Annotated in this window: 43 protein-coding genes (1 of these 43 running past the window's edge); 23 read left to right on the top strand and 20 right to left on the bottom strand. The window is 65.5% G+C overall.

Features of this window, described 5'->3' with window-relative positions:
• The 4 genes from G5C50_RS04905 to hemG all read left to right on the top strand — a co-directional run.
• Positions 1–903, top strand: partial view of a sodium:solute symporter family protein gene (locus G5C50_RS04905; protein ID WP_165065856.1) — the 3' portion only. Its footprint begins 825 nt before the window's first position; the window shows 903 of its 1,728 coding nt (coding positions 826–1,728); its start codon lies beyond the left edge, outside the window; the stop codon is at positions 901–903.
• A 195-nt stretch (positions 904–1,098) separates the two neighbouring features.
• A complete protein-coding gene (locus G5C50_RS04900) occupies positions 1,099–1,374 on the top strand; it encodes a hypothetical protein (RefSeq protein ID WP_206107582.1) in 276 nt (91 codons plus the stop codon).
• Positions 1,375–2,199: 825 nt separating this feature from the next.
• Positions 2,200–3,273, top strand: a complete 1,074-nt coding sequence (gene hemE, locus G5C50_RS04895) for a uroporphyrinogen decarboxylase (protein WP_165065850.1) — start codon at positions 2,200–2,202, stop codon at positions 3,271–3,273.
• A gap of 89 nt (positions 3,274–3,362) precedes the next feature.
• Positions 3,363–4,847: a protoporphyrinogen oxidase gene (hemG, locus tag G5C50_RS04890; protein ID WP_165065847.1), complete on the top strand. Its 1,485-nt coding sequence runs from the start codon at positions 3,363–3,365 to the stop codon at positions 4,845–4,847.
• A gap of 7 nt (positions 4,848–4,854) precedes the next feature.
• Here the strand turns inward: hemG and G5C50_RS04885 are convergent, their stop codons facing one another.
• From G5C50_RS04885 to G5C50_RS04850, 8 genes are all read right to left on the bottom strand, one after another.
• Complete coding sequence (locus G5C50_RS04885) at positions 4,855–6,645, bottom strand: ABC transporter permease subunit (protein WP_165065844.1); 1,791 nt, start codon at positions 6,643–6,645, stop codon at positions 4,855–4,857.
• Between the two features lie 15 nt (positions 6,646–6,660).
• On the bottom strand, positions 6,661–8,454 hold the full coding sequence (locus G5C50_RS04880) for an ABC transporter permease subunit (protein WP_165065841.1): 1,794 nt from the start codon (positions 8,452–8,454) through the stop codon (positions 6,661–6,663).
• Between the two features lie 54 nt (positions 8,455–8,508).
• Positions 8,509–10,149, bottom strand: coding sequence for an ABC transporter permease (locus tag G5C50_RS04875; RefSeq protein WP_165065838.1), 1,641 nt, complete (start codon positions 10,147–10,149; stop codon positions 8,509–8,511).
• Positions 10,150–10,201: 52 nt separating this feature from the next.
• Positions 10,202–11,794, bottom strand: coding sequence for a PAS domain-containing sensor histidine kinase (locus G5C50_RS04870; RefSeq protein WP_165065836.1), 1,593 nt, complete (start codon positions 11,792–11,794; stop codon positions 10,202–10,204).
• A gap of 65 nt (positions 11,795–11,859) precedes the next feature.
• Positions 11,860–12,966: a Gfo/Idh/MocA family protein gene (locus G5C50_RS04865; protein WP_165065833.1), complete on the bottom strand. Its 1,107-nt coding sequence runs from the start codon at positions 12,964–12,966 to the stop codon at positions 11,860–11,862.
• Positions 12,967–13,006: 40 nt separating this feature from the next.
• The gene (locus G5C50_RS04860; protein WP_165065830.1) at positions 13,007–13,927 is read right to left on the bottom strand and encodes a CDP-alcohol phosphatidyltransferase family protein; all 921 of its coding nucleotides are present in this window, start codon (positions 13,925–13,927) and stop codon (positions 13,007–13,009) included.
• On the bottom strand, positions 13,924–15,819 hold the full coding sequence (locus G5C50_RS04855; RefSeq protein WP_165065827.1) for an ArnT family glycosyltransferase: 1,896 nt from the start codon (positions 15,817–15,819) through the stop codon (positions 13,924–13,926). The genes G5C50_RS04860 and G5C50_RS04855 overlap by 4 nt, the downstream gene beginning before the upstream one ends.
• A gap of 36 nt (positions 15,820–15,855) precedes the next feature.
• Positions 15,856–16,572, bottom strand: coding sequence for a class I SAM-dependent methyltransferase (locus G5C50_RS04850; protein ID WP_165065824.1), 717 nt, complete (start codon positions 16,570–16,572; stop codon positions 15,856–15,858).
• Positions 16,573–16,835: 263 nt separating this feature from the next.
• Between G5C50_RS04850 and G5C50_RS04845 the strand changes: the two genes are divergently transcribed.
• The 4 genes from G5C50_RS04845 (at position 16,836) to G5C50_RS04830 (ending at position 20,471) form a co-directional block, all read left to right on the top strand.
• Positions 16,836–17,363: a DUF2617 family protein gene (locus G5C50_RS04845; RefSeq protein WP_240906968.1), complete on the top strand. Its 528-nt coding sequence runs from the start codon at positions 16,836–16,838 to the stop codon at positions 17,361–17,363.
• A 346-nt stretch (positions 17,364–17,709) separates the two neighbouring features.
• On the top strand, positions 17,710–17,997 hold the full coding sequence (locus G5C50_RS04840) for a hypothetical protein (protein WP_165065818.1): 288 nt from the start codon (positions 17,710–17,712) through the stop codon (positions 17,995–17,997).
• Positions 17,998–18,577: 580 nt separating this feature from the next.
• Positions 18,578–19,765: an ADP-ribosylglycohydrolase family protein gene (locus tag G5C50_RS04835; protein ID WP_165065815.1), complete on the top strand. Its 1,188-nt coding sequence runs from the start codon at positions 18,578–18,580 to the stop codon at positions 19,763–19,765.
• A 181-nt stretch (positions 19,766–19,946) separates the two neighbouring features.
• Positions 19,947–20,471, top strand: coding sequence for a TPR end-of-group domain-containing protein (locus tag G5C50_RS04830; RefSeq protein ID WP_165065812.1), 525 nt, complete (start codon positions 19,947–19,949; stop codon positions 20,469–20,471).
• 90 nt (positions 20,472–20,561) lie between these two features.
• Here the strand turns inward: G5C50_RS04830 and G5C50_RS04825 are convergent, their stop codons facing one another.
• Positions 20,562–20,888, bottom strand: a complete 327-nt coding sequence (locus tag G5C50_RS04825) for a hypothetical protein (RefSeq protein WP_165065809.1) — start codon at positions 20,886–20,888, stop codon at positions 20,562–20,564.
• A 146-nt stretch (positions 20,889–21,034) separates the two neighbouring features.
• Between G5C50_RS04825 and G5C50_RS04820 the strand changes: the two genes are divergently transcribed.
• Positions 21,035–22,678, top strand: coding sequence for an ABC1 kinase family protein (locus G5C50_RS04820; protein ID WP_165065807.1), 1,644 nt, complete (start codon positions 21,035–21,037; stop codon positions 22,676–22,678).
• Between the two features lie 170 nt (positions 22,679–22,848).
• Positions 22,849–25,344, top strand: coding sequence for a Calx-beta domain-containing protein (locus tag G5C50_RS04815; RefSeq protein WP_165065804.1), 2,496 nt, complete (start codon positions 22,849–22,851; stop codon positions 25,342–25,344).
• Between the two features lie 9 nt (positions 25,345–25,353).
• Here G5C50_RS04815 and G5C50_RS04810 read toward each other — a convergent pair whose 3' ends face one another.
• The 4 genes from G5C50_RS04810 to G5C50_RS04795 form a co-directional block, all read right to left on the bottom strand.
• Positions 25,354–26,526 carry an LptF/LptG family permease gene (locus G5C50_RS04810; RefSeq protein WP_165065801.1) on the bottom strand — a complete coding sequence of 391 codons (1,173 nt, stop codon included), beginning with the start codon at positions 26,524–26,526 and terminating at the stop codon, positions 25,354–25,356.
• A gap of 31 nt (positions 26,527–26,557) precedes the next feature.
• Positions 26,558–27,784 (bottom strand): LptF/LptG family permease, encoded by a 1,227-nt coding sequence (locus G5C50_RS04805; RefSeq protein ID WP_165065798.1) that lies wholly within the window; start codon positions 27,782–27,784, stop codon positions 26,558–26,560.
• A 105-nt stretch (positions 27,785–27,889) separates the two neighbouring features.
• Complete coding sequence (locus G5C50_RS04800; RefSeq protein ID WP_165065795.1) at positions 27,890–29,173, bottom strand: aminotransferase-like domain-containing protein; 1,284 nt, start codon at positions 29,171–29,173, stop codon at positions 27,890–27,892.
• A gap of 138 nt (positions 29,174–29,311) precedes the next feature.
• Positions 29,312–30,232 carry a lysophospholipid acyltransferase family protein gene (locus tag G5C50_RS04795; RefSeq protein ID WP_165065792.1) on the bottom strand — a complete coding sequence of 307 codons (921 nt, stop codon included), beginning with the start codon at positions 30,230–30,232 and terminating at the stop codon, positions 29,312–29,314.
• A 948-nt stretch (positions 30,233–31,180) separates the two neighbouring features.
• On the opposite strand from G5C50_RS04795, the gene G5C50_RS04790 reads away from it, so the two are divergent.
• Positions 31,181–31,975: a hypothetical protein gene (locus G5C50_RS04790; RefSeq protein WP_165065789.1), complete on the top strand. Its 795-nt coding sequence runs from the start codon at positions 31,181–31,183 to the stop codon at positions 31,973–31,975.
• Positions 31,976–32,497: 522 nt separating this feature from the next.
• Positions 32,498–34,600: a trypsin-like peptidase domain-containing protein gene (locus G5C50_RS04785; RefSeq protein WP_165065787.1), complete on the top strand. Its 2,103-nt coding sequence runs from the start codon at positions 32,498–32,500 to the stop codon at positions 34,598–34,600.
• 157 nt (positions 34,601–34,757) lie between these two features.
• Here G5C50_RS04785 and G5C50_RS04780 read toward each other — a convergent pair whose 3' ends face one another.
• On the bottom strand, positions 34,758–36,017 hold the full coding sequence (locus G5C50_RS04780) for a beta-ketoacyl-[acyl-carrier-protein] synthase family protein (RefSeq protein ID WP_165065784.1): 1,260 nt from the start codon (positions 36,015–36,017) through the stop codon (positions 34,758–34,760).
• Positions 36,018–36,156: 139 nt separating this feature from the next.
• Here G5C50_RS04780 and G5C50_RS04775 point away from each other — a divergent pair, with 139 nt between their 5' ends.
• Positions 36,157–37,005, top strand: a complete 849-nt coding sequence (locus tag G5C50_RS04775) for a fumarylacetoacetate hydrolase family protein (RefSeq protein ID WP_165065781.1) — start codon at positions 36,157–36,159, stop codon at positions 37,003–37,005.
• A 75-nt stretch (positions 37,006–37,080) separates the two neighbouring features.
• On the opposite strand, the gene G5C50_RS32215 is transcribed toward G5C50_RS04775, so the two are convergent.
• The gene (locus G5C50_RS32215; protein ID WP_206107581.1) at positions 37,081–37,305 is read right to left on the bottom strand and encodes a hypothetical protein; all 225 of its coding nucleotides are present in this window, start codon (positions 37,303–37,305) and stop codon (positions 37,081–37,083) included.
• Between the two features lie 343 nt (positions 37,306–37,648).
• On the opposite strand from G5C50_RS32215, the gene G5C50_RS04765 reads away from it, so the two are divergent.
• From G5C50_RS04765 to G5C50_RS04750, 4 genes are all read left to right on the top strand, one after another.
• Positions 37,649–37,927 (top strand): acyl carrier protein, encoded by a 279-nt coding sequence (locus G5C50_RS04765; protein WP_165065778.1) that lies wholly within the window; start codon positions 37,649–37,651, stop codon positions 37,925–37,927.
• A gap of 708 nt (positions 37,928–38,635) precedes the next feature.
• Complete coding sequence (locus G5C50_RS04760; protein WP_240906966.1) at positions 38,636–39,691, top strand: hypothetical protein; 1,056 nt, start codon at positions 38,636–38,638, stop codon at positions 39,689–39,691.
• 129 nt (positions 39,692–39,820) lie between these two features.
• Entirely contained in the window at positions 39,821–40,615 is a 795-nt protein-coding gene (locus G5C50_RS04755; protein ID WP_165065776.1) for a lysophospholipid acyltransferase family protein, read from the top strand.
• Positions 40,612–41,607, top strand: coding sequence for a phosphotransferase enzyme family protein (locus G5C50_RS04750; protein ID WP_165065773.1), 996 nt, complete (start codon positions 40,612–40,614; stop codon positions 41,605–41,607). The genes G5C50_RS04755 and G5C50_RS04750 overlap by 4 nt, the downstream gene beginning before the upstream one ends.
• A gap of 1 nt (position 41,608) precedes the next feature.
• On the opposite strand, the gene G5C50_RS04745 is transcribed toward G5C50_RS04750, so the two are convergent.
• The 5 genes from G5C50_RS04745 to G5C50_RS04725 form a co-directional block, all read right to left on the bottom strand.
• Entirely contained in the window at positions 41,609–42,454 is an 846-nt protein-coding gene (locus tag G5C50_RS04745) for a TIGR00282 family metallophosphoesterase (protein WP_165066488.1), read from the bottom strand.
• A gap of 37 nt (positions 42,455–42,491) precedes the next feature.
• On the bottom strand, positions 42,492–44,051 hold the full coding sequence (rny, locus tag G5C50_RS04740; RefSeq protein ID WP_407673487.1) for a ribonuclease Y: 1,560 nt from the start codon (positions 44,049–44,051) through the stop codon (positions 42,492–42,494).
• Positions 44,052–44,217: 166 nt separating this feature from the next.
• Entirely contained in the window at positions 44,218–44,778 is a 561-nt protein-coding gene (locus G5C50_RS04735; RefSeq protein ID WP_165065770.1) for a DUF1579 domain-containing protein, read from the bottom strand.
• Between the two features lie 134 nt (positions 44,779–44,912).
• Positions 44,913–46,856, bottom strand: a complete 1,944-nt coding sequence (locus G5C50_RS04730) for an esterase/lipase family protein (RefSeq protein ID WP_165065767.1) — start codon at positions 46,854–46,856, stop codon at positions 44,913–44,915.
• Positions 46,857–47,719: 863 nt separating this feature from the next.
• The gene (locus tag G5C50_RS04725) at positions 47,720–48,877 is read right to left on the bottom strand and encodes an FAD-dependent monooxygenase (protein ID WP_165065764.1); all 1,158 of its coding nucleotides are present in this window, start codon (positions 48,875–48,877) and stop codon (positions 47,720–47,722) included.
• A gap of 238 nt (positions 48,878–49,115) precedes the next feature.
• Between G5C50_RS04725 and G5C50_RS04720 the strand changes: the two genes are divergently transcribed.
• The 6 genes from G5C50_RS04720 to G5C50_RS04695 form a co-directional block, all read left to right on the top strand.
• Positions 49,116–50,219: a PQQ-dependent sugar dehydrogenase gene (locus tag G5C50_RS04720; RefSeq protein WP_165065761.1), complete on the top strand. Its 1,104-nt coding sequence runs from the start codon at positions 49,116–49,118 to the stop codon at positions 50,217–50,219.
• Between the two features lie 23 nt (positions 50,220–50,242).
• Positions 50,243–51,439 (top strand): ferritin-like domain-containing protein, encoded by a 1,197-nt coding sequence (locus G5C50_RS04715; protein ID WP_165065758.1) that lies wholly within the window; start codon positions 50,243–50,245, stop codon positions 51,437–51,439.
• A 45-nt stretch (positions 51,440–51,484) separates the two neighbouring features.
• Positions 51,485–53,032, top strand: coding sequence for a LodA/GoxA family CTQ-dependent oxidase (locus tag G5C50_RS04710; RefSeq protein ID WP_165065755.1), 1,548 nt, complete (start codon positions 51,485–51,487; stop codon positions 53,030–53,032).
• A gap of 53 nt (positions 53,033–53,085) precedes the next feature.
• Positions 53,086–54,909 (top strand): hypothetical protein, encoded by a 1,824-nt coding sequence (locus tag G5C50_RS04705; RefSeq protein WP_165065752.1) that lies wholly within the window; start codon positions 53,086–53,088, stop codon positions 54,907–54,909.
• Positions 54,906–56,228, top strand: coding sequence for a CHAT domain-containing protein (locus tag G5C50_RS04700; protein ID WP_165065749.1), 1,323 nt, complete (start codon positions 54,906–54,908; stop codon positions 56,226–56,228). The genes G5C50_RS04705 and G5C50_RS04700 overlap by 4 nt, the downstream gene beginning before the upstream one ends.
• A gap of 18 nt (positions 56,229–56,246) precedes the next feature.
• Positions 56,247–57,671: hypothetical protein (locus tag G5C50_RS04695; RefSeq protein WP_165065745.1), on the top strand; the 1,425-nt coding region annotated here is incomplete at its 3' end.

Genomic DNA, 57,671 nt, shown 5'->3' with positions numbered 1-57,671 from the left:
TGGACGACCGACTTCCTGGTCGTTCAGCGCGTGCTGGCGGCCAAGGATCTCCGAGCCGCCAAGACGGCCCCGATCATCGGTGCGGCGTTCAAGATGGCCGTGCCGTTCATCGTGATCCTCCCCGGCCTACTGGGGCTGGCCTTGCTCGACGTCAAGCTACTCCCCGAGGCCGACGCCCTGAAGCAGGGGGGCCACAGCTACAACGAGGTCCTGCCGCTGATGCTGGCCCGGTATTGCGGCCCGGGGCTCCTCGGCCTGGGAATCACGGCCCTGATCGCCGGGTTCATGGCCGGGATGGCCGGCAACGTCAGCGCCTTCGCGACCGTCTGGACGTATGACGTCTACCGGGCCTACATCCACAAGAACGCCAGCGACTCCCATTATCTGACGCACGGCCGGATCTGCACGGTCCTGGGCGTCTTTGTGAGCATCGGCGCGGCGTACCTGGTGATGCAGTTCGCCAGCATCATGGACTACGTGCAGGCCCTCTTCAGCTTCTTCATCGCACCGTTGTTCGGGACGGTCTTGCTGGGCATGCTCTGGAAGCGGGCCACTCCGGCGGGCGGTTTCTACGGCCTGCTGGCCGGGACGCTGGCGTCGATCGGGATGTGGCTGTGGGTGCGGCTGGACCCGAGCGCCCTGGCGATCGTCGCCCTCTCCAAGCACGCTCAGGCGATGGCCGAGAACATGTACCGGGGGCTCTGGTCGTGGCTCGTCTGCGTCATCGTGACCGTGGCGGTCAGCTATGCGACGAAACCCAAGCCCGATTCCGAACTGGTGGGTCTGGTCTACGGCTGCACCGAGATCCCCCACGAGGAAGCGGCCCCCTGGTACGAGCGCCCCGCTGTCTGGGCGACGGTGGTCGCGATCGTCTTCGTCATCCTCAACGTGGTCTTCTGGTAAGAATCCGTCCCATCGGATGAAGGGTTGCGACCTACAGTCTTCCCCCCTGGAGGGGGAAGACAGACTGTGAAGCGGTCAGATTGAGGGGGACGACCGGCGTGGGATTGCGAACGACTCGTTGAACGCGGATCCGACGCCGATCATCCCCCTCATCCGGCCCTTCGGGCCACCTTCCCCCGCGAGGGGGGAAGGCCGTTGATCGCGCCCGGAGCCTTTGGGACATACTCCAAGAAAAGGGGGCCTCTTGTGGTCCAGGGCGGTCGACTCTCGATCTGGTTTTTCGTGGGCCTGATGCTGACCATCTACGGCGTCATGATCCTTGCCGCGGGGCTGTACGGCCTGGCGTATCCGCCGAACGTGAAACTGGCCTCGCTGCACGCCGACCTCTGGTGGGGGGCCATCCTCCTGGCCGGCGGACTGGTGTACCTCCGAGCCTTCAACCCGTCGAAGATGGGGCCGCCGGAAGCCTGACATGCGGTGGGTTGCATCGGTGTGGGATCTCGCGGCAAGCCAATCGCTCGGATCCGGGCGGGGCGGCGATCAGGTGGGAGCGTTTGAGGGTAGGATCTACACAGAGTGGATCGCTCTGGGCGCGTTCTTTGACATCTCGGTGGGATTGCATGCACGGCCGCGGGTAGATGCAGGGCTGTGGGGCTTAGGTCGAACCTCGCTCGAAGCCATCCGCCGGAAGGCATTTCTGAGTCCGAGGTTGGGGTTGGGTGCCATGGCCACGCTTGCGTGGCCATGTGATGGGCGAGGGACTCGCGGTCGCCCACGTCGGTTCATGGCCACGCAAGCGTGGCCATGGCAACCAGAGCTGCCTTTCTCGGGGGGCGTTGAGGGGGGCATGCCTGGTTTCCGTCCGAACGAAGCCACAGTTTTGATCGGCGTAAGTTGCATACCTTTATGGGTTTGCGTTTGTCGCAGAGGCTGAATGGCGGGCGCGAACCAACCCAATATCGAAGCCGAAGGCGAAGGCGGACGACGTCTGGGCGGGGGCATAGGAGAGGTTGATCGTCTCGGCTGGTTGACTCGTCGATCGGGCGCAGACTCGCGCGAACGAAGCCAGAATGGTTGTCGACGTAACGGGTTGTCTTTCAGGAGTTTGCGGTCTGGTTCGGCGGCCTGGTTCGGAGCGATCGAAGCCAAAGCGAAGCCGCAGGTGGGGCAAGGATGGGCCAGAGGACGGACCCGGCTTGCTCTCCTCCGCCAAGAGGGGAGCCTCGCGGGATTGGGGGGCGGTCGGCTAGGATAGGGGGCTCGATCCGCCTTCTTCCGCCCGCGAGACGACCCGCCATGCCGAGCGACCTCCCCACCCAGGAACGGACCATCCCGGACGCCCTCTGGAACAGCCGCTTCCTGCGGGCTTGTCGCCGCGAGCCAGTCGACGCCACCCCGGTCTGGCTGATGCGGCAGGCGGGCCGATACATGTCCGAGTATCGCTCGCTCCGCTCCAAGGTCTCGTTCCTCGAACTGTGCAAGAACCCCGAGCTGGCCGCCGAGACGACGGTCTTCGCCGCCGAGACGCTGGGGGTGGACGCGGCCATCCTCTTCGCCGACATCCTCCTCATCCTGGAACCGCTGGGCTTCGACCTGGAGTTCTCCAAGGGGGAGGGGCCGGTCATCCACAACCCGGTCCGGTCGGTCGGCGACCTGGCCGGCATGGAGCCGCTGACCGACGTCTCATCGCTGGGGTACGTCTACGAGGCCGTTCGACGCATTCGGGCCGAACTGCCCGCGAACATCCCCCTGATCGGTTTCGCCGGGGCGCCGTTCACTCTGGCCTGTTACGCGATCGAGGGGGGAAGCTCGCGGCACTACGAGAAGGCCAAGGCGTTCATGTACTCGGATCCCGGGGCCTGGAACGCCTTGATGACGATCCTGACCGACTCGACGGCCCGATACCTTAACGCCCAGGTTGCGGCCGGCGCCCAGGCGGTGCAGATCTTCGACTCGTGGGTCGGAGCGCTCGGGCCGGACGACTACCGTCGATTCGTTCAGCCCCACATGCGGCGGCTGTTCTCGCAGATCGTTCCGGAGGTGCCGGCGATCCATTTCGGCACCGACACCGCGACCTTGCTGGAACTTCAGCGCGACGCCGGGGGGACGGTCATCGGCCTCGATTGGCGGGTCGAGCTAGACGCCGGCTGGGAGCGGCTTGGGCCTGAGGTCGCCGTGCAGGGGAATCTCGATCCGGTCGTCCTGTTCGCACCCCTCGCCGAGATCGGACGCCAGACGCGCCGGATTCTCGACCAGGCGGCGGGGCGGCCAGGCCACATCTTCAACCTGGGCCATGGGATCCTGCCGCACACACCGGTGGATCACGTGCGTGCACTTGTGCAGATGGTCCATGAATTCTCTGCGCGATGAACCCCTGGCGAAACGGTGAAGGATCGGCGAAAATCCTGGATTGGGCGTCCGGACGCTCGGGAGAGGATCCGGGGAAGGGATTCGACTCGATGATTACGACGATCGAGCGGGGCGGGGACAAGAAGTCCTTGGACCGGGTGGTGGTGGTCGGCGGGGGCCTATCGGGCCTGGCCGTGGCCAGCCGCCTCCAGCAGTCCGGGCGCGAGCTTGGTCGGCCGGTCGAGGTCATCGTTCTGGAGGCGAAGGATCGCGTCGGCGGCGTCATCGCCACCGACCACCGCGACGGCTTCACGCTGGAGCGCGGGCCGGACTCGTTCATCACGAACAAGCCCTGGGCCCTCGACCTCTGCCGTCGGCTCGACCTGGACGGACGGCTCATCGAGGCCCAGTCCGCGCACCGGCGGTCGTTCGTTGTCCGCAAGGGGAAGCTGGCGGCCGCTCCCGAGGGCTTCGTGCTGATGGCCCCGCACCGGATCGCCCCCGTGCTGGCGTCGCCGATCCTCTCCCCCTGGGGCAAGCTTCGCCTGCTGGCCGAGTTGCTCATCCCGCGTCGGGAAGCGGCGACCGAAGAGAGCCTGGCGGCCTTCGCCCGCCGTCGGCTGGGTCGCGAGGCGTTCGACCGCCTGGTTCAGCCGCTCGTCGGCGGCGTCTACACCGGAGATCCCAACAACCTGAGCCTTCGCGCCACCCTGCCGCAGTTCCTGGAGATGGAAAAGCAGCACGGCGGTCTGATCCGCGCTGCGTTCCGGCACCGCAAGGAGGCCGAAGCCCGGATCGAGACCGAATCCTCCGGCGCCCGCTACGGCATGTTCGTCTCGCTGGAAGAGGGGATGGGCTCGCTGCCGAAGGCCCTGGCGGCGAGCCTCGACAAGGGGACCGTCCGCACTAACTCCCCGGTGCGGCGGATCAGCCGCTCGGCGACCGGCTCGGGCTGGCTGGTCGAGCCGCTCGACGGCCCCTCGATCGAGGCCGACGCCATTGTCGCCGCCACCGAGGCCCACGCCACGGCTCGCCTGATCGACGGCTGCGACCCGTCGCTCGCCTTGCAGCTCCGGGCGATCCCCTATGCCTCGTCGATCATCGTGAACGTCGCCTACCGCCGCGACCAGATCAAGCACCCGCTCGACGGCTTCGGCTTCGTCGTCCCGGCGATCGAGAATCGGCGGATCTTCGCGGCCTCGTTCCTCAACGTGAAGTTCCCCAGCCGAGCGCCTGAGGGGACGGCCCTCATCCGCGTCTTCGTCGGCGGCGCCGCCCAGCCGGAGCTGTTCGACCTCGACGACGAGGTCGTCCGCCAGGTGGTCGCGACTGAACTGGGCGAGCTGATCGGGGTTTCCGGCGAGCCCCTGTTCCTGGAGATCGCCCGCCACGCCCGCTCGATGCCTCAGTACGTGCTGGGCCACATGGAGCTCGTCGAGTCGATCCGTCGCAAGGCGGCGATGCACTCCAACCTGTTCCTCACCGGCGTCGCCTACGACGGAGTCGGCATCCCCGACTGCATCCGTGCCGCCGAGGCCACGGCCGACGCCGTCCTCGACCGTCTCGCCGATCCGGGATCGATCGCCGCGGCCTGATGCGGCCTCACTCCATTTCGGCCGTCGCCGGCTTGGGCTTCTCCAAAGGCCGGCGGCCGAACCGCGGGATCAACGCCTTGAACTCCCGCCATGGTCCCGATTCCTCGTTCCAGCCGGCGCGTCGGCCGAGTTGACCCTCGAACGACTCGCACGCAAGGCGAAACAGACCGAGGGTTGCGGCGCCCAGGATACAGGTCCATATAACCATCGAGGTGGGAAGCACAAGTCTCTCAAGATCCAGGCTGGGTCGATGCTCCGCCAGGGAAACCAGCCCCATGACGGTTCCGCCGATCGGCGAGCCGAAGAGGAAGAAGACCGCTGGATTTGGACCTGGCCCTCCCGACAGCGCCATCATCAAGGAGAGGAGCGGCCAGCCGACGCACGCGGCCACGTACAGGCCGACGCACAACCCAACAGCCCGCCCCTGCTGCGGCACCCAGACGGCGATCGCCAGCCCGAGACTCGTCGTGACCCCGGCATAGGCGAGGATGAGCCCCAGATAGAGCAGCAGCCCCGTCCACCAGCCCGAGGGCCCACACGCCAGCGCGGCGAGGAGCCCGGTCAGGAGGGCCATCGGAGCGACCATTCGGAAGGTCCCCCACCACTTTCCGGCCAGGATCTCCGTGGTGGTCAACGGCGTGGAGGTCAGCAGGTCCAGGCTTCCCCGGATCCGCTCCTCCGAGAGCGACGTCGACGACCGGACGCTCATCAGCAACAGGCCGACGCCCACTGTGTAGACGCTCGCCATGATCCCTGATTCCGCGGGGCCGCCGTTCCCGAGGATCTCGATGACGGTCGTCCCCGTCAGGAAGAGTGCGAAGCCCAGGTAACAGGCTGACACGAACCGCCCCCAGCGCGACGGTCGGTTGCGGGTCCATTCGCGCCAGAGGACCGGGTTGGCGTCGAGGGAAAGGGTTGGCAGGATCGATGGGAGCCGCCAGGTTCGGCGGCTGGTTCGACCTCCGCCCCCTTCGGATCGCTGGCGGACCGTGACCCGACGGATCGTCGCGATGCAGAGCCCGATCATCGCCGCCGAGAGGCCCAGGCCGCCTCCGCAGTAGATCAAGACCCGATGCAGGTGGTCGACCATCGACCCGTTGAATGACGGATAGAGCAGGGCGTAGGGGTTGGTCGCCTGGATCAGCCGGCCGAACCGCGAGAACCCCACGGCGCCAAGTCCCGCCATCACCATGAGCATGTTGACGGTGAAGGGGATCAGGGCCAGCCACGCCAGGACGATCATGTAGGTCGCCCCGAGCACCTCATGAGCCTTCTTCCCCCAGACGGAAAGGGTGAAGGCCAGGGTGCAGACGAGCACGGCGGTCGTCAGGGTCGTCAAAAACGACCCCAGCAGCAACATGGGGTCGATCCCCCCCAGCAGCGAGGAGAGCATCAGCACCGGCAGGGTGCAGCACACGAGGCCGATCACCGGCGTCAGCGCGGCGGCGAGCTTCCCCAGAACGAGCTCCGAGTCGGACAGGTCGGTCGCCATGACCTGCAAGAGCGAGCCCCGAGCCTTATCCACGCAGACGGCGCCGGCCGTCGCGGCTGGGGCGGCGAGCAGGATCAGAGTCAGCTCGATGGTGACGATCGTGGAGTAGATCGTCTGGCCGAGGCGGGCCAGTTCCTCCGTCTGCATGCCGTCGGGACGGTCGCCCCACGTGCCCCACGTGAACATGAGCCCCAGCAACAGCAAGCCGACGAAGAAGGACCGGACCGCGTAGAGCTGCCATCGACGTGAGATCCGAAGCCACTCATAGGCGAACACCGGACCCAACCCGAACCGCGGACTCGACATCGAGGGCCTCATGACTTACGCCGGTTCGGACGCCCCACGCGACGCCAGGGATTCCTCGGGAGCTTGTCGACGAAACGTCGGCAGGAGGTTGCGAAGACCTCGGTCAGCCGGATCGTCTGGGCCGTAGTCGGTCGCGCGTCCCAGGCATCGGTCAAACGTCGAACAGGAGACGATGAATAGTATCCCCGCCAGGAGCCAGTAATAGACGTTCCAGCACAACAGCCAGATGAACAATCCATCCTTCAGGTCGTTCGGCCCGAATGGTCGGCTATCCAGGAAGCCCAGCGTGGTCATGGCCGGGCCGTACAAGGGCGAGCCGATTAAGACGAACGGCCCGATGTTCGACATCGGAAACGTGGTCGCCGCGAGGACGACCCAGAGGATGCAGGCCGCCAGATAGAGGCCGACCGTGAGCGCGAGGACTCGACTCTGTCGAACGACCCAGATCGATACGGCCAGGCCCGTGCTCGTGACGGCCGCCCCATAACCGAGGATGAGCGCGACGAACAGGACCAGGCTTCCCCACATCCCGCTGAGCAGGCACGGGGCCGCGCCGACCAGCATCGGCAGGATGGCCAGGTAGGGGACGAGTCGGAACGTCCCCCACCACTTCCCGATCAGGATCGACCGGGTGCTCATCGGTGTGGACATGAGCACGTCCAGGCTCCCTCGGGTCCGCTCCTCCGAAAGCGAGGTGGCCGACCTCACGGTGAGGAGCAAGAGCCCCACCGAGACGAGGAACATGTTGACGACCGCCGTCGACTCGCTCATGCCGCCGCTCAGGACGTCGGTCAAGGCCGTCGAGGTAAGGAGCAGGGCGGTTGCGAAGTAGGTGAACCAGATGACTCGCGCCCAACGCGAGGGCCGAGTTCGGCTCCACTCCCGCCACAGAACGGGGTTGCCGTCGAGCGATGGCGAGGGGAGAAGCGTTGGGAGGCGGAGGTGGGCGAGGAGCCGCCACTTGGACTTCGGCGAGTCATCGCTCTCAACGCGCTGATGGAGCGTCACCGGCCGGATGCGTCGGATCGTCGCCCAGACCAGCAACGTCGAGACGACCAGGCAGCCGCCGAGAAAGAGGGCGACTCGCATCAGGTGCCAGGACGCGGGATCGTTGTACGTGGGGGTGAGCAGCTCGAAGGGATTCATCGCCTCGGCGTCGTCGAGGGCCGTCACGAAGAGCCCAAACGGCGAGAATCCCATGCGTCGGGCGATCGTCCCGGCTGTCGGGAGACCGGCGATCCAGAAGATCAGGATCAAGTACGTCGCGCTCAGCACCTCGTGCGTCTTTCGGCCCCAGACCGAGAGAGCGAACGCGATCGTGCAACCCAGGACGGCCGTCCCAATGGAGACCCCGAACGTGCCTAGGAGCGTCACGGGATCGACGCCCCCCAGCAGCGACGTGAGCATCATCACCGGCAGCATGCAGAAGACGAGGCCCAGGACGGGCGCTAGTGCCGCGGCCAGCTTGCCGAGGACGATCTCCGCGTCGGTCAGATCGGTCGCCATCACGTGGAGGAGCGTCCCGCGCGATTTGTCGAGGCAGACGGCTCCGGCGGTCGCGGCCGGGGCGGCGAGGAGAATCGACATGAGTTGTGTGAAGGCGACTGCCCAGTTGACGCTCCCCCCGAAGAGGGCAAGGCGTTGAAGGTCTGCCTCATCAAGGTTCCAGGGACAGGTTGCCCAGACAACCAGGAGCGCCCCCAGGATCGTCGCCACGAAGGCGGAGCGGATGGCGTAGAGCTGCCATCGGCGGGATATGCGGATCCACTCGTAGGCGAAGACCGGGCCTAGCGCGTCCTGCATCGCCATCGTCGACTCTCCGGGGGTGGGTCGAGTCCGTCGCGGCCGTTCATCGTACACTCGTCAGGCGTTGGACGACACGGTTTTCCGCAGCAGCGCCGCCGCCAGACATCCCGCGGCGGCGATCGCGGCCAGGGTCGTCAGCGCAACGCCCGCCAGGTGGCTTTCGACGCCGGTGTGCAACAAGCTCCAGATGAGCTGGCTGATCGTTTCGACGCCCGGCGGGACCAGCAGGTTTGTCGCCGGCAGCTCACCCAGCCCTAGCACAAAGGCCGACGCCCAGGCCGCCAGCGTCGCACGTCGCGAGAGCGGCAAGGCCACCCGCATGATCCGAGACGCCGGCCCCCAGCCGTCGACGGCCGCGGCGTCGAGCGTCTCCTCCGGCAGCCCCCGGATCGCCGGCCAGAGAATCAGAACCGCATACGGAAGCGTTCGCGCGGCCATCGCCAGAACGACGATCGCCGGCGCGTCGTAGATCCAATCGATCATTCGATATGCCAGCAACAGAGCCATACCTGTCACCGGCCCCGGCGCGGCGAGCGTCAGCGCGACGTCGATCAGCGCAATCCCTCGCCAGATCCGTGAATCCCGACAAAGCCAGCAAAGCCCCCAGGCGAGTGTCGTGGTGAGTGCGGCGGCGACGGCGGCCAGGATCGCGCTGGTGAGCAGCGGAGTTCGGCATTCCTCGGCGGCGGTGGCGAGCGTTCCGGTAAGCCCCGCGAACGACCACGAGGGCGGGGCGCCCATCTGCGCCCGGCCGCCGACTCGCCCCGCTCGCCAGACGAGGCTGGCGAGCGGAGTCGCGACAAGTCCACCAGCCACCGTTACGACGAGGAGCCCGAGCGGAACGCGCCACACGCCGAGGCGCCAGGTTCTCGACCGACTGAACGCCGTCGCGAGTCTTGTCGGCGAGTCCTGTCCCAGGCGTCGCGCGATGCAGAAGACCCCCGCGCCGATAGCCAGTAGCGGAGGTAACGCCACGCTCGCCGCGCCGGCTGGACCGTGCCCGAGGGAGAACTGGACGTAAGCCTCCTCGGCGTAGGTCCGGACCTGCAGCAGGTCGGTCACCGTCATGTCGCCCGCCGCAAGCACGGCCACCGCCAGGGCCGCGGCGGCGATCGCTCCCAGGCTGCGCCGTAGGGTGACCTTGGTCATGACCCTAGGCGCGGACATGTCGAGCAGGGCGGATTCCTCTAACTCCGGTTCGACCAGCCGCATGCCGACCCCTGAGAGCAGGACGACCCAGGGGAGGGCGGCCATCGCCGTCACCACGATCACGCCGAGTCGACCGACGAGGATCGGCCGCACGCCGAACGCCTGCATCCTCCCCGCGTCGCCGAAGGCTCCCAACCAGGCCGTCGCATGCAAGGGAAGGGGAACGAAGAGAGCCAGCCCGAGCGCTGCCAGCAGTGGGCGTCGTCCCCAGGCGTCGGTGCGAAAGAGGAGTAACGCCAACGCCACGCCTAGCGGCAAGGCGATCGCCTCGGCGCCGGCGACCACGATCAGGGTCTCCAGCGCCAGTCGGGCCGGCCGCGCCAGTCCCCCTGAATCCTCGACGACGGCCGCGGTCGCCGCCGGGTCGAGCGCGAGGCCGCCCCCGGCTGTTTCGATCGACGTCGGCCGGAGCGCTTCCAGCACCGTCGCGGCCGTCGGCCAGGCCACCAGGAGCGCAAGCCCAGTAGAGACGAGAATGTTCAGAGGCAATCTCGCCCAATCCCTCACGGCCGGCTCCACGCGGCGTCGATCAGCCCGACGTTCAAGCGTCCGACCCTCCGGGAAGCGTGGCGTCGGCCGCGGCGGTCTGGGGGACGCGCTCCTCGATCACGGGGCGTCGTCCCGAGTCGTTCGACGACTGATCTGAGGTCGTGGCATGGGGACGTTTCGATGGGTCGATGGGGAGATGGATCGTGAAGCACGAACCGTATCCAACCGTCGATTGGACCTCGATCCGGCCGTCATGTTCCTGGACGATCCCATAGCTGATCGAAAGCCCCAACCCGGTCCCCTGGCCCAGAGGCTTCGTCGTGAAGAAGGGGTCGAAGATCCGGTCGCGGATCGCCTGGGGGACGCCGCAGCCGTTGTCGTCGATGTCCACTCGCACGCCGGAGGCGTCGGCCTCGGTCTCGGTTCTCACGGTGACCTGACCGTTCTCGCCGCAGGCGTCGATCGCGTTGGTCAGCAGGTTGAGGATCACCTGATGGATTCGAGCCGCCCGGCAACGGACGGCCGGCAACGCCCCCAGGTCCATCACGATCTGCACGCCCTTCTTCCTGGCGTAGCCCTTGACCATGTTGATCGACGATTCGATCCCCGGGTTCAGGTCGACCTCGTTCCATTCCCCCTCGTCAACCCGGGCGAACAGCCGCAGCTCCTTCACGATCCGCTCGATCCGTCTGAGACCCTCTCGCGTTCGTTCGATCAAACGGGGGAAGTGTTCGAGGCAGTATCGCAGGTCGATGCGTTCGGTGATCGCCTCGACCTCGGCGGCCAGTTCGGGGGTGAGCCGCTCGATTGCGGCCCCGTCGTGGCTGAGGATGTCGACCAGCCGGAGAAGGTCGCGAAGGTCGCGTTCCAGGACGGCGACGTTGTTGCTGACGAAGGCCAGAGGGTTGTTGATCTCATGCGCGACGCCCGCAACGAGCTGCCCCAGGCTGGCGAGCTTCTCGTTCTGGACGAGCAGGCTCTGAGCCTGTTTGAGGGCTTCATGCGCCTGGTGCTCGGAGCGGGCCAGGTTTTCCAGCTTCACGTTCTTTTCGCGGAGCTGTTCCTCGGCGCGGATTCGCGCTGTGACGTCCCAGAAGATGGCCTGGGTGCCGATTGCGGCTCCGTCGGCGGAGTACAGCGGGGTCTTCATCACCTGGACGTGGAGCGTGTCGCCTCGGGGCGTCACATGCTGCTCGACGACGTCGAGGACGCGGCCCGTCTCCAGCACGAGTTTGTCGTCGGCCCGGTACTTTGCAGCCAGCTCCTCCGGGAAGAAGTCGAAGTCCGTCTTGCCGACGATCTCCTCGCGACGACGGCCCAGCTCGTTGCAGAACCGTTGATTCGCAAAGGTGAACCGGCCGTCGAGATCCTTGCGGAGAAACGATTGCGGGAGCGTCTCGACGAGGGAGCGGTAGACGGCCGCCTGCTCCTCGATCTTACGCTCCGCCTCTTCGTGACGACGGGTCGAATCCAGGGCGAGCGCCGCGTGCGCCTGCACTTTTCCCCTAAGCCAAAGCGCATAAGCGAGGGCGCCCAGCGCGGCGAGGGCCGCGATGGCGAGCAGGGACCACTCGACTTCCAGCGGCAGTGCCGCGAGAAGAACGTCTCGCCCGTCCAATCGATCCACCGAGATCAGCCTCTCCATCTCCAGCGAATCCCCGGGAGACGTGCGACAATGGCCCGGGACCCTACGAACGAATCAGCCTCATCTTACCCGCTTGGGTCTCCGAACGATACCACGCGATGCTCGGTCGCCGCTGTGAACACGGCCTCGCACAACGCGATCGTCCGGAGATTGTCGCGACCCGAAATGTCGGGCTCGCTCCTGCTCTCCAGGGCTCTCAGCAAGCCCGCCATCGTTCCGGAGAAGGCGTCGGGGAACCACGCCTGCGGCCACCGCGGCCGATGCCAGGCTCCGCCGTCGCGAACCGTCGAGTACTCGATCGTGCTTGGGCGATGCCGAGGCCATGAGGGCCAGCCGATCGTCCCCTGAGCCAGACCCTCGGTCCCCTCGAACCGCCATCGCACGCCGAGATCCGCCGCCGAGCCCTCGCGCGCCGGGCCCGCCCAGACGTCGTCCCAGCACGACGCCCGCGCGCCGTTCGCGTACTCCAGAATCACCAGGTTGATCCCATCGACGTGCGAGAACTTCGTCCGCGGGTCGGGTCGAGTGCTCGCCAGGACGCGTTCAGGGTCTCCCAACCAGTACCGCATCGTGTCGAGATGGTGGATGCTCATGATGAACGTGGAGAGCGAACGGCCGTCTCTCGCCCAGGGCATCCAGTGTGGAATCGCCCGCAATTCGATCGTCGCGAGCACCGGATCACCTAACGCGCCAAGGTCGAGCATCCGCTTGAGAGCGCGGACGGAGTGATCGAACCGCATGTTCTGGTTGACCTGGAGAGCGACGCCCGCCCGCTCGCAATCGTCGACCAGTCCGCGAGCCTCGGCCATCGACAGGGCCAGTGGCTTCTGGGCCAGGATTCCTTTGACCCTGTGTGTGTGGGCGAGAATTCGACGAATGACCGCAGGCTGCTCGGCAGGCGGGACCGCCACGTCGACGACCTCGACGTCCGGGTCGTCGAGCATCGAATCGAGCGTCGAATAAACGCGCGGGACGCCTCGCAGTTCGGCGACTTCTCGGGCCGTCGCCTCGGTCCGCGAGGTGATGGCCGAGGCGGGGAAGCCGGCGTCCCGATAGGCGGGGAGGTGACAGTCCCGAACGATGAAGCCCGCGCCGACCACGCCGATCCCCCAGTCCCGACGCCTGGGGAGTTCCGGCAGGTGGGCTTGCGCATCAAGGAGATCGTCGGTCATGTCGGCGGCCCAGGAGGCCTCAGGAGCGGCGGCGCGACCCTCACGCCGCCTCGGAATCGAGTTTCACCGCATCCGTTGATACAACCTCCGCGTCCGCCGCGTCCAGGGGGCGGTGAGCGGAAACCACGCTCGTCGACGGATCGTACGGTTGGAACCACGCTCGGAATTCAGCTTCCGCCGCACCCTTGAGGATGGATCGGCGGATTCGCGCGGCGGCCAGCAACGGCGCGAGGATCGCCATCCCGCCGGCCGCGAATTTCCAGCAGGTCTCCCATACGGTCGGGACCGTCGCGGCCAGACACGCCAGGGTCGTCAGGCCGATCAGGACGACGTGAGGCTCGCACGCCTTGTAGGCCGGATAGGTCAGGACGCCCAACCCGCGCCGAGGCCATCCTGGCGGGGGCGTCGGCCGACCGCCGGCTCCTCCGTGGACGCGGTAGCTCTCGGCGGTGCTCTTGAGCCTTTGAATGAACGCCTTGTATCGGCAGTCGTTGTGCAGACTCAGGAGAGCCCAACCGACCGCAATCGCGAAGCCGGCCGCCGTCCACTCGACATGTCCCGTCCTCATCGCCAGGCCGAAACCGAGGGCGAATCCAACCCCCATGTTCTGGGCGTGGTGCATGAGGTAGTCGAAGTAGACGCCGTCGAGACTCGCCGTCCCTCGCCACCGTGCAACCTGACCGTCGATGTGGTCGAGCCAGAAGGCCAGCCACAAGAGCCCAACGCCGGCGATGAAGCCCGATCGTTCACCCGTGGCGATCGCCGCCGCGCCAGCCAGGCCGGCGAGCAGGGCGGCCGTTGTGATCTGGTGGGCGGTCGCGCCCAATCGGACCGCCGCCCAGGTTCCGTAAACCGCTGAAGGTCTGGCGACTCGCCGGGCCAACCAGTTGCCGATCTCTCGATGCCGCTTCTTCTGCACGACGGCTCGCAGTTGCGCGAGCGTCGGCCGAGTCGCGCTCATCGCTTGACGCCGCCGTCCTCGACGGCGATCGTCGAGCCGGCCACGGCGTCGAGTTGATAGATGGAGTAGCGGCGGACCAGTCCATCGGGCTCGGCCAGTTCCTCGCAGAAGAGCGGCCTGTGCGTAGCCAGCCACGGGGCGAGCATCTCGCCGAGCGTCGGATCGAACTCGACGTCCGATCCGGCCGCGGGCGGGCAGAGGACCAAGTGGGTGTAGCCCTCGCGGACAAGCGTCTCCACGACCTCGGCGTCGGTTTCGCCGTGCTCGCCGAGGTCCGTCCGACGACGGTGAGCCAGTTCCATCGTGTAGTCGCGAGGGATGTAGAAACCGCGATGATCCTGACCAATCACCCGCGCGTCTTTCGGCAGGTTCTCGTCGATCCAACGGCCGACGCGATAGGTGGGCTCGCTCCGGGCCAGGTAACTCGCCGCAGTCTCCGTCCCCATCACCGAGCCCGCCGCCCTCCCCGCGCGGGTCATGGCGACGCAGGACTCCAACCCCAACACGCCGATCATCACGACCGTCAGGGCACGCGCGGGGATCGTGGTACGGTCTCGCCAGGTCGAAGCCAACCAGGCGACTCCGACCGACATCGGCCCGACCGCGATCAGCAGAAATCGCATGCTCTGACGCTGGGTCATGCAGAGCGTCAGGAAGACGTAACCGAAGAGGACGAGGCCCAGCACTCGCCGGGGGGCCCGCTCCAACAGCAGGGCTGGGAGGAAGAGCAGGAAGACCGGGCCGAACTGGTGGGCGAAGCTGTCGAACCGATGCGGTTCCAGGCTCAACGGAGCGAGCGCCGTCAGCAGGTTCCAGGGCGATGTCGTCAACGGCCGTTTGATCGGGTCCAGAACCTCGTCCAGCCCCGCGCCGAAGAGCGACCGGAAGAACGGGAAGACGGGATTGCCCGTGTGGACGTAGGCCCGAAGATACCAGGCCGACCCCGCTGCGATGAGAGCCATGACGAAGCAGGACGTAAGCGAAACGGCGTCGATCCAGCGGGTCTTCTCGCTCCCCTTCCTGGCGTAGAGCGGCCGAACGATGAGTGTCGCGGTCAGAATCGTCGCGAGGACCAGGGCCGGGTATTTGACTCCGGCCGCGAGTCCGGCGAAGGTCCCCGCGAGCGCAGCCGACTTCCGGCTGGGCTCGTCGTGGAGTCGCATCCAGGAGGCCAGAGCCGCCGTGCCGAAGGCCGCCAAGGCCACGTCGTTGAGGGGGGCGGACATGCCGTTGGTGATCGCCGGGACGAGCAGGGCTCCCGCTCCGGCCCACCAGGCGCGGGAACCCAGCGAGGGCCTGGCCATCGCCGTGACGTTCGCGGCCATTGCCAGGCCGAGCATCCACTGGATGCATCGGCAGGCGATCGGCCCGCGGAAGGCCAGGGCGATCAGATAGAGCATCTCCGTCGTCAACGGGTAGATCGTCTCGTGAAGGTCGGGATCGAAGACCGCCGAGCCTTTCATCAGGAAGACCTTCGGCACCTGAAGGTGATAGCAGAGCGCGTCGCCGTCCATCACCGGCGCCAGGGCCGAGATCCCCGTCGCCGCGATCGTGGCGATCAGGAAAACAGCCGTCAGGCGATCGAGGCCGAACGTCGGCGCGGCGGATTCCTTGCGGAAGGGAGTTTCCGCCAACTCGCCCGCGAGATGGACGCCGCGGCGAAGGCCGATCTCGGCGACGACGGCCAGCATCAAGGCCAGGCCGATCGTGGTCAACGCGCCGAACTGGCCCAGCAGCAACACACCCAGCGCGATCAAGCCCGCGCCGAGCGGGAACGCCAGCCCGAAGAGGTCGACGGCTCGAGAGGGGGCGGAACCCAGCCCCTGGAGGAGGCGGGCCCCAAGCCCGGTCGCGAGGAGCGTCAGCAGCAAGGCGAAGCCGAGGTCGAGCATGCCGGTTCGTTCCACGACGAGGGGAGGGGCCGTACGTCAGCCGTCGAGACGGGCCACGCAGAATTGCGACGTCTGAGGATCGGCGTCCATGGGGATCGGCCCGACCTCGGCGATGCGACGGCCTTCGGCGCGGTACCAGGCGGCCGTGTCGTAGCCGTAGCGGTTGTAGCTGAGGTTGGTCTCTTCATTGTGGGCCGCGAATCGTCGGGCCACGCGGACGACCTCGCGGCGGATCCGATCGGCGACCTCCGGCGGATTGTGGAGGATCACGGCCGAGGTCACCACCAGATCGAACGAGTTGTCGGCGAAGGGCAGACGGTCGCCGCGAGCCAGGAAGAGCGAGACGTCGTCCACGTCCGCCACGAAGTCGCGAGCGCATCCGAGCTGCGTCGGGCTGAAATCCACGCCGGCGAGCGAGGCGTCGGTCCGATCTCGGAGCGCTCTCAGCAGCTTGCCGTAGCCGCAGCCGACCTCCAGCACCGATGTGGGATGGTAAGAGGCGATCCGGCCGGCGATCCACTCGGCCCGCAGGCTCCGGGCGACCTGTCCCTCTTGCTCGCGGAAGTAGTCAAAGCCGCCGCGAAGGGTCCAGTATTCGCGAGGGTTTCCATAGATCAGCCTGCGTTTCCACCCAGGCCATCGTCCCAGCGTCCGTCTGAGGGCCTTGTGCCAGGCGTAGCGCGGACCCCTGTCGCGGACGGCCCGCCAGGCGCGGAGCGGCAACGGTGGGTCGGCGGCGATCGTCGTGTCCATGGGTGTTGACCGTCCCTGGTCATGGGCGGGAGAGGGCCTGCGGCGCGCGTCGTCCTCCTCGCCGATTCGGTCCGGAGTTTACGGAGCTTCGGAAATGGGTCAAGTCAAGGCGGCGGGAATCCGATCGCGCGCGAACCGCCCGGCTGGTTTGCCCCTCGTGGTGGGCCATTCTATACTTGCTTGCAGTCCCCTTCCGTGAGGAATGCGAGCGCCGTCGGCGGCCGAAGGAGTGGTTGATGGGAGCGGGAACTCCAGGAGTCCGTGTGACCGACAGGACCTTGCAGGTCTTCCAGCGGGCGCTTCATCCCGAGTGGTTCGCCGTGCGCGCTCACGAGCGCTTCGCCCTGGGATTCTGGGAGGCCGACGTTCGGATCGTTGAGGGGGGCCACGTCGTGGTCTTCGGCGGGCGCGACGTTCGAGTCACCGAGGTTCTCGGCGGCCCCGAGACCGCACTTCCGCTCGGAGGGCTTCTTCTGAACGCCGCCGTGCGTCGCGAACACACGGCGATCCTGAAGCCCGGCGGAAGAGCCGTCTATCAGGTTTGCCTGGAAGTCGAACGGGTCGATCCCGAGGTCTTTCACCACCTCTGCGAGGAGATGGCCTGCGATTCCGGTCCAGGCCGACTCCTTCGTACTTCTCGTGGCTCCAATCGCATGGCCCCGGCGGCCCTGAGTCACATTCACGTCGATCGGCTGGCTGGGGGCCTCTCCGTTCAAACGTTTCATTCGTTCCCCGAGGATCTGGCCATCTTCCGCTCCCAGACGCTGATTGAGCTGACTGCGCTCTCCTGATCCGAATTCGTTCGGTTTTGGAAAAAAACGCGCGGCAACCCGGTTGACGAAGTTAAGCCTACGCGGCATGATTAGGCGTTGTTGGAGGTGAGCATCCAAGAGCGGGTGGTTGCCCGTGGTGGATTCTCAAAAACATAACGATATGCCAACCTTGCTTGTGCGGAGGGGGCGGCTTACGATGGTTTTCACGGCGGTTCACATCCGACAAGCCGAGACCGTCGTGGGAGGATCTTTCGTCGGGCGACGTTGGGCCCGAGCAGCTTTGGAGTCATGGCGTCGACCCGGTTTCTGTTCCGATTCCTGTTGATCCAGTCGAGGCCGGCGAGTCCGGCCCGGGGAGGTCGCGATGGAACGGATGGAGCACATTCGAGGGACGCTGGTCGATGGCGAAGAGGTCGTTCTGGAGGGAGTGGACGGCTACCTCGCCAGCCACGAAAATAAAGCGGGCCGAAAGACGCTTTACGGCTATTTCGAGATGCCCACTGAGCGCCTGCGCGTTTTGAGCCACGAGCATAGTTATCGATTGGTCCTGAGCGATGGTCGTAAGGGGACCATTTACACGGAGGTGATCCCCAGCAATGTGCCGGGGAATTCGATCGCCGAGTTTCACGTCAGCGGGGTGCTGAAGAAGTGAATCCCGCACGCCGCGTCAATCGTGGTTGTGGAGTCGAACCATACCGGTTCCCCGGCGAGGCCGGCTCCACCCTCCGCGACCCGAAACGGCGGCCGAAGCGTTGGGTTGCGACGATCGGCGCGATTGCGCCCGAGTCGTCTGAAGGCCATGGGGAAACCCGCCCCGGTACCTTGCTTTGGTCGGGGCGGGCATCCGATAACCAGGTTTGCCGGCGTGTTGAAGCGGCACGTTTCGATCGTCGGTTGAAGCCGTCGTCTCAAGTTGGGTGGATGCTCATGCGCCCGGTGGTCCCTCCGATCACCTGTCGGCGAGCCTTGAGTTCGACCCGTCGTCCCGGGGCCTGCCCGGCTGAAAACAAACGACGGGGTGAAAAAAAGCCGTGCGCGCCGATCGAGCCTAAGTGACTAGGAGGGCAAGCGCCGCCGATGCCATATCGGCGTCGCAGCTGCCGTCAAGGAAGGCGCCGCGGGGGGAAAACGGTTGGCTGGTTCGATCCAGGTGGGTATCTTGCGTTCGTCCCCGAAGGGGGACGTCGCCGAGCCGACGGAGAGCGGGTCGGTGCCCGAGGAGCATTGCCACGATGCCGCAAACGTCCCGAATCGACCGAGTCCGCGGATGTCTTCTGGGTCTAGCCGTCGGCGACGCCCTGGGGGCTCCGCTCGAAGGGCTGACCGCCCAGCAGATCAGGACTCACTACGGTCGGGTCAAGAATTACGTCGACGGGGTCCAGGCCTGGAAGCGCAAACCCTACCGATGGCGGATGCGCGGGCTCTACTCGGACGACACTCAGCAGGCGATGGCCTTGTGCGACGTCCTCATCGACCGGGGACGCGTCGACCAGGCTCGGCTCGCTGAGCTGTATCTGGCGATGGCCGACGCGCCCGGACCCTTTCTGGGCGTGCATCGCGGCGTCGGCCGCAGCTTCCGACAGGTCATCGACGACCTCCGTCGGGGCGCTTCTCCGAGGTGGAGCGGCCAGACGAAGGCCGGCATCGGAGCGGCCATGCGGATCGCTCCCGTCGGTCTGTTCCTGGAGGACGACTCGGACGGCCTCTTCGGCGCGGTCATGGAGGCCAGCCTGACGACCCATCGCGACGTCCGCAGCCTGAGCGGAGCTTTGGCCGTGGCGCACGGCGTCCGCCGCATGGCCGCCGGCGAATCTCGCGATCCCAGCCTGCTCCTATGGTTGGCCTCCGACGTTGCCCGCGACGAGGCGCGGATCGTCTCCGATGGCTACGGCGACGTCGTCCTCGCGATGGATTCGCACTCGAAGGCGATGTCCAGGGCCTTGGCCCATGCGGAATCCCTGCTGGAACTTCCGCGTGACCGGGCGCTCCCCGCTCTGGCCGAGGAAGCCAACCGCCACGGCGCTGAGCCCGATTGCAAACGTCCCACGATGGGCTTCCCTCCTGCCTGTATTCCCACCTGCCTTTATGTCCTCCTGACGACCGACTCCTTCGAGGAGGCGATCCTTGAGATCGTCAATCTCGGGGGCGACGCCGACACCACCGGCGCGATTCTCGGCGCCCTCGCCGGCGCGCACTACGGCGTCGACGCCATCCCGAGCCGCTGGCTGGAAGGCCTTCAGAATCGGGAGGGGATTGAGGCCCGCGCCTCAGCGTTGGCTCAGGGGTCGGCCGAAGGGATCGTCATCCCCGAACTCATCGCCACCGAGATCGATCTGAACGTCCGCGAGGGCTCGCTTCTGTCTCGCCATGCCGAGCTCGCCCGACAGGGGGGCGATCGCGGTGCCAATCAGGTGATCTGAAGCTCGTCCGAGTGAGCCGCCTTCTCCGCCTCAAGCACGCAAGCGCCCTCTTTTTCGGCGCGTGACGGCTGAGTAGGATACACTGAAGGCGGCGTCCGCGCGCACCGATCCTGCCGTCGCGACGTAGGAGGAATGCCAACGACGCCCCAAGCCCCTCCGTTTCGCTCGGAGCGCCTTGACCATGAGCACAACAACCCCGGTCCGAATCCTGCGGCAGCTCGACGAGGCCGAGGGCTACCTCATGCTGGAGATGCCCCGCAACGCCCTGCGAATTCTGGAGAGCCGGCCTGAATGGCCCCTGATGACGTTTGAGGCCAATTTCCTCAAGGGCGAGGCTTTGCGCCAGCTCAACCGCCATCGCGAGGCGCTGGCCTGTCTGGAAGAGGCCGCCGCACTGCGGCCCGACGACGTGGCGGTCGCCCTGGCTCAGGGGTGGTGCTACAAGCGGACGAACCGACTGGCTCAGGCTGTCGACGCGTTGGAAAGGGCTGCTCGTCAGGAGCCGGAGAACGCGCTCATTCACTACAACCTGGCTTGCTACTGGAGCGTCGCCGGCAACGCTCCCAAGGCGCTTGAGGAGCTGGCCGCTGCCCTGCGGCTCAAGCCCGAGATGCGCCGACTGATCCCCGACGAAGGCGACTTCGACTTCCTGCGGGGCGATGCGGTTTTCGAGGGCCTCGTGAACGACGCGACGCCCTCGATCTGACCGGAGTTTCGTTAGGCGAGTGCGACGATTCCCCGCCCCGGAACGACTCGGCGTCGCGGGGCGGGTTGATCGGGGACCTCTCGGGGTCGATCAGATCTCGTCGAGGACTCGCTGGGTGATCTCACGTTCGCAGAACTTGCACCACTTCCAGCGTTTGGCGCCGACCGTCTCATCCAGGTGCTTATGAGCGACGCGGACGCTTCGGAACCAGATCTTGGTCTCCTGGTCGCTGATCTTCTCAAGACGGGGGCAGCGGGCGAAGTGGAGGAGGTTGTTCGCGGCCGAACCTTGGCCCTTCCCTTTCACGACGGGGACCGTACCGTGGAAGATGAATCCCACGGCTTCGACCCGCGCCTCGGCGAAGTCGTCGAGTGTCTCAAAGACGTGGACACCGGCCTGTTCCTGTTGGATCGGCATGCGAGGGATCCTAATGGGAGAATGGTCGGGCATATCGACCCGACCGATAAGTGGGAGTTTAAACAATTTGTGAGAATTCCGCAAGGTGAACGGGTCGGACGGATACGCCCGCCGCGATCGCCTCGATCCCGTTCAGGGCGGCTTCCTTGATTCGAGAGACGGTCGGACATCTCCGCGATTTACCCCGCTATCGGCAGATCCTCGCGACTCTGGCGCGGTACGGCTATCAAGACGTGGTCGCCGCGTTGCGCCTGGAGACCATCGTTCGACCTCTCGAACGCGCCGCTTTGGGGGATGAGGCCTCAAATCTCCCTCGGCCTCGCCGGGTCCGGCTGATCTGCGAGGAACTCGGGCCGACCTTCGTCAAGCTGGGCCAACTTCTCTCGACCCGTCCCGACCTCTTGCCAGAGAGCTACACCGAGGAACTCGCCGCTCTCCGGGACGACGTGCGACCGTTCCCCGCGGAGCAGGCCGAGGCGATTCTCGTCGAGGAGTATGGGCGGTCGCTCGACGCCTGCTTCGTCTCGGTCGATCCCACGCCGATCGCCTCGGCGTCGATCTCCCAGGTCCACCGTGCGGTCCTCCACGACGGCCGGGTCGTCGCCTTGAAGATCCGCCGGCCCGACCTCCACAAGATCGTTGCGGCCGACCTCGACATCCTCAAGAACCTCGCCCAACTCGCCGAACGCCATCTGCCGGCGCTGGCCGTTTACCGGCCGACGACCTTGGTCCGTGAATTCGAGCGGACCATCAAACGTGAACTCGACTTCAGCGTCGAGTTGCGGACCATCAAACGCTGCCAGGCCCAGTTCGCCAAGGACCCGATGGTCCATGTGCCTTTCGTCGTCGAGGAGTTTTCCACGTCCCGCGTCATTGCGATGGAGTTCATCGAGGGCGTTCGCGTCGACGACGTCGCGGGGATCCGCGAGCTTGGGCTCGATCCGGCCGATGTGGCCGTCTCGGGGGCGCGTGCTCTCATCAAGCAGATCTTCCAGTTCGGCTTCTTCCACGCCGATCCGCATCCGGGCAATCTCCGCGTCCTTCCCGGCGGCGTGGTTGCGCCGCTTGACTACGGCATGTTCGGTCAGCTCGATCGGCGGACCCGCGAGCGGATCGCCGACCTTCTGCTGGCCCTGATGGGGCAGGACGTCGATCAGGTCCTCAAGGCGCTCGACGACCTTGAAATTCGCGGCGATTCCGTTGACCTTCGTGAGTTGCGGCGGGACGTCGCCGAGTTGGTTCAAACGTATTGCGACCTCTCGCTGGCGACGATCAACCTCGGCGTGCTCTTGGGCGAGCTTGTCGCTCTGATCCGGCGTCATCGGCTTCAGATCCCGCCCGACCTTGTGTTGCTGATCCGCTCGCTGGTGACGATCGAAAGCACCGGCCGCGCCCTCGACCCGCAGTTCGATATCGCCGGTCAGTTGCAGCCGATCCTCCGCAAGCTGGCGATCCGTCGCTTCAGTCCGGGGCGACTTCTCAGCCAGGCGACGACCACCGCGCAGGACGTTCAGCGGATCGCCATGCTCCTGCCCGATTTGTTGAGCCATTCGTTGGAGTCCATCAAACGGGGCGAGCTGAACGTCAAGTTCGACCTCCAGGGCTTTGAACGACTCGTCAAGCAGCTCACCCGGGCGGCCAACACTCTCGCCGGCGGCATCGTGGTCGCCGGTCTGCTGGTCTCCTCGTCGCTGATCTACCACGCCGGCGCGACGTCGCTCGCCCAGGTCGGCTACGGCCTCGGCGTGGCGCTGAGCCTTTGGCTCATCTGGAACATGTCACGCGGTTGACCTGTGAATCCGTCGATGGGCCTCTTGAATCGAAGGGCCGCGATCGACTAGGATCATGCTCCCAAGCTTTTTCGCAAATCGTCTCCACATAGCATCATTCGATTTCACCCTGGCCCTTGGTCCGCCGGATGTCTCCGCGCGCCGAGGCCGTCGATTCGCGGAGTCTCGGCATGAGTCGGTTTTGGAACGGACGCCAGGCGAAACTGCGCCCCCGGTTCGTCGTCGAATGCGTTGAGCTTGAGAGACGCGAATTGATGGCCTACGCGCCGACAGTCGCCGCGTATCAGGTGAATCAGGTGTTGACAGGAGGTCAGTATCAGGCGAGGACGACGGTCGGCCCGGACGGCGTGACGACCATCGTGTGGGAGGATTACGGCCTCGACGGCGACGGTTACGGCATCTACGCCCGACGTCTCGACGCTGCTGGGAAGCCGCTTGGCGACCAGTTCCGGGTGAACACGACGACGGTGGGGAACCAGATGTTCCCCCGGATCGGCTCGGACGCGCAGGGGGACGTCTTGATCTCCTGGAAGGACACTCAGGCCAACCCGTCCGGTCTCGTCCAGTTCTACCAGCGCTATGATGCGACCGGGGCCAAGGTCGGCGGCAACGTCGCTCTGCCCGGGACGGTGGAATACGCCGATGACTATGACATGCAAGTGGCGCCGGACGGCGGATTCACCCTGATTCAGCAGCAGTCGTACCAGACCAGTTATCGCCGCTTCGACGCGACGGGCTCCCTGGTCGTCGACGCGAGCATCCCTCGTGCCGACGACGCCTGGGCCTATCGAAACAACTCCGTCCATCCGTTCCCGACTGCCCGGACGACGGGGGGCGTTTCGGTCATGGCCTGGATGGACGTGCGGACGCGGGCGATCTCAAACCTCGTGTCGAAATATGACGGCCGTGGGATGATCCGCCTGATCGGACCTGACGGTCAGCAGATCGGAGCCGACATCAACCTGATCGAGGTCGATGACGCGATCTCCTTCTTCGATGCGGTTGGAATGACGCCCGAGGTGACGCCTCTCGCGGACGGTGGTTTCCTGGCCACATGGTACGTCTACTCCAACACTTACCCGCAGAAGTACTCGCTCGTCGGCCGTCGCTTCGACGCTGCGGGCGTGCCCCAGGGTTCGCAGATCACCTTCTTCCCGATGACGACGGACGACGACCTGGGGACGGTGGCCCAGTTGAAGAACGGCAACCTCGTCGAGGTCACGATCAAGCGCGTTGGGAAGACCGATTCCGTCGACTACCAAATTCTGGACGTGAACGGGAACCCGCTCACCGGCAGGATCGCGATGCCCGATCTGCCCGGTACCACGCGGTCGCTGCTCCGCGTGGCCCCGACTTCGGGGTCGGGCTTTCAGGTGAGTTGGGGAGTCAGCGGCCTCGATCAGAGTTTGGGCGAGGTCTATCTCCAGGCCTTCGCCGACCTGCCGAGCGTCGGTTTCAAGACGACCGACGTGCGGCTCGGCGAGGGGAGCGGAGTCGCGACGATTCAGGTCGTCCGCGGCGGCGACGCGTCTTCCGCCGCCAGCGTCGCCTATCAGACGACTTCCGAAACGGCCACCGCCGGGGCCGACTACACGAGCGTCGCCGGCGTGCTGACCTTCGCGGCAGGGCAGTCCTCGGCGTATATCAATGTCCCGATCCTCCGCGACGCCCTCGCGGAGAAGGATGAGACGTTCCTGGTTCAGCTCAGTAATCCTTCCGGCCTGGCTCTCAGCCAGTCGTCTTCCCTTCGCGTGACGATCGTCGACGATCCCCAGGGGACCGCCGGCCCGGCCTTGCCGAACATCTATTTCGATCGCGGTTCAGCCGGTCTCTGGGCCTGGACCGCGGGCGTCGGCCTCGCCAAGATCAACGGCGCCGACCCTGAAGGGGTCGCGGTGGGTCGAGACGGCGTCGTCTACGTCGACTACGGCGTCAACGGCCTCTGGCGCTGGGCCGGCGGGGCGATGACGCAGATCATTGCAGCCAACCCGGAGAATATCCTCGCGGCGCCCGACGGTTCCCTCTACGTCGATTTCGGCCGGTTCGGCCTCTGGAGGCGCGACGGCTCCGGGCTCAAGCTCATCAACGGGGCCGATCCTGAAGGCTTCGCTGCGGCGCCGGATGGGACCTTGTACGTCGATTTCGGCCGCTTCGGTCTGTGGCGGCGCGACGGTTCCGGGCTCAAGCTGATCAACGGGGCCAACCCCGAGAGCATGGTCGTCGCATCCGACGGGACGCTGTACGTCGACTTCGGGTCGTTTGGTCTGTGGCGGCGCGACGGCTCTGGACTCAAGCAGATCCTTGCGGCCAACCCTGAGTCGCTGGCCGCGGCGAGCGACGGCTCGGTCTTCGTCGACTTCGGGTCGTTCGGTCTGTGGCACTACGTCTACGGCAGCGGATTCACTCAGATCAACAAGACGAATCCGGAGGCCATGGCAGCGGCGCCCGACGGGTCGCTGTACGTCGACTTCGGGGGGAGCGGGTTGTGGAGCTGGACCTCAGCGACGGGGCTCACGCAGATCAATGCGGCGAACCCTGAATCGCTCGCGGTCGCGCGTGACGGGCTCCTCTACGTCGACTTCGGCCCGACCGGCGTCTGGCGACGCTTACCCTCGGGGGCGTTCGAGAGAATCGACCCGACCGACCCCCAGTCGATTGCGGTTTGACCGGCTGTGTCAGGTTCGGATCTGGCCCCAGCGGTGGGTCGCCAACAGGCCGAAGACGAAGAGCGGAAGCCAGGCCGCCAGGGCAGGGGAGAGGACGGCGTCGCTGGCGAGGAACTGGCAGACGATCCCGAACCCGTAGAACAGGGCCGAGTTCCCCAGAGCGAAACCCAGGTTGATGAACATATTCCGGCCGTAACCGCCAAGGACCAGCGGCAGGCTCATGAACATCAGCGTCAGCGCCAGGAAGGGACGCATGAACCGCGAGTGGATCGCGACTTCGATGTCGCCGTTCTTCTGGCCGGTTGATGGATCGATGAGGCCGCCGATCAGGTCGCGCATCGACCCGTACTGATACCAGCTCGACTTCCGGATCATGGCGTCGAACGAGAGCGGGGTGTGGACGAAGAGGACGAGATCGCCGCTGAGTTTGGCGGGGTCGCCAACCGGAGGCGGAAAGCCCTTGAGGTCCGTCACCTTCTCGACGATCGAGTCCGGTTTCGCCAACTCCTCGTCCGAGAGCGGCGGCGAGATCCGGGCCGCGCGGATCAGCCACCCTTCCTTGAGGGGGGAGGTCGGGTGGTCGCGCGGGATGTAAGTCGCCTGGCGGCCGTCGATGTCGCGGATCGTGCCGTAGATCTGGAACGGGACGGTGACGTTGAATCGTTCCAGGATCGTCTGGTGCTTCCGGTCGGCCAGTCGGCCGGCGTAGATCAGGCCGCGGCCGTCGCTGGGCGTCGTCTTGACGTCGACCTCGCTCGTGCCGTCGTCGGCGTGCGATCGCTGGAGCTGCTCCGCGTATCTGGGAATGATGACCTCTTGATTGGCGATCGAGAGGAAGCTCACCAGGATCGAGGAGACGATCACGGGCCGGATCATTCGATGCGTGCTGACCCCGGCGGCGAGCATCGCGAGTTGCTCGTTGGCTCGCTGCATCCAGGTCACGGTGAAGATCGCCGCCATCATGCTGATGACGCCGCCGAGGCGGTCGAAGTACTCAGACTGCCGGACGAGGTAATACTTCCCCATCTCCGTGATGAGCTGGCCGAAACCCACAGTGCGCTTGGTGAACTCATCGACGTTCGAGAAGGCGTCGAGTACGACCCAGAGGCCGACGAACGAGATGTAGCAGGTGAAATAGGCCTTGAGGAAGGCCCAGTACCGCTGACGATCCAGGATTCGCACGACGCGTCCCTCCCACCGGGCGTTGAATGGATCAGTATTTGATGATCCGCGGATACACCCAGCCGGCCAACAGGGCCAGGACGAGATTGCTGATCCAGAGGGCCATGTACGAGTTCGGACCGATCGTCCCCTCCTTGCCCACGTTGATGCCCAGCAGCATCAGGGGGTAGTACAGGCCGATGATGGGCAGGAAGCACGTCATGAACGCGCTGAGGAAGTCGCGCTTGGCGAACCGGATCCCCACGGGCGTCCCAAGGACGACGAACAGCAGGCTGCCGAAGGCCATCGAGGTCCGAAGCTGCTTTTCCGTCCCCAGCTCGTTTTCGCGTTTCTTGTAGTAGCTGTTCTGCGTGAACGCTTCGTGGACGTCGCCCCACTTCACGTCGCCGATGTTACCGGCGGCGAAGAGCATTCCGGCGGCGATCGCCTGACGTTTGCGGTCGTTGACCAGATGAGAGCGGACGTCCACCAACTCGGTGTCGATCTCGGCGTTGGTGAACTCCTGGATCGCCTTGTTGCTGATCATCTTGTTGTTCTGCTCGGGGAGCGGGAAGTCGAAGCTCTGCCCCTTCTCGGGGAGGATGGCGGCTTCCTGGTCGCCGCCGTGCTTCTGGGTGACTCCCTCTTCCAGTTCGACGACGACTACCTTGCGGTCAATGTCGAAGTGGAGCCAGGCGGCTTTGGCCTGGATGGTCATCGAGTACGTCTCGGAGCCGTCCGGTTGCTTCTCCTTCTTGCGGAAGACCGGCTTGATGAGCTTCCGTTCCTCGACGTCCTGGACCTTGATCGTGATCGGGCTGCCTGGGAGGGAGAACTGCTTGTCCCGCTTGAGGAACTTGTAGACGACGTCTTCCATGTCGCGGAAGAGGACCAGCTTGGCCTCGTGAGCGCTCGATGGAATCCACGTCCGGCTCATGTACCAGAGGACGCCGCTGACGGCGGCGCCCAGGAAGATCGTCGGCCAGATGACGGTCATCACGCTGACGCCGGCCGATTTCACGGCGATGATCTCGTTGTCGCCGGCGATTCGGCCGTAGACGACGGTCACGGCGAAGAGCAGCGAGACCGGCGTGGTGTAGGGGAGGGTGCTGGGGACGATATAGGGGACCAGCCGGACGACGTCGCGGGGGGTGAGCATGCCGCTCCCCATCGCCTGGGCCGCCACCATGAACAGCACGAAAATGCAGGTCATGGTGATCAGCGCCATCGCGAAGGCGCGGAACACCTCTCCCCAGACGTAGCGTTGAAGGATTCCCAAGGCGAGACCTCCCAGACCAGCTTCCATGCCCCCTGGGAAGGGGCTCGTCCTCCATCATCCGCGGCCTCGCGCCGTCCCGGCGGGGCCCGTCTTCCTTCTCTCGACCTATCCCAACGTGACCCGAACGGCCTCCGCGAGTCGCCTCGCCCCTTCGACCAGCGCGGCCTCGTCGGGGACGCCGAACGAGAGTCGCAGGTGGTGTTTAGGCGGTGGGGTCGGCTCGGGGGCGAAGGCGTACTCGCCCGGCACGTAGATCACACGCTCGGCCAGACAGCGTGAGAACAGAGGACCGTCGAATCCTGTATCGACATCCTCCGGCAGCGACATCCAGACGTAAAGCCCGCCGCTCGGCTTGGTCCATGTCACCCGATCGCGGATCGGCTCGAAGTAACGCTCGATCGCCTCCACGAACACGTCTCGCTTACGGGCGTACACTGTCTTGAGTCGTTCGACGTGGCGGTCGTAGTCGCCGTTGGCGAGGACGAGCCGGACGAGCTTCTGGACGAAGTTGGACGTCCCGAAATCGTGGTTCCCCTTGAGCGTCAGGACCGGATCGACCAGATCCTTCGGCAGCACGCCGTAACCGAGCTTCATGCCCGGGCTGAACGTCTTGCTGAACGTCCGTGCCAGGATGACCGACTCACCCTCGGGGTCGCGGCTCCAGAGGCTGTCGGCTTCTGGGCGTCCGTAGGAGAGCCCGTGGTAGGCCGAGTCCTCCAGGATGTGGATCCGATGTCCCGCGGTCTCCGACCAGCGGCGGACCAGGTCGAGGAGCCCCTTGCGGCGGTCGATCGCCAGGCTGATCCCCGTGGGGTTGGCGTGTTCGGGGATCGTGTAGACGAGCTTCACCCGATCGAGCGAGCCCTCCTCGCGAAGCCTCTCGAACGTCCGCTCCAACTCGTCCAGCCGCAGCCCGTCGCCGTCGATCGGCGTGCGCACCGCGCGGGCGCCTCGGGTCTCCAGAGGACCGAGGAAGACGAAATACGTGGGCGATTCGACGATGACGATATCGCCGGGATCCAGCAGCGCCTCGCCGATCAGGTAGATCAACTGGGCCGACCCCGTCGTCAGGACCGTGCGGTTGACGGCCTGTCGATAGGTTCCGGGAGGGACGCCGTGCTGGACTTCCAGTCGTTCGACGATGATGGCGCGAAGGGCCTCGTCGCCGATCGTCGTGCCGTACTGGAGCGCCGCCTTGCCCGCCGGTTCGTCGCCGAGGACCTGCGCCGCGGCTCGGGCCGAGATCTCCACCGGCAACGACTGCTGGTCCACGAAACCCGCCGCCAGCGAAACAATCTCCGGACGCTCCAGCGCAAGCTTCATCAGGCTGCTGATTGTGGGGGCGCTGGTGCGGGCCGTAGCCGCGCTGAGGGGTGTTGATAGTGTCATCGTGAACAGACGCTTCGCGCAAAGACCTATCGGGTGGATCCAGGGGTACTCTATCGGCGCTTTGGGGACTGTCAAGCTCGCCCGGCGCCGGGGTTGCGTGTCGGACGCGTCAGGAGCCTCGCGGGTTCGCCCCGCGACTCAGGCGGCGACCCCGTCCTCCCAGAAGAGGTATTCGTTGCTGTCGGCCGGATAACGGCGGACCTGTTCCTGGAGCATATCCAGAAAGCGCTGGACGTGCTCGCCGGCCTTGGCGTCGTCCTGGGCGTCGCGCGGCAGGACGAACGAGGGCCGGAATTCCATGTGATAGCGAGCGTCCTCGCCCACCCTGCAGAAGACGGGCACGACCGGGGCCTGCGACATCGCCCCCAGGGCGATCCACGTCGTGGAGAAGTGGTGGCGGCGGTCAAGAAAGCGGCCTTCGGCGGTGAGGCGGCCGGTCCATCGGACGTCGCCGGCGAGGAACAGGAGCATTCCCGACTTTAGAACGCGGGCCGCGCGGAGAATGCTGCTGGCCGCGTCGGAAGCGTCGCCTTTGCGGGAGATGAACAGTTTGTCCTGGCTCAACGGTCCTTCGTGGTCGAACCGAGACGCCATGTACCGTGAGACGCTCCGGGGCTTCTCCATGTAGAGCTTGACCGGGTAGTCGTTTCGGTAGAGCCAGTGGGCCGGCAGCATGTGGGCGCCGAAATGGCTGGTCAGAACGATGCAGCCTTTTCCGCCCGCCACGGCGGCGTCGAGATGCTCGCGACCCTCGACTTCGAACATCGCCAGGGCCCGGGCGTTGGAGGCGACGTCGACGAGCATGTCGCGCGACCGCCACAGGATGTGATTGCCGGCAAGCTGGTTGCTGACCGCCGGCACGTCCCAGTCGCAGCCCAGGATCCGACCGCCCCTCGCAACGGCCTCATCGAACCGGAGCCGGAGCCCCCGGTTCATTCGATGTTCCAACCGGCCGATCCCCGAAACAATCCGTGCGGCGGTGGGGAGCGGCAGCAACCGGACCAGCGGTAGGGCCCCTCGCAGGAACCGCTTGCGCACCTTGACCCCGCGTCGATCCATCGACGTCACCTCAGCCCTTCCCTGGCGCGGCCGAGACCATCGCGCGACGTCGCCGTGACGTCGGCGGAGCCTCCGGCCGGGCGGGAGTGTGGCACGACCGGCCTTGGCGGGCAACGTCAAAATCCGACCCGGCCGCCTCGGGCTGAACCTTCAGATCGGCTTCGATTTTGGGTTCCTTCGCGCCGTGGATTCTCCTTTGGTGAGAACGCAAGTCGTTGATGTCAAGGTTCTTGTGGATGGAATGCTCGCGGCTTCGATCGCGCGCTTTCGCAAGCTCCGCGCGGCGGTCTCTTCGCTCATGCCGAATTGCCAAGGAGCCGGACGCTGCGTCGCCGTTTTCATTCACCGTCGCGCGACGCGTTTGGGTTCGAGACGGGTTCGTTCGCCGAGGCGGATGATCCTCTGTGGGTCGTTCAAAGGTTTGTCGTCATTGGATTTGTGGTGATTCTGGAGTTTGGCTTCGTTTGGCGATTTCTGCTGGGTCGCTCGTTTCGTCTCCCTTCATTTGGCACGTCGGCAACGGTGATGCCTCGGGGTCGTAGGACGCTCCGGGGGGAGGTATCCAGGTAGATATGGTTCCGAGAACGCGATCGCGTTTGAAGAAAACGAGCCGAGGACTGGTCGACGGATTCGGATTCGATGAATGTGATGGTGGAAGCGGTTAGGATAAGCGAGGTCGGTCGAGGAACGAAGAATTCGGGTGATCTGGGACGGCGACGCCCACCAACCTCGACGTCGCGGGCCCAGTGACATCCAACAACCGAGCTTGGCCCCAGGCCGCCCTCGAATGAGCCCAGGCCATCCTCGAAGCGGTTCAGGCGGCACGTCGGCGGCTGGATGGCATTGGAGGAGGAGCTGAAACGGATCGACGCGATGCTTGCCAGCGTTGGTGTGACCTTTTGAGGACGTCCATCTTTCGAGGCTCGCTCTCCGAATAGGGGGCAGTGCATGCAGAAGAGGCAGTATGCCGCAGGCATTCTCGCCCTGCTCAAAGACCATACCGTCGCCACGCAGTCGCTCCTGGTGTCCACCCTCCTCGATGCGGCGACACACCGGCCTGCTCCCCAGTGGCCGTCTTTGCAGAGCGCCGATGGGGATTCGGGAATCACCTTTGGTGGCGGCGGCACGGGCGTCGGCGGGGTCGGCCCCGAGCAACTCGATTGGCGACACCTCGCATTCGGCTACTGTGGCGGCCGCTTCGGCGAGGAGCGTTTCACCGCCGAGGTGGGGCTTCACGACCAGATCAAGTTCGACCTCGCGCCGCTGGCTTTCGCGGTCGGGCTCGAACCGAGCAGGAACCCCGACGCGTCTCGCTACCGCCTTGACGCCGACTTCGGCTTCCCTGGTTTCGCCGCCTCCCGCGACAACCTGCAGATGCTGAGGTTATGGCTCGCCCGCTCAGGGTTCGGTGAGCCGCTCGGCGCGTCTGACAAAATCGCGGGCCGGATGACCTGGGTCCGCCGTCACTGGCGCCTGAAAGACGGAGTTATGTCGTTCCTCGGATCGCTGCTCGGCGACAAGCGGCCAGTGAACCAGGACCTCATCGAGACCGACGTCCTGACCTGGACGTTCGACACAGGCGACGCGACGACGCAATTCGCCGCGAGGCCCATTCAGCCGAGCAGCCACTCCGAGAGCGACTTCAAAAAGACCATCGAAGCCGCCAGGAACCTGGCCGATCGCTTCTTCGCGACGCTGAGCAAGGCCCCCGTCAATGGCGAGGCCTTGAAGCGGCGTCTTTGACCGGTATCGCACCGATGGTTTGAAGCGGTAAGAGCCCCAAGGCTCCTGCACCTAGAGAGCTAGGCCTCTAAATCCGGTGTTGCAGGCAGTCTGGGTGGTTGTTTTCCTGTCTATTCTCAGTGTTTTGCGTACTTGAGGAGCAAGGTCTCCTCGATCGTGTGTGCATGACTGCGTCGTCTGTTAGGGATCAGACGAGACGAAGGCACCCGATTTCGCCTAGCTTGCCGGCGATATTAAGAGCGACACCTTTTGGCCCCACCTTTTGGCCCCCCCTTTTGGCCCCCCAAGAGCGACACCTTTTGGCCCCCCCCTTTTGGCCCCCCTTAAGAGCGACACCTTTTGGCCCCCCTTTAAGAGCGACACCTTTTGGCCCCCCTGGGTGCTCAAGGCCGCCCTTGAGGAGCCGGCGAAGGATCGATCCCTTGTCCAGCAAGCGGCCGCCGGATAACCTCGAAACTCAATCCGAGGCCGCCACATCTTTCCACTGGCCCTGGGACATCATCTTCAGCCCTGGCAAATCCCATGAAATTCAGTGGCGAAGACCTTAAGAAGTTCCGGGATGCCTTGAAGGAAGCGTTTCCGGCGGCGTCGAACGGACTCGACCTCGTCGTGTCGAACGCCAACATAGGTATAGACTTCGCCGACTACCAAGGGACGTATGAATATCGCATCCAGACTTTGCTCAAAGATGCCACCGGGCGAAACCAGCTCACGAAACTTCTGAAAGCGGCGGCCAAGGAGGCTCCGGAAAACCCTGAGTTGGCGGAAGTCGCCGAATTCGTTGGGAGCTACTTCGATTTCCTCCCCCGGCTCCTTCCCGCCTCGGCCAAAACCGAGCTCGGCTACCCCGAAGGGAAACTATTCCAGAACGTCAGTTTCGAGGACGTCCGGAAGTGGCTGGGCGAGCTTGACGTCCTGACGCGAGTGGTCTGCCGGATTGAGAGCCCTACGGGATACGGAACCGGCTTCCTTATTGGGTCGGATGTGGTGCTAACGAACGACCACGTCGCAAGCGGTCTCGACGGTCGGTCAGGTTTCTGGGACCAGCCAGACAGAGCTACAGAGGTGAAAGTTCGATTCGATTACGTAGAGACCTCTAAGGGGGTCGCGAGTGGCAAGGAATACAGGCTTGCGAAGGAATTTGGAATCCTTCGCAGCCCGATGGGCCGACTCGATTTCGCCCTCCTCAAGCTTGATAGCAGCGAAGGTCGACCAGGGGATGAGCTTGTTGATGGGAAGCCTCGCGGATTCGTCACCCCCGTCGCCCATGAATTCGAGGATTATGAACCGATTCTCATCCTGCAGCACCCCGAAGCCGAGCCTATGAAGCTGGCTTTCGGCTCGGTGACCCAGCGAAAACAGTGGGAGCCGAACCGCGTCACTTACACCGTGAACACCGAACCTGGGTCCTCCGGTTCTCCCTGCCTGACGCAGAAACTGGAGGTCTGTGCCCTCCACCACTACGGCTTGGAGCGTCAGAATCGCGGCGTCCTGACGTCCTCCCTGCTTGCGTTTTGGAACGAGCCGGAGAACCAGGATCAACTGAGGGCGGCGGGCCTCGGGCACCTCATAAAGAAAGAAGGAGGCCATCAAGGAACGACGGGACCCTCGATAGGCCCACCGCCATTCGATTGGGAACCGGCGGTGGGCCAGACGATTCAGCTTCTCCCCGAACAAGTAGATTCTCTGGCGGCCATGGCGGCCGCTAAGTGGCTTTCGATTATCTCGATATTAGCTGTAGCGGTCTTCTTGGCTTTGAGTGTATCTCGGTACTGGCCGGAAGCCATCGTATCGCCGGCCCCCATCCACCCCGCAAGCTCTCCTGTCACCAACGCCGCGAACTCTCAAACTTCCCCTGCTAAAGATACGTCCGAGACATTGAAGCCGAATGGCGGAGTCAACATTAAAGTGGACAACAATCAAGGGAATATCAGCGGCGGTGTTCACATCAACGTTGACACGCCCAAGACTTCGGAAATTCAGGAAATGCTAAAGAGCTTGGCTGAAGGGCAGTTGCTTGGTCGACACGAAACCGCTCTCCAAGGAGCTGATAAAGACCTGGCATACCAACGATTCAAGTCTCTTTTTCAGTTGTGGGAAACAATTCTTGACGAACAATTAAACCCAGGTCCACTAGAATCATCCATAGGTGTGGACACCAGGAAGCTAAAGGATGTCCCAAAAGAAGTTCTGCAATCAATGAAGAAGACCGTTGATTTCGTTTTAATTCTCATTCGGGATGCAGAGCTACAAGATGTAAATCTCCTGAATGCTATGGTTAAATATAGCCATTTAGTCCAAAATAAAGCTGCTTATGGAAAGCGGCTTTACAATGTTACTCCTTCCGATTACATCGATTCGATGTTTGGGCCGCACAAAATGGCGGAATGTGAGACAAAAGCAAAGATAACAACCGAAGAGATGATAAAATTTATGGCTGAGGCGAAGGGCGATTTGGCGAAAATGACCGATTCTCACTATTCAAATTGGCAAGCAGCATCACTCGATTTCACAAACCTATACTTGTTGGCGATTATGGCGGACCTGAAAAAGGCCGATGGGAGTGAATATAGTCCTCAGGAAATCGAGCAACTCAACACTCAGTTTTTTTTGGACAAACGGTAGAGTCCTTCATGCTGCTCATCCTGGCTCTACATTCCACGGGGCTCGGAAAGGGGCCGTTCCCGGAAAAGGGCTGGTTCCTAGATCTCAGGGAAATCCAGGAAATCTAGGGGATTTCCAGCAGTGCTGATCGCCCTCGATCGGTTCTCCTGAGGAGACGTCAGCCGCGAGGCGGACGCATCACCAGCACGTTGTTCGTTCCGCCGAAGCCGAAGGAGGCGCTCATCAGCGTTTCGACGCGGGCGGGACGGGCTTCGTTCGGGACGTAGTCGAGATCCAGCTCTGGGTCGGGGATGTAGTTCACGGTGGGGGGGAGCGTCTGGTCGCGCAGCGTCCGGATGCAGGCGGCGGCTTCCACGGCCGAGGCTGCGCCGAGCGTGTGGCCGACCGCTCCCTTGATTGAACTGACGGGCAGGGATCGCGCGCGGTCGCCGAAAACTCGTTTGAGGACGGCCGTCTCGACCTGGTCGTTGATCGTGGTGCTGGTGCCGTGGGCGTTGTAGTAGTCGACCTCGTCCGGGGCGACGCCCGCTTTTTCCAGGGCCAGGGAGACGCAGCGCTGGATGCGGTCGGGGCTGGGGGTCGACATGTGGTGGCCGTCGGAGTTCATCGCATAGCCGGCGAGTTCGGCCTGGGGCTTCAGGCCCAGCCGCTCGACGGCCCTTCCCGAGGCCAGAACGACGATCCCGGCCCCTTCCGACATCACGAAACCGGCGCGGTCGCGGCTGAAGGGGCGGCTGGCCTGGGAGGGATCGACCTCGGCGCGATCGCCGGGGCGGGCGCCGAACAGGGCCTTCATGGTGTAGAAGCCGTTGACGATCGCCGGGGTGAAGGCGCTCTCGGCCGCGCCGCAGACGGCGAGGTCGGCGTCGCCCGCCTTGATCATCATCGCCCCCAGTATGATCGCGTGACCGCCCGAGGCGCAGGCGTTGGCCGGGCCGACTCCCGGCCCGTACAGCTTGAGCTGCTGCGAGATCTGGCCGCCGACCTGATTGATGAGCAGGCCGGGGACCAGGAACGGGCTCACCGAGAGGTCCTGCCGCTTGCGCATCCGGGCCTGCTGGGTCTCCAGGAAGTCCATGCCGCCAAAGGCCGAGCCGACCGCCACGGCCACGCGGTCGCGGTCGATCCGGTCCTCGACGCGGTCGAGCCCGGCGTCGGCCCAGGCGGCGCGGGCGGACGTCAAACCTAGGCCGAGGAATCGGGCGGAGAGCCGGGCGAACTCGCGGTCCTCGGCCTTCACGGCGGCCTCAAGCCCTTCAACCAGGCCGGCGACGTCCTGGAGATACTGGTCGCGGTCGAGCGACGCGTGGCGGCCGATGCCGGACTTGCCGGCGACGAGCCCCTTCCAGGTCGAGTCCATGTCCATGCCCAGGCAGGTGACCGCGCCGTGACCCACCACGAAGACCGATTCCGCCATCGTCGCCTCGCTCCCTCGAATGCCGCCTCGCTGACCGGGCGGCCCGCCTGCTGATTTCTCTCCTCCGATGATCGTATGATGACGGCGTCGCCTGCAAGTCGATCGCTCTCGCCTCTTCCTCGGCCAGGAGAAACCCGTGATGCGGCTCGTGAAATATGCACTCGGCGCGGATCCGACCCCGCGCGTCGGTCTGTTCGAGGGAGACGAGGTCGTCGCCCTCGGTTCGGGGGAGCTTCGGCTCTCGACGCTGCTCCACGACGACGATCCGGCCTCCGCCGTTCGCGGCCTTTCCGCCGGCGCCGAGCGCCTTCCGCTCGCCACCGTCCGACTCCTCGCGCCGATCGACCGCCAGGAAGTTTGGGGAGCGGGAGTCACCTACGAGCGGAGCAAGAAGGCCCGCGAGGAAGAATCGGAGCGGGCGGCGACCTTCTACGACCTCGTCTATCGCGCCGAGCGCCCGGAACTCTTCTTCAAGGCGACCCCCCACCGAGTCGTCGGCCCGGGCGAGTCGATCCGAATCCGGCGCGACGCTCGCTGGACGGTCCCGGAGCCGGAGCTGGCGCTCGTGGTCTCGTCGCGAATGCGGATCGTCGGCTTCACGATCGGCGACGACGTCAGCTCGCGCGACATCGAGGGGGAGAATCCGCTTTATCTGCCGCAGGCCAAGGTTTACGACGGCTGCTGCGCGCTGGGGCCGGGGATTCTGCTCGCGACGGCCGACGACTTCCGCGATCGCTCGATCCGGCTGGAGATCGTTCGCGGGGGCTCGCGCATATTTGAGGGCGAGACGTCGACGGCCCGGATGGCAAGGCGGTTCGAGGATCTCGTCGCCTGGCTTGGACGCGACCAAACCTTCCCTGACGGCGTCATCCTGCTCACGGGGACAGGGATCGTCCCCCCGGACGACTTCACGCTGGAATCCGGCGACGTGGTTCGAATCGACATCGAAGGGCTGGGAACGCTGGAGACGCCGGCGGTCCTGGGCTGAGCGGCGGGAACGAAAAAAGGCGTTCGGGGGAGACCCCGAACGCCTGAAGATTACGGCCGGACTCGGCCGAGTCGATCAAGGAGCCTTGGGGGCTTCCTTGGCCGGCTCGACGGCCGGAGCCTCCTTCGGAGCCTCGGCGCTCGGGGCGGCTTCCTTGGGGGCCTCGCCCGGGGCACCCGGAGCGGTGGCGGCCGGCGGCGGGGTGGTCGGCGGGGGAGCCTCTTCCGGATTGCAACCGACGACGGCCAGGGAGATCCCCAGGACGGGGGCGGACAGCAGGGCCTTGATACCCATCTTCATCGAGCAAGCTCCTAGGATCAGGAAGGATGCGGACGAGGACGTCGAAGCCGACGTCACGGGGCGTCGTTGCCTCCGACCGGCGCGATCAAACGCCGGGCTCGTCACGCGGACACCCCCGTAGATCTTAGGACGATGGTCGAAGATGTTCAACAAGGCCCTGCCTGCACCCAAGAGAGTTCTGCATCGTCACCTGCATCGAGGCAAAGGCGGCAGGCGGCGATCGAGCGAGGTGAACCCCGTGGAACTCAAGATCTCCCTGGATGAGCGCCGATAAAGAACGACGCCTCATCGGGGTCGTCATGGGCGTCGCGACCCGTTTCTTTCGTGGACAAGGAGTCCTCTCATGATCTCGTCACCGACCAACGCGAACGACGTCGAGGGCGTGCTGCCTCTCGTCGTTGACCTCATCCGCTCGGTGTCTGAGAAGGCGAGGACCAAGGTCATCCAGGCCGACACGCTCCTGCTGGAGGAGTTGGCCCTGGACTCGCTGGACATGGTCCGGGTCATCATGCTGATCGAAGACCGCCACGGCGTGAGCATCGATCTCGACGAGGTCGCCGAGATGAAGTCCGTCGGCGACGTCGCCCGCGTCCTTCACCGCGAATCCCGCGCAGCAGCCTGACCTCGCTGAATCAGCCCCGCGGGCGACGCCGCCCGCATCGCCCTCCGCCCGTCGATGACGACGGGTTCCACTCCTCGCCAGATCCCCTCAAATCCACCTTCCTCGACGCCGGTCCAACGACCGAATCCTCTCCTTCCTGGCGACATCGCCAGACTCCAATCTCGCCTCCTCACGGCGATCCGCAATTGGCGCGCCGTAACGCCCATTCCCGGCGTCGGTCCGTCAGGGCTAAGTCGTTGTGAGGATACCGCTTTCGTTTTTCTTGAGACGCCTTCATGAGTCGCGGTTAGGGCGGTTGTTGCGATGGCTCTGATTATCCGAATTACAGGCGTTTTGTAAGAAGTTCGCGCCGGTTGTCTTTCGATGACCATCGCGATCTGTGGAAGCGACAACGGGCTTGAAAATGCAATATCTTCGTAAAGCCATGCTATGGAATTGTTTGCGTTGTGACCGTGGGCGTCGCGACGTGCGTTTCGGGGCGTAGCGTCCATCGGTTGGAGGTTTTGGCGCCCGGGTTGCTAAGTAAGAGGACCGCCTCAAAGCCAAGCCGAGCCGCGGGACGCTGTCGCCTCGCGGGTCGACTCTCGCCAAACGGCACCCGCGAAGTCCGAAGTAGCCGATCGACGGTGGCGGCGAACTCTCCAACCACTCGCATGCCGACGGGCCGTTCATGGACGACGGTCCGCAAGCAGTCACAGGGAGGTTTGTATGGCCCGAATCAGGACGCTGGCAGGTGGCTTCGCCGCCTGGGTCGCTCTGGGCGGATACGCAGGGGCGGCGCCTTTGTCCTGGTTCGATTCACAGGCCAGTTTGACCGCGTGGTACGCCAACCAGCTCAACAACGCGGGCAACATCTACGCTCCGACGACATCGTCGAACTCGATTACGAACATCAACTCGAGCTGGTACGGCGTGCCGACCCCCACGACGGTCTCGGTTCCGGTCGCGAAGTCGGCGACCCCCGCCGCCGTGAGCGTGGCCCCGACGGTCCAGGCTGCGACCACGTCCGCCACCTATGCGACCCAGGTGACGCCCACGACGACGGCCTCGAACAAGGTCGACGCCTTCATCAACATGGGCTCCGGCCCCTACGCCGAGGCCTCTGACCTGGCCTCGGGCAATCCGCAGCCCTGGTTCAAGAGCCCGGCCGCGTCGGCCGTCTTCGGCGGAACTCCCACCGCGGCGGAGCAGTCTCAGTTCACCAGCGACGTTCTCGCGAAGGTCGAGAAGACGTTCTCTCAGAGCGGCCTCAACGACTTCACCTTCACGACCGATCCGAACGTCCCCGCCACGCACATGATGAGCGTCGTTTCCGGGGCTTCCTACTCGGGCAACGCCAACGCGATCGGGATCACCGACGTCGGCAACAACGGCTTCAGCTTCATCGACAAGTTGAACTACGCGAGCAACGAAGACCAGCTCTCGTGGGCCGTCGCTCACAACGTGTCTCACGAGCTGATGCACGCCTTTGGGATCGGCCAGCACCCGGACCAGACGGGGGATTACATCGACGCCGGGACCGCGAACTGGAGCTTGCTCACCAACTCCAACGCCACCTTCAGCCCGTCGGCCGTCTCGCTGCTCCAGAACGTCGACGCCAGCAGCGTGAGCGTGGGCTTGCTGGGGGCCGAGGAGCTTCACCTCGACGGCGACCAGATCCTGGCGGCCCCCGTGCCCGAACCCGCCACCGTCGCTGTCTGGATGATCGCTGGTCTGGGAGGCGTCCTGACGCTGCGTCGTCGGACCGGCCGGCAGACCGCTTGATCGGCGCTTTCCGCTGATTCGCCGGGGCGTTCTCAAGCCCTGCACTTGACCTGCCGCCGCCTGGGGTGGTCCGATGAATGGAGACGGGGATTCGCCTCGTCTCCTGATGCTTCCCCGCGGCGGATCGCCATGAGCGCATGGACTCTCATCGTTCTGACCGCGGCTCTGCTGCTCGTGCCTGCGTTGCTCCGTCCGGGGCGACCAGCTTCCCGGCGAGCAGCCTACTGGGTCGGCGACATCGAAGTGGGCCTTGTACCGCTCTGGTGGTTGGGCCGGACCTACTGCCGCGTCTGGCATCGCCTGCCCTTCGAAGGTTGGGCGCCGCTTCCTGATGCGGGGCCGGCGATCCTCATCGCCAATCACACCTGCTGCATCGATCACCTTCTGCTCCAGGCGCGATGCCAGCGGCTGCTGGGCTTCATCATCGCCCGCGAGATGTACGAGCTTCCGCTCGTCCACCGCTTCTGCGTCAGGACGGGCTGCATCCCCGTCGATCGAGACGGTCGAGACATCCGCGCCACGCGTGCGGCCCTCAGAGCGCTGGAGGAGGGCAGGGTGTTGCCGGTCTTCCCCGAAGGACGGATCACGCCCGAGTCCGGTCGAGCGTTGGGACCGATGCGGTCGGGAGCCGCGTTTCTGGCGGTCCGCTCGGGGGCTCCCGTCGTCCCGGCGTTCATCTCGGGGACGCCTGCGACGATCGACATCGGCCCCTCGCTCTGGCGTCCGTCTCGCTCACGGGTGTTGTTCGGGCCTCCGATCGACCTATCGGACTTCCATCCCGACCAGGCCGCCGACAAGGAGGTGCTCGCCCAGGTCTGCAGGCGGTTCGACGCCGCCTTCCGTGAGCTTCAGGCGCGGAGTCTGGCGAGCGAGGTTCAACCGACACCGCGCCAGGCGACGGCCGGCGTCGGCTCCGTCGAATGAGCGACGAATCCATCCGCGAGGTGCTCGACCAGTTCCCCGCGCGAGAACGTCCCCTATCTGAGCCGGTCCCGCTGGGCGGCGGAGGGGGACTCAGCGGATCGAGGCTCTGGCGATTCGAGGCTATCGGCGGAGCTCGCGTGCTGCGAGTCTGGCCGGCTTCCGTCGCTCATTCGCGGGTCGAGCGGATTCATGCGTGGCTTCGTGGGGTCGACCTGCCGTTCGTCCCTCGGCCCATCGCGGCGAACGACGGTTCGACGTGTCTGTGGATCGCTGGGCGAGGCTGGGAAGTGACCCCATGGCTGAAGGGGACGCCCGACATGGGGGGCCCCCCCGCCGTGGGGCATGTCCGCGCTGCGTTCGAGGGACTGGCCGCCTTCCACGTGCGGCTCGGCCGTCATGAGTCGGTTCTGGGGCCGAGCCCTGGCTTGCTCGTCCATCGCGATGAGTTGCGACGACTCGTCGGCGGTGGATTCGACGTGCTTGAAAGGGCCGTCGCCGCTGACAGCGACACTCCCCGCGTTCGGCTCGCGTTCGAGTGGTTGGGATTGGCGAAGGCGTTCGCTCCGGACGTGCTGGCGGGTGTAACCACCGCCTGTTCGATGAGCTACCGACTGCAACCCTGCCTCCGCGACGCAAGGCCGGAGCACTTCCTGTTCGCCGGTGATGCGCTTGTTGGTCTGGTCGATTTCGGGGCGATGGATGTGGAGACGATCGCCGCCGACCTGGCTCGACTGATGGGCGAGTGGCTACCTCGTCCCGAAGGTGATGAGCTTCGCGATGCGGGCCTGTCGGCTTATCGTCGGCTCCGCGTGCTGGAGCCTGGGGAACTGGAGGCGGCGGCGGCGTTCGAGAGATTGGCAGACGTCCTGATCGGCGAGCGCTGGGTGCGATGGCGGTTCCTGGAACGGCGAGCCTTTGAGGATCAACAGGCGGTGGCCGATGGCCTTGAGCGCGGGCTTATCCGGCTGCGTCGCGCGGCGGACGGGCGGTGAGTCAGGACCGTGGAAGCGACGGGTCGGCAGGCTGATCGGGCGCGTCGTTAAGGATACGCTGGGCGTCATGCTGGTTGATGGAGACGCGTTGGATCGCCATCGCCCGGCCGTTCGATGGATCGATGCTGACCAGGGCTCCATTGAGTCGCGGATCGCCGACGGCCACGTCGAAGTGGGTGGGGACGTTTGAGAGCGTGGCGCTCAACACCCGGTCGTACCGGCGGCCGAGGATTCCGTCGTGGGGGCCCGTCATGCCGACGTCCGCCTGAAAGGCTGTGCCGCCCGGGAGCACCTGTTCGTCGGCCGTGGCGACGTGGGTGTGCGTCCCCAAAACGGCGGAAACGCGGCCGTCGAGATAGCGTCCAAGGAGCTGCTTGTCGCTGGTGGCCTCGGCGTGAACGTCGACGAAGACGACCCGGACTGAGGGGGCGATCCGCTCCAGCACCCGGTCGGCCGCCCGGAAAGGGCAGTCGACGGGCTTCATGAAGGTCCGTCCCAGGACCGAGAAGACGGCCGCGAGCGTCCCGTCGCGGGCCTCGACGAGCGCCAGGTCGGGGCCGGGAGAATCCGAGGGGAAGTTCGCCGGCTTGAGGACGCGGTCGGTCTGGTCGAAGATCTGGTGGATCTCGTCCTTGCGATAGACGTGGTCGCCCATCGTCATGACGTCGACCCCGGCGTCGATCAGCTCCTCATAGCAGCGAAGCGTCAGCCCGGAGCCCCCGGCGGAGTTCTCGGCGTTGCAGACCACCAGCCCGAGGCCCCAGCGACGGATCAGCCGGGGCAGGACCTGTGAGACGATCTTGCGGCCCGGGCCGCCGACGACGTCGCCGATGAACAGGATTTTCAGAGGGTTCAACGTCCGGCTCGCTCTCGACGCTGGGGGATCATCGGGCGTATTCGACGCTGCGGCTTTCGCGGAGGACGGTCACCTTGACCTCGCCCGGGTAGGTGAGCTGGGCCTGGATGGCCTTGGCAATGTCCCGGCAGAGGGCGGCCGACGAGGCGTCGTCGAGTTGCTGACTGTCCACGATGACGCGGACCTCTCGGCCCGCCTGGATCGCGTAAGCCTGCTCGACTCCCGGGAATCCCAGGGCCAGCGACTCCAACTCCTCCAACCTTCGGACGTACTTCTCCAGGGTCTCGCGACGGGCCCCGGGGCGGCTGGCGCTGATGGCGTCGGCGGCGGCGACGAGGACCGTGTAAGGCGCGTCCAGGCGAAGGTCGTCGTGGTGGCCGAGCGCGGCGTGGACGACCTCTTTCCCTTCGCCGTAGCGACGGAGCAACTCGGCGCCGACGCTCGGGTGGCCCCCCTCCATCTCGTGGTCGGCCGCCTTGCCGATGTCGTGCAGCAGGCCGCAGCGACGGCCGAGGGCGCCGTCGAGACCGATCTCCTCGGCCATCATCCCGGTCAGGAAGGCGACCTCGATCGAGTGCCGCAGCACGTTCTGGGAATAGCTGGTGCGGAACTTGAGCTTGCCCAGGTAGTCGAGGACCTTCTCATGCAGGCCGACCACGTCGGCCTCTCGGGCCGCGTCGCGGCCGACCTTGAGGATGTGCTGGTCGAGTTCGTCCTGGGTGTCCCGGACGATCTCCTCGATCCGCGAGGGGTGGATGCGGCCGTCCTGGATGAGTCGCTCCAGAGCGAGCTTGGCGACCTCGCGGCGGACGCTGTCGAAGCCGGTGACGATCACGACGCCCGGCGTGTCGTCCACCACCACGTCGACCCCGGTGGCCTTCTCGAAGGCCCGGATGTTGCGGCCTTCGCGACCGATGATCCGGCCCTTCATCTCGTCGTTGGGGATGTCGACCGTGCTGACGGTGACCTCGGCCGTATGGGCGGCGGCGAACCGCTGGATGGCGACCGCCAGGACCTCCACGGCCCGGTCGCGGCAGCCTTCCCGGACGTGGGCCTCGTGACGCAGGATGCGCTCGCCGGCCTCGGCTTTGAGTTCATCCTCGAGACGCGTCATCAGAAGTCGCCGGGCTTCTTCGACCGAGAGCCCGCCGACGCGCTGGAGTTCCTCGAGTCGACGCTCCTCCAGTCGCGCGACCTCGCGACGGCCCGCGGCGATCTGAGCCTCTTTCTCGGTCTGAGCGCGGCCGACCTCGTCGAGGTCGCGCTCCTTCTTGCTCAGCAATTCGAGCTGCTGATCGAGCAGGTCGCCACGCTTTTCAAGGCGGCGTTCGTGGTCTCGGAGGGCCTTTCGCGACTCGTCGACCTCGGCTTCCAGAACCTGCCGGCGCTGGAGGGTCTCCTCGCGGGCGGCGAGTTCCGCCTGCCGGCGCATGCCTTCGGCCTGGCCGCGGGCCTCCTCAAGCATTCGGTCGACCAGGCCGCGACCGGTGGACGCGCGGAGCCGACCGGAAAAGTGGGTGGCCGCCCAGGTCCCGAAGGCCCCCAGGACCAGCCCGACCAGGGCTCCGATCAACTGCTCTCCAGACACTCCGCGCGGCCTTTCCAGGTCTGTCCAACCAGCGACTGCGGTCCGGTCGAGCCGTCGGCCGGCCTCCCGGACGACCGGGACGCGAACGGACCCGTAGGCCCGTTCGGCGCGCAAGATGCAGGCTCTACTCTATCAGAAGGGCCGGCGCGGTCAATCGCCCGCCGGATCACTTGCTCCGGCGCTTATAGGTCATCTCCAGCAGCTTGTAGTACTCGCCCTGGGTCTCGTCGTTCTTCATGTAGAAGACGAATCCCCGTTCGTCGTCCCCCTTGTGCGTGGTGACCGTCTTGACGTCGTACGGCTTGCCGGAGCGGGGCTCGGTCGCCTTGCCGTAACTGGTGAGGCTCTTCGACTCCTTGTCGTAATCGCCTTCGAGGATCAACATGTGCGGGTCCGTCGAGTCGACCCAGACCTCGACGAACTTCTTCTTCACGGGGTCGTAGCCCGTAATCCCACGGCCGCTGAAGGGGAGATCGCCCATCTTCCCTTCGTATTTGCTGGTCATCCAGAGGCCGCCCGGAAGGAGCGTGACCTCTTCGGTCCCGTTCGAGACGTCTGGCGGCGCGGCGGGGCCTTGCATCCAGATCTTGACTTCCGCGTCCCAGACGCCGGCCGCCTTGGCCATTGCCAGGTGCTCGGGGGTCGGCTTCGTGGCCTCCTGGGCAAAAGCCGAACCTGCGGCCGAAGCCAGGATCCCTGCGGCGACGAGTCGTAACGACGTCCTCATGCTCCCTCCTCGTTGAACGTGTTCGCGTGATCAGGAGATGCGAGTGGGAATATCGGCGTTGAGTGGCGTTATGTCCAGTAAATTCTCTGTCGAAAGCCGATTTCCTCGGGAGTGACTTCGGAGGTCGACGGCGATTATCGCGGGGTGCTCACCTCGTTTGCGGGGATGGCGGGGAGGCCGGGGTCCTCTCCGGCGGCGGCGATCGGGGCGTCGTCGCGTGGGTTCGGGCTCTTCAGGCCGAGGTGCTCATGGAGGATCCGGCGGACCTCGCGGATGGCCAGGGGGTCTTTCTGGACGCCATGGTCGGACCGGACGATCTTCTCGGAGGCGACCCCGTCCAGATGCGAGCTGCGATACGGCACGACGCCGTCGGTGGTCTGGCGACGGTCGTCGGGGCGGATCGAGCCGATGATCGAGTGGTAGGCGACGTCGGTCGCGGGCTTCATGTCGAGGATCGCCGTGAGGATCGGGGAGTCGGTCGCCAGCGTTTCGATGCTGGTCGGGAATCGGCGGAACTTGCGGTTGAAGGCGTCGGGGTTGTCCTTCACCAGTTGGCTCAGGAGCTTGTGGATGTAGTCGGGGTCGGAGATGAAGCTGGTACTCACCCGGCCGATGAGGTTCTTGCCCAGGTCCGACCCCCGGTGCGGCGTTGCCAGGAAGACGACCCGCTTCACGAACGGTTCGGGCTCGAAGAACAGCAGCCGCCTGAGCTGGGCCAGGACGTCGGGCGGGCCGAGGATGTCGTCGAACGACTGGTCCGAGTTGAGCTGCCAGAGTTCATCGCCGCTGGAGACCGTCATGCAGTGACTGAGGAGACCTCCCATGGAGTGGCCGAGCAGGACCATGTGGTCGAAGGCCGGGTCGCGACCGTCGGGGTTGTACAGGGCCTTGGCCTGGGTGAGCGAGTCTCGCAGGGTGGCGGCGGCGATCGGCAGGGGAACGCCGGTCGGGTACATGAACAGCAGGAACTGGTAGCGCTCGCGGATGGCCGGGTCGCGCTGGAGCTCGTCGAGCATCGGGATCCAGGCCAGGGGGCTGCTGATCAGGCCGTGGACCATCACGACCGGGATCTTGCCGGGCTCGTAGGGGCGGATGAGCAGAAGGTTGGCCCGCTCCAGGGCGGCCTCGGGACGCATCAGGCCGGACCAGCGGAACTTCTCCAGGTCTGTCCGAGACCACATGTAGGCCAGGGGAGTGGTCAGGTCGGTCTCGAAGGCGATCTGCTCGGTCGCGAACTGGTAAGCGATCGGGTCGACCAGTTGGAGCGTGCACTGGCGGGTCTGGTTGACGTCCTCGGTCGGGTCGCGGAGCCTTGAGTTGGGTGCGATGAAGGCGGTCAGGGGGAAGGCCATCTCGGGAGGGTAGAATTTCTCGCCGGGGGCCTTCTCGGTCGCCTTGGGGTCGCTCTCGCGGACGGCGACCAGCGGGACGCCCAGGCCGTACTGGTTCCGACTGGTGGCCAGGCCGTAGATCTCGAAGTCGCTGCAAGGCAGCAGCTTGTGGACGTCGGTCGGTTTCCACGAGGTGCTGCGAACGACGACGTTCAGCTCCTGGTCCTTCTCTCCGACCTTGAGCTTGATGTTCCCCTGGGGGGTGATCGGCCCCGATTCCTGGGCGGAGCGGATGACCCGTTCGAGAGCCGCATTGTATAGCTCGCAGGCGAGCCGATAGCGGGGATCGGTGGGCCCTCGGCCGTTGGCCAGCTCCGGGTCGAACAGGTAGTCGTGAGCGTAGGCGACGGCGTCCAGGTAGCGGCCCATCGCGACCGCCTTGTGCCAGCGCTCGTTGCGGCCGGCGTCGATCCAGGAAAGCTCGGCCAGGGCGTAGACCAGCTCGGCGCTGGGCTGGGCTCGGGCGAACTTCTCCAGGCTCAGCAGCGTGTGCTCGGGATCCTTGCGATACCGCCTTTCCAGGTCGTATCGCTTGAGAGTCTCCAGCGTCCGGGGGCTGGGCCGGTCGATGGCGACGACGTAGGGGTGCGAGGCGGAGAACCCGCGATCGCCGCGCGAAGCCTGGATCGTGATGTCCGACCATCCCACCAGCGCAGCGGCCGCCAGGACGACGTGAGCGATCGGCATAATCGGGCCACTCCCTCGACCCCGGTTTGCGCCTAGATTTCGGAAGGCGGCCGGCGACCGCGATTCCAGGGCCCGGCGCACCGCCCCCGGCACCGGGATCATGCCGCCCGCTCTCCTTCCGGTCAATGCTGATCCCACATCCCCAAGCCACGCCGACGCCGTCCGCCGACGGCGGCTTCGTTCGTCGAAAGCGTGCCCCGTGCGAATTCCTTAAAACCTTGTTGCATAATCGGTTGACGGCCATTCCGTTGGGTTCGTTCGGCCAGATTTCGAGCCTGCCGTCGTTGAAGCCGTTCCCCGGTTCGGAGCTTCCCACGCGCTCGATCCTTACCAGTCGCCCTGGCGTCCCTAGCAGCCGCGTCGATGCGGTCCGACCCGCCGTCGACTTTGGTGGCCGACCGCCCGCCGAATCGTTCTGCGGTTTGGGTCCGATTGGGTTCCCTCGCAGGCGTCAACGGCTGAGGTCGGTCGACGCAAATTGCTATATTACAACGTTTTATATCTGGATTTCGGCCGCGCTCGGCGGCTTCGTTCGATCCGATGCCGCAAACCGAGGCAAGAGCCCTCGCGTAATCCAACACCGAAACCGAATTGTCAAAGTGCGCCCTCTAAATCATAGGATGGCGCACGATCAGTATTTCTGATCGAGCGATTGGGTGGTTCGGAGATGCTCGATCCGGGGCTGACCGAACCTGCCGGAATTGCTAGTTCGTCGACCTCCCGCCGTGAAATCGACGAGCAAGAATGGAAGGACCGGTCCAGGACTTACCCAGTTCACGAGGGCGAATCCACCGAATCGGCGGCGACTCCCGTCGCAGGTCCACGCTGGGCGGCGAATCGGCTGGACGACGCATGATGGAGTCCTACACCGAATGATCTCCGGCCGCGAGCCGTCGACTCCAAAATGGATCGGTCGGCCAACGAGCAGCCCGTCGGTACATCGCTCGGCACTGTCGGATGTACTCGCCGAACTTCGCTTCGGCCGACCGCTGATACTCGGGGATGGCATCGGCGTCGCCGTCGTCGGTCGAGGCAACGGCCGCGGCACCTTCCCAACCAGCGGCAAGGGCCTGGCCAACGCCAGAGCCGGTCAGCGGGTCATGGGCCAAGGTCGAGTCCCCGATCGCCAGCCAGCCGGGGCCGGCCACGGTTCCGGTCCAGCGAGTTCCGGCGGCCACGACGCGAACTTCGGCAGGGCGACCTTCTCCCAACCGCTCGTGGATCAGCCGAGATGCTGACAGTCCGCGCTTCCAGGCGCTTACCGCGCCCTCGGGCCGGAGCAGGTCCGCGTCCGTGAGGAAGACCGCCACTCCTCGCGCGTCGGGCAGCGGGGCGAGATACCACCAACCGCCGAGGACGGCCTCGACGAGGAGACGCCGATCGGGACCTATTGCATGGTCGAACCGGGCGACAACGGCGATCAATGGGTCGGTCAGGTCCGGTTTTACACCCAGTCGTCGCGTGAGCCACCCGGCGCGGCCTGTGGCGTCGAGCAGCCATCGGGCGGAGAGTTCGACTCCGCGGCCCCCGATCTCGACGTTCACACGCCAACCATGCCCTGCTCGACGGAAGTCACGGGGCCGGGCTCCCCGAAACACCTGAGCCCCTGCGGCCTCTGCGGCATCGACGAGATCGGCGTCGAAACGGGTCCGATCCACGTGCCAGCCATGCCCGCGAGCCGCAAAGAGGAAATCAGTCTCGACCGGTTCGTCCGAGTCCCAAGCGGCGACCACCCCGGGCGAGGGCAGGCCGTGGCGGGCGGGGACGGCGTTCCCCAGACCGAGTCGTACGAGCCATCCCGCCGCCTCTGGAGAGAGGGTCTCACCGACCCGGCGAAGGTCGTAGCGAGACCGCTCTAGAAGGATTACCGTCGCACCTCGGCGGGTTAGCTCGAGCGCCGCGGCGGCGCCCGCCGGACCTCCGCCGAACACCACGGCGTCGTAAACCGATCCAACGTCCAGCCGAATCCCGTAACCGGATTGGTCGTCATCAGAGCATTCTCCGCTCGACTGGTTTGGCATGAAGCTCGCTTTCTGGAGGGCTTTGCGACGAGTGGAGGCGCGTTTTTGTACTAATAGATATTAACTTTACCAGCAAGCGCCCGCCCGTTTCGGTAAATCTAGTCGTCAATCTAGTTATTTTGTTGCCTGTCGGTTTCCAGCCTTGTTAGAACCTACGCTCGCTCCTCTGTCTGGGTCGAGAGGCGCTGTAACAAAATCTCCGCAGCATGCGTCCTTATTCAAGCGACGAGGTGGCGTCATGCCCAAACTCATCGGGACGGAGATCACAACGACGCTGTCGCGTCCGGTTTTCCTGACCGCCCCGCCCGGGGACGAAGACCGCCTGTTCGTAGTCGAACAGACCGGGAGCATTCGAATTATCCGTCGGAGCACGGGCAAGGTCGTCGATCGGCCGTTCCTGACCATCGCGGGGCTGAGCGGCGGCGGTGAACGCGGGCTGCTCGGCCTGGCGTTCCACCCTGACTATGCTACGAACGGATTCTTCTATGTGAATTGCACTGTAGTCGGCGGGGCGACGAGTCTCCGCCGCTACACGGTGTCGTCCGACCCGGACGTGGCTGACCCTGCGAGCATTCTCCCGCTCCTTGGCTCCCCCCAGCCGTTTCCGAACCATAACGGCGGGTGGCTGGGGTTCGGCCCAGACGGCTTCCTCTACGCGGCGTTGGGGGATGGAGGTTCCGGGAACGACCCGGGCAACCGGGCCCAGAACAAGGGGGAATTGCTAGGGAAGATGCTCCGTCTCGACGTCAACGGCGATGACTTTCCCGGCGACTCCGATCGAAACTACGCCATTCCCACGAGCAACCCTTTCGTGAACACCGCCGGCGCCCGGGGCGAGATCTGGGCCTACGGGCTTCGGAATCCCTGGCGGAACAGTTTCGACCGTAAGACCGGCGATCTCTACATCGGCGACGTCGGGCAGGACCAGCGGGAGGAACTGAACTTCCAGAAGGCCGGAGCGGCAGGCGGCGTCAACTACGGCTGGCGTCCGAAAGAGGGCACGAAGCGGACTCCCGGCGTCGGCGACCCGGTCCCGTCCGACGCAGTCGACCCCTTCTTCGAATACACTCACAACGACGGCGTGGCGATCATCGGCGGATATGTGTATCGCGGGGAGGCGATCTCGGGACTGGAGGGAACCTATTTCTTCGCCGACACGACCGGCCCGATCTGGTCGCTGAAGTTCGACGGCGCGACTGTCGCTGAGCACACCGAACGGACCGACGAGATCCTGCCGGGCGGCACGATCTCCGGCATCTCCTCGTTCGGCGAGGATGCGGTGGGCGAGCTCTACCTGCTGACCTTGGACGGCCGCGTCGTGCGGATCGACTCGGCCCCTTGACCGGCCTCTGATGGAGTCCGCCGATGATCAAGACTCGAGAAGAATTGCTGATGGCGCTGACGGAGGCGTCCGAACTCGAACACGGGCTGGCTTGCCAGTACCTGTTCGCGGTCTACTCCATGAAGCCTCCGAACGATCCCACGCTGACGGCCTCTCAGAAGGCCAAGCTCAACCAGTGGCGTCTTAAGATCGTCCGCATCGCCAAGGAGGAGATGGAGCACCTGGCGACGGTCACGAACCTGCTCTCGGCGATCGGCGGCGCCCCACACTTCCAACGCCCGAACTTCCCGCAACCGCCCAAGTTCTATCCGCCCGACATCCCGTTCGAGTTGGAGCGATTCGGAGACGACTCGCTCTCCCGGTTCGTCCGATTCGAGCAGAACGAGAAGGCTCCGGGGCCGGAGGCCGCCCTGGCTCCCGAGGAGATCTCTTACAAGCACGTGGGAGAATTGTACGCGGAGATCATTGAGGCGTTCCAGACTCTGCCCGAGGCCCAACTGTTCCTCAACACCGCGTCCCAGGACGTCGACCTGATCGGTGGGCCAGTCCACCCCGATCGGGCGGACAACCGGGACCAGGCGGTTGCAGCCCTGACCTCTCTCATGGCCGAGGGGGAGGCCTACGAGGATCCCACGGAGTACTCCCACTATCACGTCTTCTTCGGCGTTCTGAGTGAATTGAGAGCCGAGGTGGCCGCCAATCCGAGTTTCGACCCGGCTCGAAAGGTATTGAAGAATCCGTTGACCCGCACCCACCGAGGGGTTACAGGCGGAAACCTCATTACGAACCTCGACACACGGGCCGCCGTCGAGCTGTTCAACTGTCTTTACACCTCCATGATTCTGGTCTTCCAGCAGTACTTCGCCTTCGGGGGCGAGTCGGCCGAGCAGCGGGAAGTGTTGAACGGCGCCCTGATCGACCTGATGAAGTTCGTGATCAAGCCGTTGGCCTTGCTGCTGACCGGGCTGCCAGCCATCGAGGGAGAGGATGACGGCGAAACGGCGGGGCCGAGTTTCGAGTTCTACGGGCAGTACCGGCTCTCCGCAATCCCGAAGGTGGCCTGGGCGGTCATCATCGAGAAGCTCACCCAGGAGATCGACGACGCGACGACGCTAGCCGCGAAGTACGCGGCCACGCCGACGGGCGATCCCGGGTTCGGCGGCGTCGTTACGTCCGTCACGATGGTCCGAGACAACCTCCAGGCCGCGAAGCCGAATTGACCACGGTTGCAACGAACCGACACCTAGACTTTGGGGAGACCGCGCATGCCCACGACCTTCGAGATCCACCCGGCCATCGGGGTCGCCCGGGTTGGTACGAGCGATTCCTTTTTCCTTGGGCCCGAGCCTGGCGAGGCTCCGCCGTCTCAATACCGCGACGACGCGGGCGCACTGCTGCGACAGGCGGCCCGCTTCCGTGTGTACAAGTGCGAGCGCAACGACGCTGGGGCGCTGATCGGCTTCGAGGAGGTCAAACCGGCGGACGCGAAGATCACCTGGACCGTCCATGTGGTCAATCGAAAGGGGGCGGCCAAGCGGTTCGCCGCGCCCGGATTTCGAAACAGCGCCACGCCGAACGACGACGCGGCGAACGCGGCCCTCATCATCGATCCGGGGCCGCGGACGTTCGTCGGGACGAGCCAGCCGGTTCAGACCTTCGACGGCGGGAAATTCCAGGGGGTTTCGGTCCCGCTTGGGGCGGCTCACACAGATGAGGACGGGAGGTTGATCGTCGTCGGCGGGACCGGGACGTCCGACTCGGTCCCCGCTCAGCCCAACCCCGCCCGACCGATCCAGGGATTCGCCGACAGCGATGGATGGTTCGACGACACTTCCGACGGCTTCGTCCAGGCGAAGGTGGAACCTGTTGCCGGAGGGGAGTCGATCGACGCGGTTGGGGCGTGGGTCATCGTCGGCCCGCCGGACTTCGCTCCCGGCGTCTTCAACCTGGTGACTCTTGAGGATGTGGCGTTTCAGGTCGCTGTGGACAAAGGGGAGTTGGCCGCCCCAGCCTCGCCGTCGTTCACGAGGGACATTCAGCCGATCCTGGCCCGTGCCGTCGGCTACCAGTGGGTCAACCGTCGGGCTCGTCAGGGCCACTCGGGGAACCGCCCCGGTCACTTCGCCCGGAACTGGGCCCTTCTGGCGAACCCGGCGACCGGTCCGGCGATCGCCGCCGACGTGCTGAACCGACTCCGCGATCCACGAGTCAGTCCAATTCCGGACCCGGCGGAACCAAACGCGGGCTTGTGGATGCCTCGGCTGCACGACGAGACGAACTCCCAGCAGGTCCTCCCGCTGACGCGGGTGCAGTACGGGTACCTGGCGGCCTGGGCCGACGGGACCTACACAGATGACCTCACGAGCCCGCCGCCGGACGATCCGGGACCAGAAGGACTCACAAGAACGGTGCTCCGGGCTTGTTCAGGAGGGGCGTTCTTCCCGGGTATCGAGGCTGGTCGCATCATGAAGGATCCGGCGACGTACGCCGCTCCGTTCCGCATCGATGCGGCGGTTGTCAAGCCGGGCCAGATCACCCAGGGGAACGCGTTGCCATGGCAGGCCGACTTCTACGCCTGCCGATGGGAACCCCACGGCGGTGGCGGCAACGGCCTGGCCTGGTGGCCGGCCCAGCGCCCGGATCACGTCCTGCCAGAAGCCGCGCCGGCCGGCCCGCCGCTTGACTGGGACCGGGGCATCAGCGGCGACCTCGGGCCGGACGGCCTGGTCAAGGCGTGGCACCGGCTGGGGGTGATCGTGGAGCGGATCATCAGCGGCCAGGCTATGATGGTCGAGACAGAGCGGGTGCTCTGATCGACTCTCCTGATCGTTCCGCCGTGCCCTGGCGTCCTCGGAGCCAAGTCGACATGTCCGACTCGATTCCCCATGCCCGCCTGGAAATCCGCCTCGTCGGCGTCGGAACCCCCGACGAGGCGGCTCAGTTTCGACTTGTAATCGGCGGCCAGAAGCGTCTCGAACTCGGAGTCAAGGTCAAGGACTTGCCGGCACTCCTCCGTCCAGGGAATGCCTCGCCGTTGCGCCGTGGGATTCTCGGTAACGTGCGCGACCTGCTCGCCGCGGCTGAGATGCCGGACCACGAGCCGCTCTGGATTGCATTCGTCAGCCCGGCGGGGCTGTTGCCGGGACATTCCTGGGAGGCGGTGATCCAGCCGGAACTCGGCCGCCCAGTTCTGCGTGAGGCCTATCTGCCTCCAGCCCCCATTCCAGAGCCGAATCCGCTGAGCGTGGTCGTCTGTGCTAGCGCGCCCGTGGCCAAGGCGAATTTCGACGTAGTCGATTCGATCAGTAGGCTGGTCGCCGAGATCGCCCGAGCGCCAGCGCCTGACGTCGCGATCCATGTGTTCGCCGACGCCGCGATGTTCTCGCAACTGAGCGGTCGGATTGAGGGCCTGGCCCCGGGCCGGTCGTTGACGGTCTACGAACCACCCTCGACGGCGTACGACACGCCAGAGGCGAGGATGCGGGTGGTCGATGGTCCGGAGACACAGAACCCCTGGCTGAGGTGGATCGGCGACCGGTTGCCGCCCGGCGAACCGGTCAGCGTCGTCCATTTCGTAGCCCACGGGTATGAATCGCTCGGCCTTGGAGCAGTGGCGCTGGCCGAGTCTCCGACCCGCAATCGGGATCGAGCCATCGCCCGGTTCGTCGGCCCTGAACAGATCGCTGGGTTCCTGACTCGGCTGGGGGCGTGGGCGGTCGGCTTCGCATCGCCTCGCGACAACTACTCCCCGGAAGGGCTTCGTCTCCTCGCGGACGGGCTGGCCCGCCGGCTGCCGGGGCCTGCATTCGTCCACGACTCCTTTGGCAACGACGGGCCGGATCCGGTCCGAGAGATGTATCGTCACCTGTGCGAGCCGTCCCTACCGCCCATGGCGCCGATTACGACCTACTTGCAGCCGTCGACTGTCGGCGGGGCAGGATTGAGCGGGCCGTCGAGCAGCAGACGTCGGGTTCGCTGGGTGGCGGCGACTGAACGGTTTCTGGGCCAGCAACGGTCTCTGATCGAGCTGGAGAAAGGGCGTGGGCAGGGAACGGGGCGCGGCCGACAGAAGGCGTTGGAGTTCATCGAAGGTCTGATTGATGAGTCGGAACCGGCGACCGATCCGATGACCGAGGCGGAGGCGGCCGTTCGGGGCTATGCGCAGGCCCTGGAGGAAGCCGTCGAGAGTACGGCCCCGATGCTGGTCGACCGACCGGCCCCTAACGACGTCGGCCGTCTTGCGGAGATGTCGCGTTGCGTCTCGCAACTGGCCGGCGAGCTCGGCAACGCGGAGCGGATCGTCGCCAACCTGACCCAGCAGCCTGGACTCGCCGGGCGGCTCGACCCGGCCGATCTGGCGCCCCACCTCCGGCTGCTGCGGGAGAAACAGATCCAGCTCGACGATTCCCAGCGGAAACTTGGCGCTGTCATCAAGGCGACGGTTCGGCTGCCTGGTCACGAAGCCGCCTTTTCGTTGGACGCCTCATTAGACTCCTCGAACGCGGAACGAGCGCTGGCCTCGGCCTGGGACGAAGTGACGCAATTCCTCAAAGACGCCCCGCAAATCACCCAGAGCGTCCACGACGTCGCCGGCCGCCTCTCCGCCGAGACAGCGGCTCCGCCGGCCGCGGACGAAGCCTCCCCTCCAGCCGAATCACAGACTCGCAAATTGGAGGGGAGCGGGGAATGAATCGGATCGTCCTGAGCATTGAGGCCGCGGAGGGGGGCCACATCCTTCGATTGGTCCGGGGGGCGGCGGGTCTGGATCCGGTCAGGCTCCCTCTATTCGCACTCGACCGAACAGCGACATGGGCCCAGGACTTTAGCAACCCAGGGATGAACCGGGCTGGCCTGGTCGGTGAGGCGGGGGACGCTCTGGATCATTGTCTTCGCAATCTTGAGCATTACAAAGCCGTGATCGCCGCGGCCCTGACCGCAAGCCCCGGAGATCCGGCGAAGCCGATCTTCGTGCATATGAACGACGAGGTCGTCGAGGATCTCCCATGGGAGGCCCTGAGGGCCGGCAACCCGCCCACCTTCCTCGGTCTCGACTCGCGCTGGCCGGTCGGCCGGATGACGGGGATGGAGGGGGGTGACACCACCATCCGCGCGGCGCTCGAATCCCAGCTTCGGGTCCTTGTGGTGCTCGCCGCGAAAGGGGTCTCGGGCCGGTCGCAGCTTGAGGAGCTGCGGGCCGCGTTCGATCCGGCCCGCGCTCATCTCGATTGGCGGATAACGGTCCTCACCAAGGACGACGACGATCTGACGGCGGTCGCGGAGTGGGCCCGAGACGGCGCGCCGGTCGTCGCGGAGCGATTTGACAGCCGGCAGCAGCTCTTCGACGTACTGGTACGCGACAAGCCTCATCTGGCTCACTTCTTCTGCCACGGCACGGCGGGCGGGGGGACGTCGCAGGCCGGTCCGACTCTGCTGTTCGCCACGGCCCTCGATGAGTTGATCGACAGGCCCGAAAGCGTCCCAGTGGTGATCGGCGACCTGATCGCCCAACCGGCGCTATTGGACTCGCTCTGGCTGCTGGTCCTCAACTGCTGTGAGAGCGCGCTGCCCCGCGGCCTTCCGTCGCTGGCGCGCTCGCTGGTGCAGAAGCATCTCGTACCTGCGGTCGTCGGGATGCGTGAGAAAGTCCCTCCTACCAACGCGCACGTGTTTTGCCGGCCGTTCTATCGGGAGATTCTTCAAATCATCGCGGCCGTCCAGGACGGGTCTCTCTCAGAGGTCGAATGGGTAGGCGCCCTGGTTGGGACGCGGCGCGAGTTGGTGAACACCCTGCGAGTCGACCCAGCCGACCTGCGCGAGTGGACCGTGCCGGTCATCTACGTCCGACCAGAGGCGTTCGTGCTGCAGCCGGTACCGAACGACGAGGAGTTGTTGGAAGAGCTCGATTATCTGATCAAGTTTCGCGCGAGCCTGGGGGCCACCGCCCCACCCTCGAAGCTCGCGCGGATCGACGCCCGGATCCGTGAGCTCAAGGCGCTTTTGCTTTCCTAACCGGCTGGAGTTTCGTCCATGCCCGACGCCTCCCCCTCAGACCCGATCGAACTCCGCCTGAACGCCTGCTGGTTTGACGTCGACGAGGCGGAAGCCGCCGCCGCCTCCGGCAAGCTCGCCGGGACGGCCCTACGGTGGATGGTCACGAATCCAGTGGCGGATCGGCAGCACCTCGCGCCGCCGCAGCCGGCCGACTACAGCAACTGGACCGACAGCCGGGTCGGCTGGGGCGTGATTCTGCCGGAACAGTCTGACGCCTCGCCCGGAGCCGCCGAAGATCTCGGCGGAGCGCCGGAGGCGATCAAACGCCTGATCGCCGATCGCAAGGCCAAGCAAGGGAGCGTGCCGGTTTTTCGCTACGACAAAGCCTGGGAGTATCGCTACAGCTTGCTTCGTTCTCGCTCCCGGAGCCAACCGCAGGCGATCTCCGCCACCACGTACGGGTTGGGGGATAGGGAGATCCCGTACTACCTGCTGATCTGCGGAACTCCTGAGCAAATCCCCTGGGAATTCCAGTACATCCTCAACGCCACACACGCGGTCGGCCGCCTCGACCTCGACGAGGAAGGGCTCAGTCGCTACGTTGACGCGCTGATCGCCGGTTGGGCTGGCTCCGAGGCCAAGCCGTCGGCCGACCGTGCTCGCGCACTCGTCTGGGCAGTCGATCATTCCGTGACCGACATCACCCACCTCATGCGCGAGGCGATCGCGAGGCCGCTCTACGAGAAGTACAGCAGCGACGCCGACATGAAGGCGGACTTACTCGCGGGAGCGGACGCCGGTGGCGGTGCGCTCATCCAGAAACTCGCAGAGGTCCGCCCTGGTTTGGTGGTCACCACCAGCCACGGTCGGACGGCGCCTACGGCGGAAGACAAACAGCAGGAGATGCGAGACACGCTGGGCATCCCGGTCGACCGAGACCTCCGCGCGCTCGACCTCGCGAAACTGCTGGCGAGGTGGGATCCCTACGGCTCGATCTGGTACGCCCACGCCTGCTGCTCGGCCGGGGGGGACGGCCTGGACCGGTTCGACGGAGTGATCGCCGATGGGTCGTCGGCGAAAGCCGTGCTGAAGGCGGTGGCACGCCTTGGCCCGGTCTCCGCCCCGCTCCCCCGAAAGCTCCTCGGCGGGGAGCGACCGGCCCGGGCGTTCGTCGGCCATGTCGAGCCGACCTTCGACTGGACCCTTCAGCACCCCCTCACTCGTCAGCAATTGACCGGTGAGCTTGTCCGGGCCCTCTACGACAATCTCTACCTCCACCAGCCGATCGGCCACGCCCTGAAAGCCTGGTTTCGTCCCTTGGGCGGCCTGCGCGAGACGTACGAATTCGAAAAAAGCAGGCTGCTCGACCTGCCGACCGCCCGTGGCGCGTTGCTCTACGCCTCTCTGGCCGCGAAAGACGTAGAAAGCACGGTCATCCTCGGAGATCCGACCGCAACCCTC

Source organism: Paludisphaera rhizosphaerae (assembly GCF_011065895.1).
In the GTDB taxonomy this organism is placed as follows: Bacteria; Planctomycetota; Planctomycetia; order Isosphaerales; family Isosphaeraceae; genus Paludisphaera; species Paludisphaera rhizosphaerae.
This window is presented reverse-complemented; position numbering and strand designations above follow the sequence as displayed.

What these genes read in the sequence shown, in the direction of transcription:
- hemE (WP_165065850.1), top strand. Translation starts at nt 2,200, where the DNA reads ATGCCGAGCGACCTCCCCACCCAGGAACGGACCATCCCGGACGCCCTC.
- hemG (WP_165065847.1), top strand. Translation starts at nt 3,363, where the DNA reads ATGATTACGACGATCGAGCGGGGCGGGGACAAGAAGTCCTTGGACCGG.
- G5C50_RS04885 (WP_165065844.1), bottom strand. Translation starts at nt 6,645, where the DNA reads ATGTCGAGTCCGCGGTTCGGGTTGGGTCCGGTGTTCGCCTATGAGTGG.
- G5C50_RS04880 (WP_165065841.1), bottom strand. Translation starts at nt 8,454, where the DNA reads ATGGCGATGCAGGACGCGCTAGGCCCGGTCTTCGCCTACGAGTGGATC.
- G5C50_RS04870 (WP_165065836.1), bottom strand. Translation starts at nt 11,794, where the DNA reads ATGGAGAGGCTGATCTCGGTGGATCGATTGGACGGGCGAGACGTTCTT.
- G5C50_RS04865 (WP_165065833.1), bottom strand. Translation starts at nt 12,966, where the DNA reads ATGACCGACGATCTCCTTGATGCGCAAGCCCACCTGCCGGAACTCCCC.
- G5C50_RS04860 (WP_165065830.1), bottom strand. Translation starts at nt 13,927, where the DNA reads ATGAGCGCGACTCGGCCGACGCTCGCGCAACTGCGAGCCGTCGTGCAG.
- G5C50_RS04855 (WP_165065827.1), bottom strand. Translation starts at nt 15,819, where the DNA reads ATGCTCGACCTCGGCTTCGCCTTGCTGCTGACGCTCCTCGCGACCGGG.
- G5C50_RS04850 (WP_165065824.1), bottom strand. Translation starts at nt 16,572, where the DNA reads ATGGACACGACGATCGCCGCCGACCCACCGTTGCCGCTCCGCGCCTGG.
- G5C50_RS04840 (WP_165065818.1), top strand. Translation starts at nt 17,710, where the DNA reads ATGGAACGGATGGAGCACATTCGAGGGACGCTGGTCGATGGCGAAGAG.
- G5C50_RS04835 (WP_165065815.1), top strand. Translation starts at nt 18,578, where the DNA reads ATGCCGCAAACGTCCCGAATCGACCGAGTCCGCGGATGTCTTCTGGGT.
- G5C50_RS04830 (WP_165065812.1), top strand. Translation starts at nt 19,947, where the DNA reads ATGAGCACAACAACCCCGGTCCGAATCCTGCGGCAGCTCGACGAGGCC.
- G5C50_RS04825 (WP_165065809.1), bottom strand. Translation starts at nt 20,888, where the DNA reads ATGCCGATCCAACAGGAACAGGCCGGTGTCCACGTCTTTGAGACACTC.
- G5C50_RS04815 (WP_165065804.1), top strand. Translation starts at nt 22,849, where the DNA reads ATGAGTCGGTTTTGGAACGGACGCCAGGCGAAACTGCGCCCCCGGTTC.
- G5C50_RS04800 (WP_165065795.1), bottom strand. Translation starts at nt 29,173, where the DNA reads ATGACACTATCAACACCCCTCAGCGCGGCTACGGCCCGCACCAGCGCC.
- G5C50_RS04795 (WP_165065792.1), bottom strand. Translation starts at nt 30,232, where the DNA reads ATGGATCGACGCGGGGTCAAGGTGCGCAAGCGGTTCCTGCGAGGGGCC.
- G5C50_RS04790 (WP_165065789.1), top strand. Translation starts at nt 31,181, where the DNA reads ATGCAGAAGAGGCAGTATGCCGCAGGCATTCTCGCCCTGCTCAAAGAC.
- G5C50_RS04785 (WP_165065787.1), top strand. Translation starts at nt 32,498, where the DNA reads ATGAAATTCAGTGGCGAAGACCTTAAGAAGTTCCGGGATGCCTTGAAG.
- G5C50_RS04780 (WP_165065784.1), bottom strand. Translation starts at nt 36,017, where the DNA reads ATGGCGGAATCGGTCTTCGTGGTGGGTCACGGCGCGGTCACCTGCCTG.
- G5C50_RS04775 (WP_165065781.1), top strand. Translation starts at nt 36,157, where the DNA reads ATGCGGCTCGTGAAATATGCACTCGGCGCGGATCCGACCCCGCGCGTC.
- G5C50_RS32215 (WP_206107581.1), bottom strand. Translation starts at nt 37,305, where the DNA reads ATGAAGATGGGTATCAAGGCCCTGCTGTCCGCCCCCGTCCTGGGGATC.
- G5C50_RS04765 (WP_165065778.1), top strand. Translation starts at nt 37,649, where the DNA reads ATGATCTCGTCACCGACCAACGCGAACGACGTCGAGGGCGTGCTGCCT.
- G5C50_RS04760 (WP_240906966.1), top strand. Translation starts at nt 38,636, where the DNA reads ATGGCCCGAATCAGGACGCTGGCAGGTGGCTTCGCCGCCTGGGTCGCT.
- G5C50_RS04755 (WP_165065776.1), top strand. Translation starts at nt 39,821, where the DNA reads ATGAGCGCATGGACTCTCATCGTTCTGACCGCGGCTCTGCTGCTCGTG.
- G5C50_RS04750 (WP_165065773.1), top strand. Translation starts at nt 40,612, where the DNA reads ATGAGCGACGAATCCATCCGCGAGGTGCTCGACCAGTTCCCCGCGCGA.
- G5C50_RS04735 (WP_165065770.1), bottom strand. Translation starts at nt 44,778, where the DNA reads ATGAGGACGTCGTTACGACTCGTCGCCGCAGGGATCCTGGCTTCGGCC.
- G5C50_RS04730 (WP_165065767.1), bottom strand. Translation starts at nt 46,856, where the DNA reads ATGCCGATCGCTCACGTCGTCCTGGCGGCCGCTGCGCTGGTGGGATGG.
- G5C50_RS04725 (WP_165065764.1), bottom strand. Translation starts at nt 48,877, where the DNA reads ATGCCAAACCAGTCGAGCGGAGAATGCTCTGATGACGACCAATCCGGT.
- G5C50_RS04720 (WP_165065761.1), top strand. Translation starts at nt 49,116, where the DNA reads ATGCCCAAACTCATCGGGACGGAGATCACAACGACGCTGTCGCGTCCG.
- G5C50_RS04715 (WP_165065758.1), top strand. Translation starts at nt 50,243, where the DNA reads ATGATCAAGACTCGAGAAGAATTGCTGATGGCGCTGACGGAGGCGTCC.
- G5C50_RS04710 (WP_165065755.1), top strand. Translation starts at nt 51,485, where the DNA reads ATGCCCACGACCTTCGAGATCCACCCGGCCATCGGGGTCGCCCGGGTT.
- G5C50_RS04705 (WP_165065752.1), top strand. Translation starts at nt 53,086, where the DNA reads ATGTCCGACTCGATTCCCCATGCCCGCCTGGAAATCCGCCTCGTCGGC.
- G5C50_RS04700 (WP_165065749.1), top strand. Translation starts at nt 54,906, where the DNA reads ATGAATCGGATCGTCCTGAGCATTGAGGCCGCGGAGGGGGGCCACATC.